At 66.1% G+C, this 57,206-nt stretch carries 51 protein-coding genes and 1 tRNA gene (2 of these 52 running past the window's edge); 19 read left to right on the forward strand and 33 right to left on the reverse strand.

Annotated features, from left to right (window positions below; genetic code table 11):
* Positions 1–883 carry the start of an LPS-assembly protein LptD gene (locus tag H0A72_RS05085; RefSeq protein ID WP_180153959.1) on the reverse strand. The gene continues 1,520 nt to the left of window position 1, outside the view, so the window shows 883 of its 2,403 coding nt (coding positions 1–883); the start codon lies at positions 881–883; its stop codon lies off the left edge, out of view.
* 148 nt (positions 884–1,031) lie between these two features.
* On the opposite strand from H0A72_RS05085, the gene H0A72_RS05090 reads away from it, so the two are divergent.
* From H0A72_RS05090 to H0A72_RS05100, 3 genes are all read left to right on the forward strand, one after another.
* Positions 1,032–2,063, forward strand: a complete 1,032-nt coding sequence (locus H0A72_RS05090; RefSeq protein WP_484555945.1) for an aminoglycoside phosphotransferase family protein — start codon at positions 1,032–1,034, stop codon at positions 2,061–2,063.
* Positions 2,063–2,776: an N-acetylmuramate alpha-1-phosphate uridylyltransferase MurU gene (gene murU / locus H0A72_RS05095; protein WP_180153961.1), complete on the forward strand. Its 714-nt coding sequence runs from the start codon at positions 2,063–2,065 to the stop codon at positions 2,774–2,776. The genes H0A72_RS05090 and murU overlap by 1 nt, the downstream gene beginning before the upstream one ends.
* 203 nt (positions 2,777–2,979) lie before the next feature.
* Positions 2,980–3,681, forward strand: coding sequence for a DUF6776 family protein (locus H0A72_RS05100; protein ID WP_180153962.1), 702 nt, complete (start codon positions 2,980–2,982; stop codon positions 3,679–3,681).
* A gap of 65 nt (positions 3,682–3,746) precedes the next feature.
* On the opposite strand, the gene H0A72_RS05105 is transcribed toward H0A72_RS05100, so the two are convergent.
* The 5 genes from H0A72_RS05105 to H0A72_RS05125 all read right to left on the reverse strand — a co-directional run bounded on the left by H0A72_RS05105 (position 3,747) and on the right by H0A72_RS05125 (position 8,495).
* A complete protein-coding gene (locus tag H0A72_RS05105; RefSeq protein ID WP_180153963.1) occupies positions 3,747–4,538 on the reverse strand; it encodes a MetQ/NlpA family ABC transporter substrate-binding protein in 792 nt (263 codons plus the stop codon).
* Between the two features lie 18 nt (positions 4,539–4,556).
* The gene (locus H0A72_RS05110; RefSeq protein ID WP_180153964.1) at positions 4,557–5,216 is read right to left on the reverse strand and encodes a methionine ABC transporter permease; all 660 of its coding nucleotides are present in this window, start codon (positions 5,214–5,216) and stop codon (positions 4,557–4,559) included.
* Entirely contained in the window at positions 5,213–6,223 is a 1,011-nt protein-coding gene (locus H0A72_RS05115) for a methionine ABC transporter ATP-binding protein (RefSeq protein ID WP_180153965.1), read from the reverse strand. The genes H0A72_RS05110 and H0A72_RS05115 overlap by 4 nt, the downstream gene beginning before the upstream one ends.
* A 168-nt stretch (positions 6,224–6,391) precedes the next feature.
* On the reverse strand, positions 6,392–7,657 hold the full coding sequence (locus H0A72_RS05120) for an amidohydrolase family protein (RefSeq protein WP_180154050.1): 1,266 nt from the start codon (positions 7,655–7,657) through the stop codon (positions 6,392–6,394).
* Between the two features lie 40 nt (positions 7,658–7,697).
* A complete protein-coding gene (locus H0A72_RS05125) occupies positions 7,698–8,495 on the reverse strand; it encodes a GntR family transcriptional regulator (protein ID WP_180153966.1) in 798 nt (265 codons plus the stop codon).
* 197 nt (positions 8,496–8,692) lie between these two features.
* On the opposite strand from H0A72_RS05125, the gene H0A72_RS05130 reads away from it, so the two are divergent.
* From H0A72_RS05130 to H0A72_RS05165, 8 genes are read left to right on the forward strand one after another with little or no spacing between them, the layout of a single operon-like run.
* The gene (locus H0A72_RS05130; RefSeq protein WP_180153967.1) at positions 8,693–9,724 is read left to right on the forward strand and encodes an ABC transporter substrate-binding protein; all 1,032 of its coding nucleotides are present in this window, start codon (positions 8,693–8,695) and stop codon (positions 9,722–9,724) included.
* A 43-nt stretch (positions 9,725–9,767) separates the two neighbouring features.
* On the forward strand, positions 9,768–10,826 hold the full coding sequence (locus H0A72_RS05135) for an ABC transporter ATP-binding protein (protein WP_180153968.1): 1,059 nt from the start codon (positions 9,768–9,770) through the stop codon (positions 10,824–10,826).
* Positions 10,823–11,677 carry an ABC transporter permease gene (locus H0A72_RS05140; RefSeq protein WP_218953165.1) on the forward strand — a complete coding sequence of 285 codons (855 nt, stop codon included), beginning with the start codon at positions 10,823–10,825 and terminating at the stop codon, positions 11,675–11,677. Before H0A72_RS05135 ends, H0A72_RS05140 begins: the two co-directional genes overlap by 4 nt.
* A 17-nt stretch (positions 11,678–11,694) precedes the next feature.
* Positions 11,695–12,498, forward strand: coding sequence for an ABC transporter permease (locus tag H0A72_RS05145; protein WP_180153969.1), 804 nt, complete (start codon positions 11,695–11,697; stop codon positions 12,496–12,498).
* Between the two features lie 32 nt (positions 12,499–12,530).
* Positions 12,531–13,667, forward strand: a complete 1,137-nt coding sequence (locus H0A72_RS05150) for an NAD(P)/FAD-dependent oxidoreductase (RefSeq protein WP_180154052.1) — start codon at positions 12,531–12,533, stop codon at positions 13,665–13,667.
* Positions 13,648–13,956 (forward strand): (2Fe-2S)-binding protein, encoded by a 309-nt coding sequence (locus tag H0A72_RS05155; protein WP_180153970.1) that lies wholly within the window; start codon positions 13,648–13,650, stop codon positions 13,954–13,956. The genes H0A72_RS05150 and H0A72_RS05155 overlap by 20 nt, the downstream gene beginning before the upstream one ends.
* On the forward strand, positions 13,953–15,410 hold the full coding sequence (locus H0A72_RS05160) for an NAD(P)/FAD-dependent oxidoreductase (protein WP_180153971.1): 1,458 nt from the start codon (positions 13,953–13,955) through the stop codon (positions 15,408–15,410). The genes H0A72_RS05155 and H0A72_RS05160 overlap by 4 nt, the downstream gene beginning before the upstream one ends.
* Entirely contained in the window at positions 15,411–16,553 is a 1,143-nt protein-coding gene (locus H0A72_RS05165; protein ID WP_180153972.1) for an NAD(P)/FAD-dependent oxidoreductase, read from the forward strand. It begins immediately after the preceding gene.
* A gap of 20 nt (positions 16,554–16,573) precedes the next feature.
* On the opposite strand, the gene H0A72_RS05170 is transcribed toward H0A72_RS05165, so the two are convergent.
* From H0A72_RS05170 to H0A72_RS05200, 7 genes are all read right to left on the reverse strand, one after another.
* Positions 16,574–17,809 (reverse strand): EAL domain-containing response regulator, encoded by a 1,236-nt coding sequence (locus H0A72_RS05170; protein WP_180153973.1) that lies wholly within the window; start codon positions 17,807–17,809, stop codon positions 16,574–16,576.
* Entirely contained in the window at positions 17,802–18,140 is a 339-nt protein-coding gene (locus tag H0A72_RS05175) for an Hpt domain-containing protein (RefSeq protein ID WP_180153974.1), read from the reverse strand. Before H0A72_RS05175 ends, H0A72_RS05170 begins: the two co-directional genes overlap by 8 nt.
* Positions 18,137–18,520, reverse strand: a complete 384-nt coding sequence (locus H0A72_RS05180) for a response regulator (protein ID WP_180153975.1) — start codon at positions 18,518–18,520, stop codon at positions 18,137–18,139. Before H0A72_RS05180 ends, H0A72_RS05175 begins: the two co-directional genes overlap by 4 nt.
* Positions 18,520–20,199 (reverse strand): sensor histidine kinase, encoded by a 1,680-nt coding sequence (locus H0A72_RS05185; protein ID WP_180153976.1) that lies wholly within the window; start codon positions 20,197–20,199, stop codon positions 18,520–18,522. The genes H0A72_RS05180 and H0A72_RS05185 overlap by 1 nt, the downstream gene beginning before the upstream one ends.
* A 19-nt stretch (positions 20,200–20,218) precedes the next feature.
* The gene (locus H0A72_RS05190; protein WP_180153977.1) at positions 20,219–20,878 is read right to left on the reverse strand and encodes an excisionase family DNA-binding protein; all 660 of its coding nucleotides are present in this window, start codon (positions 20,876–20,878) and stop codon (positions 20,219–20,221) included.
* 483 nt (positions 20,879–21,361) lie between these two features.
* Positions 21,362–21,661 carry an HVO_A0114 family putative DNA-binding protein gene (locus H0A72_RS05195; RefSeq protein ID WP_484555946.1) on the reverse strand — a complete coding sequence of 100 codons (300 nt, stop codon included), beginning with the start codon at positions 21,659–21,661 and terminating at the stop codon, positions 21,362–21,364.
* A gap of 423 nt (positions 21,662–22,084) precedes the next feature.
* Positions 22,085–22,160 (reverse strand) — tRNA-Lys (locus tag H0A72_RS05200).
* Positions 22,161–22,243: 83 nt separating this feature from the next.
* Between H0A72_RS05200 and H0A72_RS05205 the strand changes: the two genes are divergently transcribed.
* Entirely contained in the window at positions 22,244–23,035 is a 792-nt protein-coding gene (locus H0A72_RS05205; RefSeq protein ID WP_218953166.1) for a metallophosphoesterase, read from the forward strand.
* Here H0A72_RS05205 and H0A72_RS05210 read toward each other — a convergent pair.
* Together H0A72_RS05210 and mnmC are read right to left on the reverse strand one after the other, a co-directional pair.
* A complete protein-coding gene (locus H0A72_RS05210; RefSeq protein WP_180153979.1) occupies positions 23,032–25,248 on the reverse strand; it encodes a TIM-barrel domain-containing protein in 2,217 nt (738 codons plus the stop codon). The genes H0A72_RS05205 and H0A72_RS05210 overlap by 4 nt on opposite strands.
* A 115-nt stretch (positions 25,249–25,363) precedes the next feature.
* Positions 25,364–27,235, reverse strand: a complete 1,872-nt coding sequence (gene mnmC / locus H0A72_RS05215; RefSeq protein WP_180153980.1) for a bifunctional tRNA (5-methylaminomethyl-2-thiouridine)(34)-methyltransferase MnmC2/FAD-dependent 5-carboxymethylaminomethyl-2-thiouridine(34) oxidoreductase MnmC1 — start codon at positions 27,233–27,235, stop codon at positions 25,364–25,366.
* 89 nt (positions 27,236–27,324) lie between these two features.
* Between mnmC and H0A72_RS05220 the strand changes: the two genes are divergently transcribed.
* From H0A72_RS05220 to mgtE, 4 genes are all read left to right on the forward strand, one after another.
* Positions 27,325–28,194 carry an inositol monophosphatase family protein gene (locus tag H0A72_RS05220; RefSeq protein WP_180153981.1) on the forward strand — a complete coding sequence of 290 codons (870 nt, stop codon included), beginning with the start codon at positions 27,325–27,327 and terminating at the stop codon, positions 28,192–28,194.
* Positions 28,195–28,298: 104 nt separating this feature from the next.
* Positions 28,299–29,501, forward strand: a complete 1,203-nt coding sequence (locus H0A72_RS05225; protein WP_180153982.1) for a M20 aminoacylase family protein — start codon at positions 28,299–28,301, stop codon at positions 29,499–29,501.
* A gap of 72 nt (positions 29,502–29,573) precedes the next feature.
* Positions 29,574–29,981, forward strand: coding sequence for an acyl-CoA thioesterase (locus tag H0A72_RS05230; protein WP_180153983.1), 408 nt, complete (start codon positions 29,574–29,576; stop codon positions 29,979–29,981).
* Between the two features lie 14 nt (positions 29,982–29,995).
* A complete protein-coding gene (gene mgtE / locus H0A72_RS05235) occupies positions 29,996–31,474 on the forward strand; it encodes a magnesium transporter (RefSeq protein WP_180153984.1) in 1,479 nt (492 codons plus the stop codon).
* A gap of 41 nt (positions 31,475–31,515) precedes the next feature.
* Here mgtE and H0A72_RS05240 read toward each other — a convergent pair whose 3' ends face one another.
* The 5 genes from H0A72_RS05240 to H0A72_RS05260 form a co-directional block, all read right to left on the reverse strand.
* Entirely contained in the window at positions 31,516–32,256 is a 741-nt protein-coding gene (locus H0A72_RS05240; RefSeq protein WP_180153985.1) for a branched-chain amino acid ABC transporter ATP-binding protein, read from the reverse strand.
* Between the two features lies 1 nt (position 32,257).
* Positions 32,258–32,965, reverse strand: coding sequence for an ABC transporter ATP-binding protein (locus H0A72_RS05245; RefSeq protein ID WP_180153986.1), 708 nt, complete (start codon positions 32,963–32,965; stop codon positions 32,258–32,260).
* A 15-nt stretch (positions 32,966–32,980) separates the two neighbouring features.
* Positions 32,981–33,862: a branched-chain amino acid ABC transporter permease gene (locus tag H0A72_RS05250; RefSeq protein WP_180153987.1), complete on the reverse strand. Its 882-nt coding sequence runs from the start codon at positions 33,860–33,862 to the stop codon at positions 32,981–32,983.
* 13 nt (positions 33,863–33,875) lie between these two features.
* The gene (locus H0A72_RS05255) at positions 33,876–34,868 is read right to left on the reverse strand and encodes a branched-chain amino acid ABC transporter permease (RefSeq protein ID WP_180153988.1); all 993 of its coding nucleotides are present in this window, start codon (positions 34,866–34,868) and stop codon (positions 33,876–33,878) included.
* A gap of 171 nt (positions 34,869–35,039) precedes the next feature.
* A complete protein-coding gene (locus H0A72_RS05260; RefSeq protein ID WP_246436776.1) occupies positions 35,040–35,957 on the reverse strand; it encodes a LysR substrate-binding domain-containing protein in 918 nt (305 codons plus the stop codon).
* A gap of 127 nt (positions 35,958–36,084) precedes the next feature.
* Here H0A72_RS05260 and H0A72_RS05265 point away from each other — a divergent pair, with 127 nt between their 5' ends.
* Positions 36,085–37,305, forward strand: a complete 1,221-nt coding sequence (locus H0A72_RS05265) for an amino acid ABC transporter substrate-binding protein (protein WP_180153989.1) — start codon at positions 36,085–36,087, stop codon at positions 37,303–37,305.
* A 102-nt stretch (positions 37,306–37,407) separates the two neighbouring features.
* Positions 37,408–38,823, forward strand: coding sequence for an amidase (locus H0A72_RS05270; protein ID WP_180153990.1), 1,416 nt, complete (start codon positions 37,408–37,410; stop codon positions 38,821–38,823).
* 67 nt (positions 38,824–38,890) lie between these two features.
* Here H0A72_RS05270 and secA read toward each other — a convergent pair whose 3' ends face one another.
* Positions 38,891–41,620 carry a preprotein translocase subunit SecA gene (gene secA, locus H0A72_RS05275; protein WP_180153991.1) on the reverse strand — a complete coding sequence of 910 codons (2,730 nt, stop codon included), beginning with the start codon at positions 41,618–41,620 and terminating at the stop codon, positions 38,891–38,893.
* A gap of 94 nt (positions 41,621–41,714) precedes the next feature.
* Positions 41,715–42,680, reverse strand: a complete 966-nt coding sequence (locus H0A72_RS05280) for a M23 family metallopeptidase (RefSeq protein WP_180153992.1) — start codon at positions 42,678–42,680, stop codon at positions 41,715–41,717.
* Positions 42,681–42,708: 28 nt separating this feature from the next.
* On the opposite strand from H0A72_RS05280, the gene H0A72_RS05285 reads away from it, so the two are divergent.
* Positions 42,709–43,185: a DciA family protein gene (locus tag H0A72_RS05285; protein WP_180153993.1), complete on the forward strand. Its 477-nt coding sequence runs from the start codon at positions 42,709–42,711 to the stop codon at positions 43,183–43,185.
* A gap of 25 nt (positions 43,186–43,210) precedes the next feature.
* On the opposite strand, the gene lpxC is transcribed toward H0A72_RS05285, so the two are convergent.
* The 11 genes from lpxC to murF form a co-directional block, all read right to left on the reverse strand.
* Positions 43,211–44,134 carry a UDP-3-O-acyl-N-acetylglucosamine deacetylase gene (gene lpxC / locus H0A72_RS05290; protein WP_180153994.1) on the reverse strand — a complete coding sequence of 308 codons (924 nt, stop codon included), beginning with the start codon at positions 44,132–44,134 and terminating at the stop codon, positions 43,211–43,213.
* A gap of 269 nt (positions 44,135–44,403) precedes the next feature.
* Entirely contained in the window at positions 44,404–45,576 is a 1,173-nt protein-coding gene (ftsZ, locus tag H0A72_RS05295; protein ID WP_180153995.1) for a cell division protein FtsZ, read from the reverse strand.
* Between the two features lie 171 nt (positions 45,577–45,747).
* Positions 45,748–46,974: a cell division protein FtsA gene (gene ftsA / locus H0A72_RS05300; protein WP_180153996.1), complete on the reverse strand. Its 1,227-nt coding sequence runs from the start codon at positions 46,972–46,974 to the stop codon at positions 45,748–45,750.
* 12 nt (positions 46,975–46,986) lie between these two features.
* Complete coding sequence (locus H0A72_RS05305) at positions 46,987–47,778, reverse strand: cell division protein FtsQ/DivIB (RefSeq protein ID WP_180153997.1); 792 nt, start codon at positions 47,776–47,778, stop codon at positions 46,987–46,989.
* A gap of 10 nt (positions 47,779–47,788) precedes the next feature.
* Complete coding sequence (locus H0A72_RS05310) at positions 47,789–48,736, reverse strand: D-alanine--D-alanine ligase (RefSeq protein ID WP_180153998.1); 948 nt, start codon at positions 48,734–48,736, stop codon at positions 47,789–47,791.
* A complete protein-coding gene (gene murC / locus H0A72_RS05315; RefSeq protein ID WP_218953168.1) occupies positions 48,733–50,139 on the reverse strand; it encodes a UDP-N-acetylmuramate--L-alanine ligase in 1,407 nt (468 codons plus the stop codon). Before murC ends, H0A72_RS05310 begins: the two co-directional genes overlap by 4 nt.
* Positions 50,136–51,209, reverse strand: a complete 1,074-nt coding sequence (gene murG, locus H0A72_RS05320) for an undecaprenyldiphospho-muramoylpentapeptide beta-N-acetylglucosaminyltransferase (protein WP_180154000.1) — start codon at positions 51,207–51,209, stop codon at positions 50,136–50,138. The genes murC and murG overlap by 4 nt, the downstream gene beginning before the upstream one ends.
* On the reverse strand, positions 51,206–52,399 hold the full coding sequence (gene ftsW / locus H0A72_RS05325) for a putative lipid II flippase FtsW (RefSeq protein ID WP_180154001.1): 1,194 nt from the start codon (positions 52,397–52,399) through the stop codon (positions 51,206–51,208). Before ftsW ends, murG begins: the two co-directional genes overlap by 4 nt.
* Positions 52,396–53,925, reverse strand: coding sequence for a UDP-N-acetylmuramoyl-L-alanine--D-glutamate ligase (gene murD / locus H0A72_RS05330; protein WP_180154002.1), 1,530 nt, complete (start codon positions 53,923–53,925; stop codon positions 52,396–52,398). Before murD ends, ftsW begins: the two co-directional genes overlap by 4 nt.
* The gene (gene mraY / locus H0A72_RS05335) at positions 53,922–55,094 is read right to left on the reverse strand and encodes a phospho-N-acetylmuramoyl-pentapeptide-transferase (RefSeq protein WP_180154003.1); all 1,173 of its coding nucleotides are present in this window, start codon (positions 55,092–55,094) and stop codon (positions 53,922–53,924) included. Before mraY ends, murD begins: the two co-directional genes overlap by 4 nt.
* On the reverse strand, positions 55,084–57,206 hold the 3' portion of the coding sequence (murF, locus tag H0A72_RS05340) for a bifunctional UDP-N-acetylmuramoyl-L-alanyl-D-glutamate--2,6-diaminopimelate ligase MurE/UDP-N-acetylmuramoyl-tripeptide--D-alanyl-D-alanine ligase MurF (protein WP_180154004.1). 676 nt of this gene lie beyond the right edge of the window; only the last 2,123 of its 2,799 coding nucleotides appear in the window; the start codon falls outside the window, past its right edge; the stop codon is at positions 55,084–55,086. Before murF ends, mraY begins: the two co-directional genes overlap by 11 nt.

Genomic DNA, 57,206 nt, shown 5'->3' on the forward strand with positions numbered 1-57,206 from the left:
GCTTGCGGTCGGCCGCCCGGTCGTTGGGCAGATAGGTGCCGTAGAACTGCCCGCCGTAATCCTGGCCCAGATAGCGGAATTCCGCGCCCATCTGCAGGCCGCGCTTGCTGAGGTAGCGCGGGATCAGCGTCAGGTCGTAATTGGGGGCGAGATTGAAATAATAGGGAACGGACACCTCGAAGCCGCCGCTGCTCGACGTCCCGTAAGTGGGCAGCAGAAAACCCGATTTGCGCTCCTTGCGGACCGGAAAACTGAGGTACGGCGAATAAAGGATGGGAAAATCCTTGAAATACAGAACGCCGTCGCGGGCGATGCCCTCGTTTTCGTCGAAATGCAGATCGACCTTGGGCGACTTGATGTACCAGGCGGGATCCGGGCAGGGGCAGCCCGAATAGCTGACGTCGGTCAGCCGCATATGGTTGCGGCTGAACATTTCGGCCCTGGCGGCGGTGCCCGCGCCGCCGGTGGCGCCGAGCCAGAAATCGGGTTCGGAGATTTCGCCGGTTTCCTTGTCGACGTTGTAGTCGAAGGCCGGGCCGGTGATCAGGCTCGCGTCGCGCAAGATGAGGCCGTTGCCGCGCACGCGCACGTCGCCGGTGGAACGCTGGTAATCGATGCGGTCGCCCTTGACGATGGCGTCGATGCGCCGCACTTCGGCCTTGCCGGTCAGCACCACCCGGCCGTCCTGGTCGTTTTCGATCTTGTCGGCCACCAGGAAGGTGGACATGTCGTTTTCGTCGATGTTCTTGTGCACCTGCAGCTTGGGGGCGACCTGCAATCCTTTCAGCGCTACGCCCGCGGCAGCCGGTGAAGCCGACTGCTGCGCCTGTGCCGCCGGGAGGGCCCCGGCCGCGAAAAGAAGTGCCCACCAAACCAAACGCACGAGAATTGTGTCTCCTGAAAAGCCTATATTTTGGCACAGCAGCCAAACCGCAACGATTGGCGACCCGGTATTATAGAGAAGCCCGCGCGTGCGCGGGCAAAGCGCGCCCAACTATTTCCGCCCATGATTTTCTACCATGAAACCTGATTTGAACTCCAGCGCAGACGCCCGACTGATCGAACTGAAGGCCTGGCTGCAAGGCCTGCCGCCCGCGCTGGGCCTGGATCTCCAGACACTGCGCCCCGCCTCCAGCGATGCCAGCTTCCGCCGGTATTATCGCCTGCGGGCGGGCCCGGACACGGTCATCGCCATGGACGCCCCGCCCAGCCATGAAGACTGCCGCCCCTTCCTGCAGGTCGGCGGCCTGCTGGCCGACGGCGGCTTGAACGTTCCCAAGGTGCTGGCCCGCAATCTCGACGCCGGCTTTCTGCTGCTTTCCGACCTGGGCGAACAGACCTTCTACCAGGCCATACAGGCGGGCATGGACGACCGGCGGCTGCAGGCCCTGTACCGGGGCGCGCTCGCGGCGCTGGTGCGCATGCAGAAAATCCCGGCCGCGAGCCTGCCCGCCTACGACGCCGATCGGCTCATGCAGGAATTGGGCGTCTTCCCCGAATGGTATGCCCGCACCCACTGCCAGGCGGCGCTGGGCGAGGCCGAGCTGGCCGCCTTGCAGTCCGTCTTCGCCACGCTCGTGCAAGACAACGCCGGCCAGCCGGCCGTGCTCGTCCATCGCGACTTCCATTCACCCAATCTCATGGTGGGGCCGTCCGACCAGGAGCCCGGCATCATCGATTTCCAGGACGCCCTGGCCGGCCCCATCAGCTACGACATCGCCTCGCTGGTGATGGACGCCCGCACCACCTGGGAAGAGCCGCAGCAGCTGGACTGGGCGATCCGCTACTGGGAAGCGGCCCGGGCGGCGGGCCTGCCCATCGCCGGCGACTTCGCCGATTTCCATCGACAATACGAATGGATGAGCCTGCAGCGCAACCTGCGCATCCTGGGCGTCTTCGCCCGCCTGTCCCACCGCGACGGAAAACACGGCTACCTGGACCACATTCCCCGCGTTTCGGCCTATGTCCGGCAAGTCGCCGGGCGCTATGGGCCGCTGCGGCCGCTGCTGCGCATACTCGACAAAATCGAAAACCGGCAAGCCGTGGCGGGGTACACGTTCTGATGCGGGCCATGATACTGGCCGCGGGGCGCGGCCTGCGCATGCGGCCGCTCACCGACCACACCCCCAAGCCCCTGCTCGAAGTCCGCGGCAAGCCGCTCATCGTGTGGCACATCGAACGGCTGGTCGCCGCCGGCATCCCCGACATCATCATCAATCACGCCTGGCTGGGGGAGCAGATCGAACGGCGCCTGGCGGACGGCCGCCGGTACGGCGCGCGGCTGTCCTACTCGCCGGAGGCCCAGGCGCTGGAAACGGCCGGCGGCATCGCCCAAGCGCTGGAATTCTTCGAAAACGAGCCCTTCGTCGTGATCAACGGCGATATCTGGTGCGACTGGGACCCGGCCCAGGCGCCCGGCCTGGCCGCCGGCATGCGCGCGCGCGCCGCCCTCGCCTGCCTGATCATGGTCGACAACCCCGCCCACCATCCCGAGGGGGATTTCGAGCTCACCGCCGGCGGGCTGCTGCGCGATGCGGACCGGAATGCGGCGCGCCCGGCCCTCACTTTCTCGGGCATAGGCGTCTACCAGCCCGCCCTGTTCGGCGCCCTGCCCAAGGGCGATCCCGCCCCGCTGGCGCCGCTGCTGCGCAAGGCCATGCCGGACGGCAGGGTCATGGGCCGCAAGCACATGGGCAGCTGGGTCGACGTGGGCACGCCGGAGCGCCTGGCGGAGCTGGACCGCGGCGGCGGGCCGGGCCGGCCGGCGCAGGGCTAGAGCCTGGGTGCTAGTGCCGGGCAACACCACACGTTACACTAGCCCTTATTTTTCAAGGGCGGCCGTGTTTCAAAAGTTGCCCATGAGAAACCAGGATCGCCAAACCGCCCGCCGCGGCGGCGATTCGGTCTATGCTTTAGAGTTTTTCAACAAAAGGCCCGCCGGGTAGCGGCCTTTTGATCGCAATACAGGAATATTCGCCCATGTTCGGTTCGTCTAAACGCAACGTCTTCAAGCCCACGGCCTACGGCACGACGCGCCGCTCGCGGCGCGTCCCACGGTGGCTGATGCTGATGCTGACGGGTGTGGTGCTCGGCTCCGGCGGCCTGCTTTTCCTGCAGAAAAGCTACGGCCCCACACGGCTCACGGTCGAGCAGTCCGAACAGCTGCACTACGAGCTGAACAGCGTGAAAATGGACAAGCAGCGGCTGCAGACGCAGGTCAGCCAGCAGGCCCGCGAGCTGGCGGAGGCGCGCGGCAAGCTCGAAGCCCAGGCGACCGAGATCCAGGAGGCGCGCGCTTTCGTGGACAAGGCCAAGAAAGACCTGCAGCTGTTCATCGACGCCATGCCCCCGGATCCGCGCGGCACTTCGCCCGGCGTCCGCGCCGCCTCGTTCCGCGATGCCAACGGCCAGCTCGAATACGAAATCCTCGTCATGCAGGACGAAGGCAAGACCGACCTGTTCTCCGGCGAAGTCGAACTCGTCGTGGCGGGGCGCTATGCCAACGGCAAGAACGCCAACATCGACCTGCCGCCCTTCGGCATCGAGCTGCAGCGCTACACCCATACGCAGGGCCGGGCGCCGCTGCCCGACGGCTTCTCGCCGCGCCAGGTCACCATCAAGATCACGCGGGAAGGCTCGTCCAAGCAAGTGGCCACGCGCACCCTCCGCGTCACGCGATAGCGCTTAAAAGAACCCGGCGGCAAAAAAAAGCGGCATGAAGCCGCTTTTTTTGCGCCATGCCCCCGTCAGAAAGCGGGCACGATGGCTCCCTTGTATTTGTCGTTGATGAAGGCGCGGACGTCCGGGCTGTTCAGCGCTTCGACCAGCTGCTTGACCGCCGGGTCGTCCTTCTTGGCCTCGGTCGTGACCACGATGTTCGCGTATGGGGAATCCGCGCCTTCGATGAACAAGGCGTCCTTGACGGGATTCAGCCCGGCTTCGAGGGCATAGTTGGTATTGATGAGGGCCAGGTCCACATCGGGCAGCACGCGCGGCAGCGTCGCGGCCTCGAGCTCGCGGAATTTCAGCTTCTTGGGGTTCTCGACCACGTCCCGGGCCGTGGCCAGGATGTTGGCGGGATCCTTCAGCTTGATCAGGCCCTGGGCCTGCAGCAGCAGCAAGGCGCGCGCGCCGTTGGACGGATCATTGGGCAAGGCCACCTGCGCGCCCTGCTTCAAGTCCTTCACGTCCTTGATCTTGGAGGAATACCCGCCGAAAGGCTCGACGTGCACCAGCCCCACGCTCACCAGCCGCGTCTTGTGCTCTTTATTGAACGAGTCCAGATAAGGCTTGTGCTGGAAGAAATTGACGTCGATCTGGCCGTCCGACACCTGCTGGTTCGGCTGCACGTAATCGGTGAAGACCTTGATGTCGAGCTCCACGCCGTTCTTGGCCAATGCCGGCTTCACCCGTTCAAGCAATTCCGCATGGGGAACCGGCGTCGCCGCCACGCTCAGCTTGGCCGCATGGACGGCGCCGGCGGCGAACCAGGCGGCCGCGGTCAGCGCCAGTGCCGGCGCGAATTTCTTCAAAAACATAAAAACTCCTAGATGACGTTATTTACGGTTCAGCCTGGCGACCAGGCGGTCGCCGAAAACCTGCAAGACCTGAACCATCACTACAAGAATGACCACCGTCACGACCATGACGTCGGTCTGGTAACGCTGGTAGCCGAAACGCAAGGCGAGATCGCCCAGGCCGCCCCCGCCTATCACGCCCGACATGGCCGAATAGCCGACCAGGGCGATGGCGGTGACGATGATCGCCGCGACGATGCCCGTCGTGGCTTCGGGGATCAGCGCCAGAAGCACCGTCTGGCGCGAATTGGCGCCCATCGCGCGGCAGGCCTCCGAGACGCCGGGGTCCAGCTCGCGCAGCACGTTCTCGACCAGGCGCGCGAAGAACGGCGCCGCGCTGACCACCAGCGGCGGCACCGCGCCCTGCACGCCCAGCGAGGTGCCCGCCAGGACCCGCGTGAGCGGTATCATCACGATGAGCAGGATCAGGAAAGGCACGGATCGCAATACATTGACGATAAAAGACAGCGAGTGATAGACCGGCCCGTTCTCCAGCATCTGGCGCTTGCTGGTCAGGAAAAGCAGTATCCCCAGCGGCAGCCCGATGACGATGGTGAACAGCAGCGAAAACCCCGTCATGAGCAAGGTGTCGATGGTGGCTTCGGCGATCAGCGCCCAGTCGATATTGGCAAGCATCATGGCCTCAGGACCTCGCATTCCACGCCTTCGGCGGCAAACATGCCCGCCAGCGCCTCCAGCCCCGGCTCAGCCCCCTGGGCCGAGACCACCAATTGCCCATACGGCGTGTCCTTTATGCGGCTGACCGAGCCCTGCAGGATGCTCAAGTCCAGATTCAGTTCGCGGCTGGCGCGGCTCAGCATGGGCTGCACCGTCGCGTCGCCCCGGAAGCTGAGCCTCAGCAGCCGGCCCCGCACGGCTTGCGCCAAGTCCCGCCAGCCCTCGGCGTCCACGCCGCTTTCGCTCAGCAGCGACTGGGTGACGGCATGCCGCGGATGCAGGAATACATCGAGCACGTCGCCGCTTTCGACGATGCGTCCGGCGTCGATGACCGCCACGCGGTCGCAGACCGCGCGTATGACGTCCATGCCGTGCGTGATCAGGACGATGGTCAGCCCCAGGCGCTTGTTGATGTCCAGCAGCAGTCGCAATATGGACTGGGTCGTTTCCGGGTCCAGGGCGGACGTGGCTTCGTCGCACAGCAACAGCTCGGGCCGGTTGGCCAGGGCGCGCGCGATGCCCACCCGCTGCTGCTGGCCGCCGGACAATTGGCGCGGGTACTTGCCCGCGTGCTCGCTCAGCCCGACCAGCGCCAGCACTTCGTGCGCGCGCTCCAGCTGCGCGCGGCGCGCCATGCCCGCCAGGCGCAGCGGAAAGCACACATTGTCGATGACGGTGCGCGAGCGCAGCAGGTTGAAATGCTGGAAGACCATGCCGACGCCCTGACGGTATTGCCGCAGCCGGGCGTCCGAGAACCGGGTGATGTCCTCGCCCTTGACCCGGACTTCCCCCTGCGTGGGGCGCTCCAGCAGGTTGAGCATGCGGATGAGCGTGCTCTTGCCCGCGCCCGACCGCCCGATGATGCCGAAGACTTCCCCCTGGCGGATGTGCAGGTCCACCCCGTCGAGCGCATGGGAAACGCGCCCCGGAGACTCATAGGTTTTGCGGATGTTCTTCAGGTGGATCAAGGTGCTGACTTGTTTATGGAGTGCATGGCTCGGCCGGGGCGGAGCCATAATTTAACATAACCGCAATATTATTTTTTGCAACTCAATATAGTTTTAAGCTATATAAAGCATACGAGAAATTATGAGGGGCGCGGACGCGCCGCCCGGCCCGCCCCGGCGCCCGCTTTTTCAGTGGAAGTTCACGGTTTCGGGCCGGCCGGCCAAGTCCAGGCTCGCCCGGCGGGCCGGCATGCGGCTGACGACCCGGCCGCCGCGCAGGACCGCCAGGCGCGCCGGGCGCAGGCGCAAGGCGTCGATCGGGTCGGCGGCGTCCAGCACCACCAGGTCGGCCTTGCAGCCCGGCGCAAGCCCATAGCCTTCCAGCCCCAGTATGCGGGCCGGCATGGCGGTCACCGCGTCGTAGCACCGCAGCATGGCCGACCGCCCGGTCATCTGCGCCACGTGCAGGCCCATGTGCGCGACGTCCAGCATGTCGGCGCAGCCCAGGCCATACCAAGGGTCCATGACGCAATCATGGCCGAAAGCCACGTCCAGGCCCGCCGCCAGCAGCTCCGGCACGCGGGTCATGCCGCGGCGCTTGGGATAGGTGTCGGACCGACCCTGCAGCGTGATGTTGATCAGCGGATTGGCCACCACCGTCATCCCGGATTCGCGCATCAGGGGAATCAGCTTGCTGACGTAGTAGTTGTCCATGGAATGCATGGAGGTCAGGTGCGATCCATTGACCCGCCCGGCCATTCCCAGGCGGTGGGTTTGCGCGGCCAGCGTCTCGACGTGGCGCGACAAGGGGTCATCGGATTCGTCGCAATGCATGTCGACGCGCAAGCCTTTTTCGGCGGCGAATTCGCACAGCAGCCGCACGGATTCCGCGCCGTCCGCCATCGTGCGCTCGAAGTGCGGTATGCCGCCGACCACGTCCACCCCCATGGCAATGGCGCGCTTGAGGCTGTCGAACGCGCCGGGGTGGCGCAGCAGGCCGTCCTGGGGGAAAGCCACCAGCTGCAGGTCCAGGTAGGAGGCCACGCGGCGCTTCACCTCCAGCAGCGCCTCGACCGCCAGCAGACGCGGATCGGACGTGTCCACGTGCGAACGGATGGCCAGCAGGCCCTGGGCCACCGCCCAGTCGCAGTAGGCGAGCGCACGCTCGATGACCGCGTCCTGCGCGAGCGTGGGCTTGAGTTCGCGCCACAGCGCGATGCCTTCGAGCAAGGTCCCCGACTCATTGACGCGCGGCATGCCGTAGGTCAGAGTGGAATCCATATGGAAGTGCGCGTCGACGAAAGGCGGGCTGGCCAGGCAGCCCGCGGCGTCGATTTCCTGGGCGGCCTGCGCCTGCAGGCCAGCCTGCACCGCGGCGATGCGCCCCTGCGCAATGCCGATGTCCATGCCCCGCCTGCCGTCGGGCAGGTTCGCGCCGCGGATGATCATGTCCATGCAAGCCATGCCGGCCACTCCTTTGCAATGAAATTCAAATTCACTTGGCCGCTGGAGCATCGAACTTCAGCGACATGGAATATTTCATTTTATTGTAGGGAAAGGTCGTGATCGTCATCAGCATGAGGCTTTGCATTTCGCCATAGTATTTGCGGGTGATGACCAGGCCGGCCGTCCCCGGGCGAATTTTGAGCTTGGCGGCGGTCTCGCCCTTGATGGGGGTGGCCGAGAATTCCTGCCGGACTTGAATGATGCGCTTGCTGAAGCGCCGTTCGATCAGCAGCGAAAGCGGCAGCTTGATCTTCCCCACATCGCTGCCGACCGCGGAATAGTCCGGATGCACATAGACTTCGGAATAGGCGACCGGGGCGTCCTGGTCCTGCAGCAGCTTGATGGCGATGATGTTCAGCCAGCGGCTTTCCGGATCGCTTTCCAGCCATTGCGCACGGCGGGCGCCGATGCGCAGCAGCTTCACGGACAGCACCTGCAAGGTCGCGTGCTTGATGTACTGGAAAAGATCTTCCAGCCTGGAGATTTCCTGGGTATAGCGGGTGGTCGCACGCGTGGTCTCGACGCGCGTTCCCACGCCGGGGCGGCGGGACACCATCCCGCTTTCCGTCAGCAGGCGCACGGCTTCGCGTATCGTGTGGCGGCTGGCGGCATAGCGGCGGCAGAGCTCCAGCTCCGGGGGCAGCAGGCTGCCCACCGCGTAATGCCCGTCCCGTATGCTTGCCAGCAATTCCTGGTAAATCACCCTGTAGCGCGGCGTCAGCGCCTCGGCCTCTTCCGGCCTCCCCCGGCCGCCCACGTCGGCCTCCGGGTCTTTGAACATCGTCATGCTTTCCTCTACGGTAAACGCTCCGGGGGCATGCGCGTTCCTGGTTTTTCTCATGCATGCCTCTTGCGAGCGGATCATAGCAGCACGCCTTATCAGGAAAAACACTATTGACAAATTCCCGCTGGATAGTACAGTGTTTGTCCGGACATTATATGTCCGGACAAAGATGACTGACAAACACTTCCTCGGAGGAGACAATGAAAAAGTTACTGACGATGGCCGTCGCCGCGGCCTTGGCCGCCGGGGTCGGCACCGGCGCGGCGGCTCAAGAAAGACTCGTGGTTGCCGGCTACGGCGGCTCCTTTGAAGAAATAATGCGCAAAGACGTCTTCCCGCCCTTCGAAAAAAAGCACGGCGCGAAGATCGACTACGTGGCGGGCAACTCCACCAATACCGTGGCGCGGCTGCAGGCGCAGAAGGCGAACCAGGAAATAGACGTCGCCATCGTGGATGACGGCCCGATGTACCAGGCCATCGCCCTGGGCTTCTGCGCCCCCATCGAGAAAATGCCCAAGGACGACATCTACGCAACCGCTCGCTACAAAGACGACAAGGCCGTCGGCCTGGGCATCGTGGCCACCGGGCTGATGTACAACAAGAAAGTCTTCCAGGAAAAAGGCTGGGCGCCGCCCAAGTCCTGGAAAGACCTGGCCGATCCCAAATACAAGCAACTGGTCGTCATCCCGCCGCTGAACAATACCTACGGCCTGCACGCCGTGGTGCAGTTCGCGAAAATGAACGGCGGCAGCGAAAAAAACATCGACCCCGGCTTCAAGGCCTTCGTGAGCCAGATCAATCCCAACGTCCTGGTCTATGAGCCCTCGCCCGGCAAAATGACGGAACTCTTCCAGAGCGGCCAGGCCGTGCTGGCCGTCTGGGGTTCGGGCCGCGTGAAGACCTTCGCCGATACGGGCTTCCCCGTCGGCTTCGTTTACCCGGAAGAAGGCGCCTATGCGCTGCTGGCCTCCGTCTGCCCGGTCGCCAAGCCCAATGCCAAGCCGCTGGCGCAGGAATTCGTGGCTTATCTGCTTACGCCCGAGATCCAGTCCATCATGGGCACGGCCTACGGCTACGGCCCGGTCAACAAGAAGGCGTCCGCCAAGGACGACCCGAACGTGCCGCTGCCCATCGGCGACCGCGCGGCGAACCTCATCGTGGCGGACTGGGACACCATCAACGCCAATCGCGACGACTGGAACAAACGCTGGACCCGGGAAGTAGAGCGCTGATCCCGGGGCGCCTCGCGTTCGCGCCGGATTCGTTGGAGCCGCAATGAGCTACCTCGTATTGAACAACCTCACCAAGCGCTATGGGGCGGCGACCGTCGTCGACAACCTGACTCTGTCCATCCGGCGGGGGCAATTCATCGCCCTGCTGGGCCCCTCCGGCTGCGGCAAGACCACCACGCTGCAAATGGTGGCCGGCTTCGTCGAACCCAGCGAGGGCAGCATCGTCCTCGACGGCAAAGACCTGCGCAACACGCCGGCCAACAAGCGCGGGCTGGGCATCGTGTTCCAGAACTACGCTCTCTTTCCCCACATGACCGCGGCGCAAAACGTCGCGTTCGGCCTGGAAATGCAAGGCGTCGGGAAAGCCGAATGCGCGGACCGGGTGGCGGAAACCCTGGCGCTGGTGGGCTTGTCCCACCTGGCGGACCGCTACCCGGCCCGCATGTCCGGCGGCCAGCAGCAGCGCGTCGCCCTGGCTCGCGCGCTGGTCATCAAGCCCAGGGTCCTGCTGCTGGACGAACCCCTGTCCAATCTGGACGCCAAGCTTCGCGAGGAAATGCAGCTGGAGTTGCGCAGCATCCAGCGAACCGTCGGCACCACCACCATCCTGGTCACCCACGATCAATCCGAAGCCCTCGCGCTTTCGGATTGCATCGTCGTGATGAACCAGGGCCGGGTCGAACAGATCGCCGAACCCTACAGCGCCTATGAAGGTCCGGCCAACGAGTTCGTCGGCAACTTTCTCGGCAAGGCCAACATCTTCAAGGCCCAGGCGGCCAATATCGACGGCAGCCCGGCGATCCGCGTCGCCGAAGCCGTGGTGCCGCTCGGCGGCGTCGCGATGCCCGAGGGCAGCGTGCTCGTGCGCCCCGAAAAAATCCTGTTCACGGACCCGGGCCCCCATGCCTTGCCCGGCACCGTCAAGACCCGCGTGTTCCAGGGCAATCACTGGCTTTGCCAAGTCCGGACCTCGGCCGGCGACGTCCTGGTCATACGCCAGAACGACGGCGTCGAGGTCCCCGCCGAAGGCGCCGCCGTCCACCTGGCCTGGCGCGCCCAGGACATGCGGGCGCTGGGCGCTGCCCGGGAGGCCCGGCCATGATGCGCACCCGGACCCCGTGGCTGCTCAGCTCGCCCGCGCTCGCGCTGTACGCCACCTTTCTCATCGCGCCCATCGCCAGCGTCGCCCTGATCAGTTTCTACAACTTCGAGTTCTACGGCGGGATACAGCCCGCCTTCACGCTGAAGAACTATGCGGAAATCCTTTCCGACGGCTATTTCTACGAGATCTTCGCCCGCACCTTCGGCGTGGCGGCGGCCGTCACCCTTGCCTGCATCGTGCTGGGCACCGGCGAAGCCTATGTCCTGTCGCGCATGGGCAATCCCTGGAAAGGCCTGTTCCTGATGGTCGTCCTGGGCCCCCTGCTGGTGTCCGTGGTGGTGCGCACGCTGGGCTGGGCCTTGCTGTTCGGCTCCACCGGGCTCATCAGCGTGGGCCTGCAGGCCCTGGGCCTGGCGGACGGCCCGACCAACCTGATGTACACCAACATCGGCGTCATCATCGCGCTCACCCACGTCATGGTGCCGTTCATGGTGATCGCGGTATGGGCCTCGTTGCAGCGCATCAATCCTTCCACCGAGGCCGCCGCGCTGTCGCTCGGCGCCAGCCAGTTCACCGTCATACGGCGCGTCATCGTGCCGCAGATCATGCCCGGCATCCTGTCCGGGTCCATCATGGTGTTCGCCATGTCGGCCAGCGCCTTCGCCACCCCGGCCATCGTCGGCGGCCGCCGCCTGAAGAACGTCGCGACCGCCGCCTACGACGAATTCCTGAATACGCTCAACTGGCCCCTGGGCGCGGCCCTGGCCATGCTGCTGCTGGTCGCCACCATCATCGTGCTGGTGTCGGCGAACCGGCTCATCGAACGCCGCTACGGGGCGGTCTTCAACTGACAACGGTGGAGTTCACCATGTTCCTGCGCAACGGACCCATCGGCCTCATCTTCCACGTCGTCTTCGTGATCTTCATCCTCGCTCCGCTGGTCATGGTCTGCGCGGTGGCCTTCACCAGCGAAGGCTTCATCACCCTGCCCAAGGACGGGCTGTCCCTGCGCTGGTTCCGCGCCATACTCGAGAACCCGCGCTTCATGGAGGCGTTCTACTTCAGCCTCGGGCTGGGCCTGCTCTCGGCCACGCTGGCCATCGTCCTGGCCATTCCGTCCGCCCTGGCCATCGCCCGCTTCCGCTTCCCCGGCCGCGAAGCGCTGATGGCCTTCTTTCTCTCGCCCCTGATGATCCCCCACGTCGTGCTCGGACTGGCGTTCCTGCGCTTTTTCACGACCATAGGCATGGCCGGCACTTACATCGGCCTGGTCGTCGCGCACACCATCATCGTCATTCCCTACGCCCTGCGCCTGGTGCTGGCGTCGGCCACGGGCATGGACCCGGTGCTCGAGCGCGCGGCGCTGTCCCTGGGCGCCTCGTCCTGGATCACGTTCCGCCGGATCGTGCTGCCCCTGATCATGCCCGGCGTGGTGAGCGGCTGGGTGATCGCCTTCATCACCAGCTTCGACGAACTCACCATGTCGATCTTCATCGCCTCGCCGTCGACCACGACCCTGCCGGTCCGCATCTTCCTGCACATAGAAGACACCATCGACCCGCTGGTCACGGCGGTTTCCGCCGCGCTCATTTACATGACGGTGATCGCCGTGTTCATACTCGACCGCACGGTGGGGCTGGAAAAACTATTCGTGGGCAAGGGACGGACATGACTCAAAGCGCAGAATATCGCACGGGCGCCGGCATGCGGCCGCGCAGGCATCCGGGCGTCTACGACACCGCGGTCATAGGAGGCGGGCTGGTGGGCTCGGCGCTGGCTTTCGGGCTGCGGCGCCACGAAGAGCACGTCGCGGTGCTGGACGAAGGCGACATCGCCTACCGCGCCTCGCGCGGGAATTTCGGCCTGGTGTGGGTGCAAGGCAAGGGCATGGGCATGCCGGCCTACGGGCGCTGGACCATGGCCTCCCGCGAGCGCTGGGCCGAATTCGCCCGGATGCTGCAAGAGGCGTCCGAGGTGGACGTCCACCTGGAGCAGAAAGGCGGGCTGCATGCCATCCTGAGCGAAGCCGAGCACGAACACCGCCTGCAGTTCATGAACAAGCTGCTGTCGCAGCCCGGCATGCCGCAGTACGGCTGGAAGATGCTGGATCGCACGGAGTTGCGCGACATCGTGCCCGGCATCGGTCCGGACGTGCTCGGCGCCACGCTGACCCATGTCGACGGGATCGCGAACCCTTTGAAGACGCTGCGGGCGCTGCACATCGCTTTCGACCGGCAGGGCGTCGACTACCTGCCGCTCCACCCCGTCACAGGCATTGCCCGCCATCACGGCGTCTTCGCGCTCGGCACCCCGGGCGGCGCCGTCAAAGCGCGGAAAATCGCGCTCGCCGGCGGCCTGGGCAACAAGGCGCTGGGCGAAATGGTCGGCCTCGACGTCCGGGTGCGCCCCCAGCGCGGCCAGATCATCGCCCTGGAACGCACGCGCCGCCTGCTCGAACTGCCCTTCGGCACCCTGCGCCAGATGGACGAAGGCACCTGGCTCATCGGCGACTCGCAAGAAGAGGCCGGCTACGCGGACCGGGACGTCGGCCTGCCGGTGCTGGCGACGCTGGCCGACCGCGCGGTCCGCACCCTTCCCGCGCTGAAAGAGGTCAGGGTGGTGCGCAGCTGGGCCGCGCTGCGGGTCATGTCCCAGGACGGGTTTCCCATCTACGACGAATCACAGACCCATCCCGGCGCCTTCGTGGCGACCTGCCACAGCGGCGTCACCCTGGCCGCCGCCCACGCCTTGTGCCTGGCGCCCATGCTGGCGCAGGGGCGGCTGGACGACGAATTGGCGCCATTCTCTACCCGGAGGTTCCATGTTCACCAGGCTAGCTGAAGCTCAACAGGCGGTCGCGCAGGCGCCCGTCGCCGTCACCATCAACGGCGAACCCGTCCAGTGCCGCGCCGGCGATACGGTGGCCGCCGCCTTGTTCGCCGCCGGCTTCAACGACTGCCGCGACACGGCGGTGCGGGAAGCGCCGCGCGGCCCCTTTTGCATGATGGGCGTCTGCTATGACTGCCTGGTGGTCATAGACGGCCGCCCGAACCAGCAGGGGTGCATGATACCGGTCCGCAGCGGCATGAACATCGAACGCCAGCACGGCGCGCGCGAGGTCGAGAAATGACGACGCCTTCCACTCTGAATTGCGATTTGCTGGTGGTGGGCGCGGGCCCGGCCGGCCTGGCCGCCTCGATCACCGCCGCCGGGCTCGGCGCGTCGACCGTGCTGCTGGACGAACAGCCCGCGGCGGGCGGCCAGATCTACCGCGCGATCACCACCACGCCCGTCAAGGACCGCAAGGTGCTGGGCGCCGATTACTGGCGCGGGGAATCGCTGGTGGGGGCCTTCCTCCAGTCGGGCGCCCAGTATGTCCCGGGCGCGACGGTGTGGGCGGTGTCCCGCATGACCACCGCCGCCCCCGCCCAGGGCTATGAAGTCGCCTATTCCGTCGATGGCGGCGCCCGCCTGCTGAATGCGCGCCACATCATCCTGGCAACCGGCGCGCAGGAGCGCCCCTTCCCCATCCCCGGCTGGACGCTGCCCGGCGTCCTGACGGCCGGCGCCGCGCAGATTCTGCTGAAATCGGCGGGCGTCGTGCCCGGCCGGCACACCATCCTGGCGGGCAGCGGCCCGCTGCTCTACCTGCTTGCCTGGCAGTATCTGAATGCGGGCGTCGAGCTCGACGCCCTGCTCGACACGACGCCGCCCGGCCGGCTGGGCAAGGCGCTGCCCCATGCCTGGGACTTCCTGCGCTCGCCCTACCTGGCAAAAGGCATGAAGCTGGTGCGCGAGGTCAAGGCCCGGCTCGGCGTGACGGCGGGCGTGACCGGACTCGAAGCCGTCGGCGACGGCCGGCTGCGGGAAGTGCGCTATGCGGTCCGGGGCGGCCGGCAACGCAGCCTGCCCGCCGACCAGCTGATCCTGCATCAGGGCGTCATGCCGAACGTCAATCTGGCGCAGGCGATGGGCGCCGAACTGCAATGGAACGACAGGCTGAAATACTGGGAGCCCAAGGTGGATGAATGGGGCGCCGCCACGGTCGACGGCCTGAGCATCGCCGGCGACGGCGCCGGCATTGCGGGCGCCGTCGCCGCCGAGCATCGCGGCCGCCTGGCGGCGCTGGACGCGGCCAGGCGACTGGGCAAGCTGGACCTCGCCGCGCGCAACGAAAAAAGCCGGCCGCAGCGCCGCGAGCTGGCCCGCGCCACCCGTGGCCGGGACTTCCTCGACGTCCTCTACCAGCCGGCGGACGATTTCCGCTTGCCCAGGGGCGACACCATCGTCTGCCGCTGCGAGGAGGTGACGGCCGCGCAAGTCCGCGACACGGTCAAGCTGGGCTGTACCGGCCCGAACCAGATGAAGTCCTTTCTGCGCTGCGGCATGGGGCCGTGCCAGGGCCGTTTCTGCAGCGTCACCGTGACCGAGCTCATCGCCCAGGAACGCGGCGTCGGTCCCGAGGAAGTCGGCCACTACCGCCTGCGCTTTCCGACCAAGCCGCTCACCCTGGGCGAACTGGCCGCCTTGCCCCAGACCGAGGCGTCCAAGCAGGCCGTCGTCCGCATCGCGAAAGGAACGTGAATGAATACCGCCGCCCGTTCCGCGCCCGTCGTCGTCATAGGCGGCGGCCTGCACGGCTGCTCGGCCGCCCTGCATCTGGCGCGCGCGGGCGTCAAGGCATTGGTGCTGGAAAAAGACTATGTCGGCCGCCATGCCTCGGGCGTCAATGCCGGCGGCGTCAGGACGCTGACCCGCCACCTGGCGGAAGTGCCGCTGTCGCTGGCCGCGCGGGACATCTGGCTGAACATCCGCGACTGGGTCGACGACGATTGCGAATTTGAACAGAACGGGCAGATCCGCGTGGCGGAAGACGAAAAAGACGTCGCCGTCCTGCGCGAACGCCTGGCGACCATGCGGTCCTTGGGCTATACCCATGAAGAATGGGTGGAAGCCGCCGACGTCCGCGCACTGGTGCCGGCGATCACGCCGACCATACAGGGCGGCCTCATCGCGCGCGAGGACGGCTCGGCCGACCCATACCGCAGCACGCTCGCCTTCCGGCGCAAAGCGCAAAGCCTGGGCGCCCGTTTTCTGGAAGGCGTCGCGGTGCGCACGGTGCGCCGCGAGCACGGCCTTTGGCGCATCGACACCGACGGCGATTCCTATGCGGCCGAAGTCTTGGTCAACTGCGCCGGCGCCTGGGCCGACCGGATCGCCGCGCAAGCGGGCGAACCCGTGCCTTTGCAGCCCATCGGCCCCATGATGCTGGTCACGACCCGGATGCCGCAGTTTCTGGACCCGGTGGTGCTGGGCACCGGCCGGCCGCTGTCCTTCAAGCAGCGCCGCAACGGCACGGTGCTGATCGGCGGCGGGCGCCTGGCTTGGGTCGACCGTGACCGCAACGCCACCGAACTGGACTTCCAGGCCCTGGCGCTCGGCGCCCAGACCGTTTGCGACCTTTTCCCGCATATGGAAAGCGCCGTCGTGAACCGCGGCTGGGCGGGCATCGAGGCCGGGATGCCCGACGCGATCCCCGTGATCGGCCCCAGTTCGACACAAGAAAACCTGTACCACGCCTTCGGCTTCTCGGCCCATGGCTTCCAGCTGGGGCCCATAGTCGGCAAGATCTGCGCCGACCTCATCACCCGCGGGGCGACCGCCCTGCCGATAGAACCCTTCGCCATCGGCCGCTTCCGCGCCACGCGGAACGGCGCGCCCGCCTAGGGCCGCCCGGCCGGCGGCCGTCAGCCCTGGCCGCGCACCCAATAGGCCAGCTTCTCGAAGGACATGGGCCTGACGAAATAATAGCCCTGGCCGATCCGGCAGCCCAGGCTCTTGAGAAGCTCGGCGTCGGCGGCGGACTCCACCCCTTCGGCGATGGAGCATAGCGAAAGCTCGTTCGCCATGTAGATCACGGCGTCGAGGATGACTTCGTTGCGGCCCGAGCCGGTGGCGCGCGACACGAATGCGCGATCGATCTTGAGCTCGGTGACCGGCAGCTGGCGCAACTGGATCAAAGATGTGTTGCCCGCGCCGAAGTCGTCTATGGCCACCCCGAAGCCCAGGATCCGCAAGCGGGTCAAGGTTTCCAGCAAGGCGTCGTCGCTCAGGGCCACTTCCGTCTCGGTCAGTTCCAGCGTCACTTCGGAGGGATCGAATCTCGCCTGCTCGACACGCGTCTTCCAGCCCCGCACGAAGCCGTCGCCGCGCAAGGACGTGGCCGACACGTTGATCCCGACGCGCGGGCGGGGCAAGGACCTGGGCCAGGCCCGCATGGCTCCAAGACTGTATTCGACGACGCGCCACGTCAGCTCGTCCATCAGGCCGTGCTCGAGCACGCTGGGCAGAAACACCTGCGGCTGCAACAGGCCCAGGGTCGGGTGGTTCCAGCGGCACAAGGCCTCCACCCCGTAAAGCGAATGATCTTCGAGATGGATCTGCGGCTGGAAATAGGCCACGAATTCATCGTTGCGCAGCGCGGCGAGCAAAGCGCTCCTGGGAATTTCCGGGAAGCTCTCCACGATGGGACTGAACAGCGGCTTGGCTTCTTGCGCGACGTGGTTGCGCAAGACGTTCAGGAAGGACGGCATGTTGAGCGGCTTCGGCAGGCAGGCGGCAATGGGCACGCCCCGTTGCGCGAGCAGCCGGGCGGTGGCCTGCTGGATGTCGTTCGGCAGCGAGGAATGCAGCACGATGGCGCCCAGACGGCCCGCATCCGCCCGCAGCAGGAACGCCATGCCGTCCATGTCGTTCAGCCGTATGTCGCACAGGGTGATGTCGAAATTGCCGGGCGCGCGCCGCAGCGTTTCGAGCGCATCTTCGGCGTTTTCGACGGCGCAGACGTCCTCGACCTTGTGGGCCAGCAAGCGCGTGATAATGGCCATGCGCTGGAACTCGTCGTCCTCGATCACCAGCACGCGCGGCGAATTCAAGGCGGTCTGGATCGGTGAACCCGGAGTCGTGGTCAGCTTCTTATCCAAAAGTCGACACCTCCTGGAGGACCCGCGCGAGCTCCTGGCGCAGCGCTTGCCACATGGCGTGGTCGATATGAGCCCCTGGCTCCGCCATCAGCCCGGAAAATGATTTGAGCCGCTGCGCGGTTCCCTCGGCGCCGACGGCCAATGCCGACCCGGCCATCCTGTGCGAGAAGGCGGCCGCGGTCGAGCGTTGGCCCGCGCCGACGGCGTTTTCCAGGGAGGCGAGATCGTCCGCGAATGTGCGCAGGAACACATTGACCAGTTGCCGCACGACCGCCGGGTCGCCGCCGCATAGCTCCTCGAGCGCGCCCGCCCGAGTCAGCGAGATCGTCACAATATCTTCCACTTTCTCAAGACCTCGGATAAGGCCGCCAATCCCAGCGGCTTGGTCAGGTAGTCGTCCACGCCGGCCTCCATGCAGCGCTCGTAGTCGCTGGGCATGGCGCCGGCGGTGACCGCGATGATCAGCGACCTGGCCGGGGCGCCGTTTTCATATCGCCTGACCTGCCGCACGAATTCGGCCCCGCCCATGGGGTGCATTTGCCAATCGGTCAATATCAACCGGCATGTGCGGCCCCGGAGCCAAGCAAGCGCATCGCGGGCGTCGGAGAAATGGGTCAGGTCGTCGAGCCCCAGATGCCGCAGCTGATGCATCAGCAAGCGCGCGTTCATTTCATTGTCCTCGACGATCAGTGTGGAATCATCGCCCCGCATCACGCCGCCTTTTGAGCCGTCGGTTCCTCTGCCGGCGCCGGAGCGGCGCGCAGCGGCAAATGCAGCGTAAATGTAGTTCCCTTGCCAAGATAAGACTCCACCCGCACCCTGCCCTCCATGAGATCAGTCAGTTGTTTCACTATGGGGAGGCCCAGTCCGAATCCTTCGTCGCCCTGGGCATCGCCGTGTTTGATTTGGAAAAATGTATCGAAGAGATGCTCCTGGCATTCCCGCTCGATGCCGCGGCCGGTATCCTGCACGGCGATGACCAGTTCATCGTTGCGGCATTCCACCGACACGATGATCGAGCCGCGGTCGGTGAATTTCACCGCGTTGCGGATGAGGTTGTGCAGGATCTGCGTGAGTTTGACCCGGTCGCAGAAGATGTAAGCCGGCACGTTGCGGGCCACATGCAAGGACAGGCTCACCCCCTTGGTGTGCGCGCTGCGCATGTGGATTTGCACCACGCCCGACAACAAGGAGTGCAAGGCCTCGCGGCGCAGCTGCAGCGGCACCAGGCCTCTTTCGATGCGGCTCAGGGCCAGGAGCGAATCCACCAGCGACAGCAAATGCGCGCCGCTATCGTATATGACGCGCAGGAACTCGCCGCGCTCCTTGTCCTTTTCGTTCAGCAGCAACAGCTCGGTGTAGCCCAGAATGCCGTTGAGCGGCGTGCGCAGCTCGTGGGACACGTTCGAGAGAAACCCCGATTTTTTCTGGTTCGCCTCGATGGCCTGGAGCCGGTTCTTCTCGATCACGAAAATGTATTTCACCACCGCCCAGGCCAGCCCGAAGATGGTCATGCTCAACAGGACCGCCATGATCAGTATGCGCACCCGCAAGTGCGTGATGGGCAGCATCTGCTCGTCCAGATCCATCGCGACGGCAACGTGCAGCTCCTTCCCCTCCAGCTCGGAATACGCCCACAGGGTTTCTTTTCCTTTCTCGTCGGTGAGATGGAAGATGCCGCCGTCCGTGGTCTGGGCGTGCTTGAACAGGTCCGTTCCGGAGATATCGACCCCGACCGCGTCTTGATGATCCTGGTGGCGAACCAGGGCGAGCCCGTCGCTGCGGAAGAGCTCCACCCTGCCCCCTTCCCCCAGGTTGAGCGATTGGTACGTCGCCGTGAAGTAGTAGGGATCGACCGAGACGACCACGATGCCCGCCAGCGTGCCGTTCGTGTTCAGGATCTTGCGGGTGAACTGTATGGACGGCTTGCCGGACACCCGCCCGATCACCGGCCGCCCTGGAAAAAGAAAGTCGTTCTTGCGCGTGAAGTGCTCTTTGATGTGTTCCCGGTCGCTCAGGTCCAGGCCTTTGGTGTAGGGCTGGCTGGACGATATCAGGGCGCCGCGGCTGTCGGCGATCGACAGCAGCACGAACAGCGGCTCGGAGAAATCGCGCGAATTGACCAGCTCGTTCAGGTCCAGGCTCTCGCCTTCCAGAAGGTAGCGCTGGCGGATCAGCAAGGCGGCATGGTCTATCCATTGCAGCGTGCGATTCGAGTGCGCCACGATGGCCTGCGTGACGCTGGACAGATTCCGCTCGACAGCTTCGCGCTGCATGTTCTCGGCCTGCTGCAGCAAGTACATCACCGACGTCCACATCAAGGCGGCGATCAATCCCGCCACTGCCATGGCGCGTATGGTAGTGGTGCGCTTTCGTTTTGTGAGCGGCATGGCAGTTATCCGGCGGCAGTCAGTCAGGCAAGTACAGCTCGGGGAAAAGCTTGCGCAGCTGCGACAGGCAGCAGGCCGTCAGATACCCACGAAATTCTTTCAAATCGATCGGCTTGTAAAAACACGCGACACGCGCGGGCAGGCCGCTGAACGCATCGACGTGGCTGGACGCCGTGGCCAGCGCCGCGACCTGGCAGCCGGACAGCTCGGGATTGGACACGATGCGGCACAGCGCTTTGTGCGCATCGAGGCCGTCGCCGTCCAAATCCATGACGACGATGTCCGGCCGGCGCAAGCCGATGGTCAGCAAAGCGTCGTAATCGGCCGGGCAGGCGATCAGGCTCAGGGGCAGCCGCCATTCCAGGAGCGCGGCCTCGCATAGCTGTATCGTCTGCGCATCCGAACTCATGACCAGCGAACACTTCGGGCCGCCATGCGAGCCGTCGGCGGTGTCCGCCGCCGATTCAGTGGGCAAATGCCGCCGCAGGTAATTATGCAAGGCTGATTCGGGAATGCGCCGGTGGCCGCCGGCGGTTTTCCAGGCGGCTATGGCGCCTGTTTCAACAAGCTGTTGAACCGTGGGCACCGATACGCCCAGCAAGCGGGCAGCGGCTCGGGTGGTATACACCGTTGTCTCATCGGGAAGTATGGGCGACCAGGTCGAACGTGACGATTTCATTTCAAATATTTCATTTTTTTCATTTTAATGGGTTGCATCGTGTTACGACAAGGCATCCACCCTGTTTTTTTGATATATGTTGGTATATGTATCTGAAAAACGACAGCGCGCGCCGTCGGCTCCGCGATCTACAGGGACATGGAGAACGAATTGGACATGGGAGGGCTCCCTGGAGTCACAGGGCAGGCGGCACGCCGTATGGACATGCAGCGGGACGTGGTATTCGGTGACCTGGGTTGCTATCCGGCCATGGTGATAGGCGGCTTCGGACTGGCTCATCGGCCCGCACTCGATCAGCTTCTTCATCGTGCGCTTTGCGCTGGCCCACAGCGTAGGCACGGCCACCCCGCAGTGCGATGGCAAACGACGCTGCGGCAGAGACAATGAGCGCCCGCCGGAATTGGCGGGCGCGGCCGAGGCTACTGGATTTTCGAGACTTCTTTCTTGGCGTGCATTGGCATCGTAGGCGAAACCCCTGCACGCTTACGCTGCTTTCTTGCCCATGTGCATATCCACATGGATGTCGACATAGGGACAGATCAGCGCGCCTGATTCGGCGTTCTCCAGCAAGCCCACTTCGACCAGGGCGGCGGCGTCTTCATGCACTCGCGTCACATCCCGCCCCAGGCGTCGGGCAAACTCGCGCACCCCGACCTCGCCGGCGCCTTGCAGCTCAGCAAGCATTGCCCAACGGTTCGGCGTGAGGCGCGAGAAAAAGGCGCCGGGAGTCTCGAAAACTTGAAGCCGTGGGTCGTGGGCGGAACCGGAGCCGGCGCCTTCCAGATGATCACCTGGATGATCCCGCCGTCGGGCGTCATGTCCTTGAAATCATGAACGAGTTCGGCTTTCATGTTGTCCATCGTGCCAACACAATGCGCTGTTGTCAGTGCCGACAACACTGCCGACAACACTGACCTATCGACCATATTGGCCGACAGGATTCAAGAAGACAGACGATCCAGCGCTGCCCTGACGCGACACGCCCCTATGAGGCGACCGCCGGGCATAAATCTTTCCTGATTCGCTCTTCTTGTCCCGCATGCGGGACAAGGCCCGGACCGTCCCTGCCGGCCACGGCAAATCTCACTGACGCCGGCCACCTGGCGCGATTCGCCAGCGCGGTCACATTTCGGGCACACAAGGACGGAAAAGAAAAAGCCGCTCCGGCCAGGGAGCGGCTAATTGCTTGATTTTGCTAGAATTGGTTGGTGGGTCGTGCGCGATTCGAACGCGCGACCAACGGATTAAAAGTCCGGTGCTCTACCGGCTGAGCTAACGACCCCGACCGAAAGAACGAGATTATGACGTTTTCCCACGAAGCTGTCAATTTGACCTGCTCCCAACATTTACCCTGTTCCCACCGCCATGCCACAGACCATACGCCTCAACATACTGTCCGACCTGCACCTTAGCCGGGCGGGCATGCCGCTGCCCCATACCGAGGCGGACATCGTGATTCTGGCGGGCGACATCGCGCGGCCGGAGCGCGCCATAGACTGGGCGATGGGCTTCGACAAGCCCGTGCTCTACGTTCCCGGCAACCATGAGTTCTATGGCGGCACGCTCGACGGCACCATCGAAGCGCTGCGGCGGCTGACCGCCGGCACGCACATCCGGCTGCTGCACAACGGCCAGGCCGAGCTGCACGGCGTCCGCTTCCTGGGCAGCACGCTCTGGAGCGATTTCAACCTGGAAGGCCGGGGCCCCGCCCGCGAAAGAGCCATCGCCCAGGCGCTGCGCCTGACCTACGACTACGCGCGGATCAAGTCGCCGTCGGGGCCGCAGGGCCTGCTGACGCCGCAAGAAATGGAGGCCCTGTACGCTCGCAACCGGGCTTGGCTCGCGGCCAAGCTGAACGAAGCCCACCAGGGCCCCACGGTGGTGATCACGCATCATGCGCCGTCGCCGCGCAGCATCCACCCGCGCTTTGCCGGTTCGGCCATCAACACCTGCTTCGTCACCGACAATGAAGGCCTGATGGGCGCGGACCGGGTGGCCTTGTGGGTGCATGGGCACACCCACAACAGCTTCGACTACATGGTCGGCGGCACGCGCGTCGTCTGCAATCCGCGCGGCTACGTCACGGACGACAAGCTTGAAAACCCGGATTTCCGGCCCGGCCTGGTGGTGGAAATCAGCAAGCCGGACGCCGCTTAGCGGGCTCTTGAAATACGGACCTCGGCGCCGCGCCGCTTGACTTCCAGCCCCTCGGACGGCAGGATCCGCAGCCCTTCCAGCCCTTTGATGTAGCTGGAGCCCTGCATCTGCATGACGCGTATCTTGTTGCGCATGACGACGGGGCTGTGTTCGGGCATGCCGAACATCCAGACCTCGTCGAGGATGCGCGCGGAATTGAACTCGCCGGAATGCTGGACCGTGGGCCCCAGGCAGAGCATATGCCCTTCGCGCCCGAAGATGGGCAGGGTGTCCAGGTCGGCCTGGACCGTCCAGGTGGTGCCGCCTTCGTAGCGCCAGCCGGTATTGAGGTCCCACCAGGCCTCGCCCTTGGGCAGGTACACCTGGACTTCCTTGCCGGGCTTGAGCACGGGCGCGACCAGAAGAGCCGGCCCCAGCATGTATTGGGTGTCCCAGGCCTGCGCCAGGGTGTCGCCGGGAAAGCACAGCGCCATGGACCGCTGCACCGGCAGGCCGCTGCGCACGGCGTCTTCGATGATGCCCAGCACATACGGCACCAGGCGATAGCGCCACTGCAGCCAGTGCCGGACGAGCTCGCGGGTCTGGGCGTCGAAGGCCGACGGCAGCAATTGCGGATGGCCCTGGAAGCGGAAGTTGGCGGAAAATACGCTCATGGCCAGCCAGCGCACATAGAGTTCCGGAGTCATTTCGTCCAACGGGTGCTTGGCGGAGCCCAGCGCGTGCGTCTGCACCGGGACGCCGCTGTCGCCCAGCGACAGCGCGGTGCGCAGGGAACGTTCCATGGCCGGCCAGCCGTTGCCGCCGCAGGCGCCGTCCTGCCAGGCGAAACGCTGGGCGGTGGGAAACAGGTCCGTGCTGCAGATGACGCCCTCCTGCGGCGTCTTGTGCCCCGCAACGGCATCGAAAAGCGCCTGCCGCGCCAGCAGCGGATAGATGCTGCGCAGCACCGCGCCGGTTTCGCCGCCCCGGGCCGTGATGCCGTCGGGGATGTCGAACTGCGCATCGCAGGCGGGCGCGCCCAGGCCTTCGTCGACGAGCTGGCGCTGGCGTTCCGACCACAGCTTGAAGACGTCCTTGTTGGTCAGGTCGAGCAGCCCGAAAGGCTTGCCGCCCGTGACTTCGGTGCCCGGAAAGACGTGCGCTTCGCCGTCGTCGTTGATCAGCAGCCAGCCGCGGTCTTCCCATTCGGTGAAGAGCTCGGTGCCGCTCGGCACGCCGGGGAAGAACGGCGCCGCCACCTGCACGTTCAGGTCCTGGAAGGCGGCGAACATGGCGCGCGGATCGGGCACGCGGGCGGCATCCCATTCGAACGCCGGCTTGTCGGACTGGAAGCCGCAGACGGCGGGCGGCGCCAGGCGCACGACGTCCAGCCCCCATTCGTTGGCGCGGAATTCGCGGACGGCGCCCAGCGTATCGGCCAGCGACTGGCCCGCGGCCTGGTCCAGCCACACCCCCATGGGCCACAGCCCGGGCTGGCCCGCCCGGCCGGTAAGCGCGGTATATTGATTGAGGATCTCGGATGGTTCGCCCACGAACAGGTAGGCGTCCAGCAGCGCATCATGAACGGCGATGCGGTAGCCGTCGTCCCGTTCGCTGTCGAGATCATGTTCGATGCGGGCCAGGGTGTTGACGTACAGGCCCCAGCCCTTGGTGCTCCATACCAGCGGCAGCGCGCGGCAGGCCGGGTCGTCCGACACCAGGCGCGTGCCGCGCCGGTCGAGTTCGCCGCCGGTCTCGCCGCCGCCGTGCAGCGCGTCGTCGCCGTCCAGGTCGATGCACAGCTGCCATAGCGCCTGCCCGCCGGCCTGGCCATGGGCCAGCGTGCCGCCGGCCCGGCTGCTCATCAGGCAGGCGCCGCCGCGATACACCGAGAACTGGAAGGGGCTGAGCTGAAGTTCGAGCACGGTGTCGCCTTGTTCCAGGCGCCACCCTTGCCGGGCGGATTCGGCGATGGACGATACCGCGAGCTCGCCGACGGCTTCCTGCCGGGCGATCAGCATTTCGGCATGGGCGCGCTTGCGAGGGCTGAGCTTGTCGGGATCCAGGCTGCCTTGGGGGCCGCAACGCAAGCGGTATACACCCGGCGCGGCGGCCTCGACCTGCAGGTGCAGAGTGCCGCCTTCCATCGAAAAATCGGCGCAAGTCGATTTCGAAGCCAGGAATTCAATGGTGTCAATTTGCGTCAGGTGTTCAAGGTCGGACTTGGGCGGCACAGCGCAATCCTCGGGGCTTACGCCCATAAAAGCATCAAAAGCCATTATTCTGACGGATTTAAGCCATAAAATAAAATGGTACAGCTTTATGAGCCTTCCGCAATGGCCGCAAGGCTTAGCGCGGCGCGATTTTTTGCAGCAATTCGCGCTCCAGCGGCAGCGGTTCGCCGCACAGCCAAGCGGCGATCAAGTCCCCCGCCAGGGCGGACCAGCTCAGCCCCCGCGACCCGTACGCGCAGGCCAGCCACAAACCCTCGGCGCCCGCCACCGGCCCGATGACCGGCAGCCGGTCGGCCACGGCGGCCCGCCAGCCCGCCCACCCTTCCATGGCGCCCCGGCCCTGCGCCGCGGGCTGCGCGCGGCCGAGCAGCGCATGCAGCTTGCGCAGGTTTTCCTCGTGCCCGGCAACCGTCAGCTGCGGGCTTTCCGCATCCGGCACATAGGTGCCGCCCACCACGCCGCGCCCCTCGATGCGCGGCAGGCAGTACCCATTGCCGGCCAGGATGGCCCGGGTGTCCACCGCATCGGCTCCGTCCAGATAGCTGACCTGCCCGCCCATTCTGTACATGGCGCGCAGTTTCGGCAAGGGCGGCGCGCCGGCCACCGTGGCCAGCAGCGCCGGCGTGCCATGGGCGCCCGCCAGGACCAGATGGTCGCCGCTGGCCAGCACCCGCCCCTCGGGCCCGAACGCCCGCCACGACCCGGATGCGTCTTGCCCGATGGCGAGCACGCTCTCCGCCCTGAGCGCGATGGCCGCGGGCGCGAGCATCGCTGCGAGGAGCGGCTCCATCCGGACCAGCTGCCCGGCGGAAAACCACAAGCCGCCGGCGCCCAGGTCCACCCCCGTCCGCTCGCGTGCCTGCGCGGCATCGAGCCAGCGGACCCAGTCGGAAGCGAGCCGCAGCTCGTCCAGCGCGCGCCGCCATTGCCGGGCCCCGACGGGGTCGCGGATGACTTCCAGCGTGCCGCAACGCCAAGGGCGCGCCGCGCCGTCGAATTCTTGCCAGCGTGCCAGGGCGCGCAGGGCGCCGGCACGGCCGATGCGCGAGCGCGGATCGTCGTCGCGGCTGAGGGCGGGCGTGAGCGCCGCGGCAAGATGGCCTTTGTGGCTTCCGCCCGCCCCCAGCGCGAACACCGGATCCAGCACCGTCGAACCAATGCCGCGCAGCGCCAGGGCGTGCGCCACCCCCGCGCCCGCCAGCCCGCCGCCGACGATGACGGCCGTGGCGGACCCGCCCTCGCCCGGCGGGCAGCCACGGCGGCCCAGCTCCGGCCGCAGGGAGGCCACCGTCATTTCCCGCTTGCCGCCGAAACCCCGGGTCTTGCTGACGAGAAACCCCGCGGCGGCCAGGGAGCGCCGCATCTCGCCCGCGCAGCACCAAGTGGCCGCCGTCGCGTGCGCATTGGCCATGCGGACCAGTTGCCCGAACAATTGGCGGGACCACATCTGCGGATTCACGCGGGGCGCGAACCCGTCCAGGAAGAAGGCGTCGACCCGGGCCGAGACCTGCCTGGCCAGGCGCTCGACCGTGCCGAACGCCAGCGTCAGCGTCAGGCTGCCGCCTTCGAATTCGAGCCGGTGCAGGCCCGGCAGCAGCACCGGCCACGCCTGGATCAGCTGCTCGGCGAGCCGCCTTTCGGGCGGCTCCAGGCGCGGCAGCAACAGCCCGGACAGGTCCGGCGCGGAAAAGGGGTGGGCTTCGAACGACACCACGTGCAGGCGCCGGGACCGCTGCGGGTCATCCCGCCAGGCCTGCCACAGGGCCAGGAAGTTGTGCCCCAGCCCGAACCCGGTCTCGCACACCGTGAAGGCGTCCTTGCCGCGCCAGCGCTCCGGCAGGCCATTGCCTTCCAGGAACACCCGCCGGGCCTGGGCCAGCGCGCCCCAGGCCGGATGATAGACGTCGCCGTACCGGGCGCTCATGGGGGTGCCGCGCGCGTCGAAGGCCGGCGTGGCGGGAATCAGGGGTTCATACTTGCTCGACATGCCTGCCGCCTGGAACAAAGACCTTCACGTACAATGACTGTGGAAATGAATGAGCGTGTTCCGCTCTTGTCGAACAGGGCCTCTACCGTATGCAATCAACCCGTCTGCCACTCAGCGACTGCCTGGATGCCGCCGTTACCGCCGCGCACGCCGCAGCCGCCATTCTACAAGCCTACTCGCACAACCGCGCCGAACTCGTTATCGACAAGAAAATGCGCAACGACCTGGTCTCCCAGGCCGACCGCGAAGCCGAACAGGCCGTCATACAGATCCTGCGCGACCGCACGCCCGACCTGGGCATCGTCGCCGAAGAAAGCGGCGGCAGGGCTTCCAGCCTGGCGACCTGGTATATAGACCCGCTGGACGGAACCACCAATTTCCTGCATGGCATTCCCCATTATGCGGTGTCGATCGCCCTGGTCGCCCATGAAAACGCCGTGGTCGACGGCGGCAAGCCCCTGCAGCGCGACACGCCGGTCATCGGGGTGGTCTACGACCCCAACCGGGAAGAGCTCTACAGCGCCATGCACGGCGTCGGCGCCTGGCTGAACGAACACCGCATCACGTGCTCGCAAACCACGCAGCTGTCCGAAGCCGTGCTGGGCACGGGCCTGCCCTTCCGCGATTTCTCCTTCACCGACCAATACATGCCCACCCTGGACGCCTCCATCCAGCTCACGCGCGGCGTGCGCCGCCTGGGCGCGGCGGCGCTGGACCTGGCCTGGGTGGCTTGCGGGCGCTACGACGGCTATTGGGAAATGGGCCTGGCCCCCTGGGACGTCGCCGCGGGAACCGTCATCGTGCGCGAAGCCGGGGGCGTCTGCGAAGACATGTACCACCGCGACCCCTGGCCGATCAAAGGCTATGTCTATGCCGGGAACCCCCACACCGCCCCCGCGCTCGACGCCATGATACAGCCGCACCTGGACTACGCCGCGCCGGGGCCCGCCGCCGAATAAACGATGCGGGCGCCGCCTGCCGGCCCGGCTTCAATTGCGCGATGATCGGTGATACGCTCCCATACGGGTATTTCCACGGCATTCAACACATCAGGAACCAAACCATGAAGCTTACCGAGCCTATTCTGGAATGGAAGTCGGAAATCACAGCCATTCGCCGCGACATCCACGCCCACCCCGAACTCGCCTACGAAGAAATCCGTACCGCGGACATCGTCGCGCAAAAACTCGAATCATGGGGCATACCGGTCCACAGGGGGCTCGGCGTCACCGGCGTGGTCGGCACCATCCATGGCAAGACACAGAACGGCAGGGCCCTGGGCCTGCGCGCCGACATGGACGCGCTGCCCATGCAGGAACTCAACAGCTTCGAGCATGCCAGCCGCCATCCGGGCAAAATGCACGCCTGCGGCCACGACGGCCACACCGCCATGCTGCTGGCGGCGGCCCGCTACCTGGCCGAACACCGCGACTTCGACGGAACGGTTTATGTGATCTTCCAGCCGGCCGAAGAAGGTTCGTGCGGGGCCAAGGCCATGATAGACGACGGCCTGTTCACCCGCTTTCCCATGGACGCCGTCTTCGGCATGCACAATTGGCCCGGCATGGCGGTCGGCAGCTTCGGCCTGGTCGCGGGCCCCATCATGGCCTCCAGCAACACCTTCGAAATCGCCATCGAAGGCAAGGGCGCGCACGGCGGCATGCCCCATCTTGGCGCGGACCCGATCATGGCGGCCGTCCAGATCGCACAAAGCCTGCAGACCATCGTCACGCGCAACCGCAACCCGCTGGAACCGGCCGTGGTCAGCATCACCCAGATCCACGCCGGCTCGGCCGACAACGTCATTCCCACCGATGCGATGCTGCGCGGCACGGTGCGCACCTTTTCCGAAGACATGCTGGACCTGATCGAGCAGCGCATGCGGGAAATCTCCGAGCACACCGCCCATGCCCTGGGCTGCAAGGCCGATTTCCACTTCCAGCGCAAGTATCCGCCCACGGTCAACCACGCCGGCGAAGCCGCCTTGTGCGCGCGCGTCCTGGAGGGCATCGTGGGCAAGGAAAACGTCAACGCCTCGGTCCAGCCTTCCATGGGCGCCGAAGACTTCGCCTTCATGCTCAAGGAAAAGCCCGGCTGTTATGTCTGGATCGGCAACGGCCAGGGCGACCACCGCGCCGCCGGCCACGGCCTGGGGCCCTGCATGCTGCACAACGGCAGCTACGATTTCAACGACGACCTCATTCCCCTCGGGGCGACCTACTGGGTGGAACTCGCGCGGCATTGGCTGGCACAAGCCGGCGCGTAGGTTTTCATCGACAACCCACATTTAATGACTCCTCAACGGGGCGGCAGGCCTGCTTGCCGCTAAAATGCCAGCATGAGCACCGCCAACACCCCCACCCTGCTGCCGCCGCCCGAACGCCACGCGGTCCTGCGCGTCATGCCCATGCCATCCGACGCAAACATCCACGGAGACGTCTTCGGCGGGTGGATCATGGCGCAAGTCGACATCGCGGGCTCCATTCCCGCCGCCCGCCGCGCGGCCGGCCGCGTCGCGACCATCGCGGTCAACGCCTTCACCTTCAAGCAACCGGTATTCGTCGGCGACCTGCTGAGCTTCTACGCTGAAATCCTCAAGGTCGGCACGACATCCGTCACCGTTTCGGTCGAGGTCTATGCGGAACGGCAAAGGCTGGAGCTGGAAGTCGTCAAAGTGACCGAAGCCGTCCTCACCTACGTCGCCACCGACAACCAGCGCAAGCGCCGCCCTCTTCCACCCGTTTAACGCAAGGTTCGCCTATGTCGGAGCCCGTAGTCCAGACTGAAAGCGCGCCCATCGTCATTCCGCGCCGCCTCGACCCCGAAGATGCCCAGCTCGCCTTGCAGCGCCTGCAGTCCATCCTGAAGCGCCAGGAGGTGGTCGAAGCCCTGGCGCAGCGGCAATACGAGGAAGACGACCGCTCCAACCTGCTGGAAGGGCTGCTGCACCGGCAGCACGAAAACGAAATCCGGGCGATCGTCAACGACCTGCACCCGGCCGACATCGCTTTCATCCTGGAATCGCTGCCCGTGCACGAGCGGCAGGCCGTCTGGCAGCTCGTGAGCGCGGAGCACGACGCCGACGTCCTGCTCGAAGTGGACGACTGGGCGCGCGAGTCCCTGATCGAATCCATGGATCATCAGGACCTGATCGCCGCCACCGGCACCATGGATGCCGACGAGATCGCCGACCTGGTCCCCGACCTGCCGCCCGACGTGGTGGCCGAAGTGCAGAAAGGGCTGACCGACGAGGAGCGCGCGCAGCTGATCGAGGCCATGGGCTACCCCGAAGACACCGTGGGCGCCATCATGGACTTCGAAATGGTGCGGGTGCGCGAAGACGTCTCGCTGGAGGTCGTGCTGCGCTACCTGCGCCGGCTGCATGAACTGCCCGACCACACCGACCAGATCTTCGTGGTCGACCGCCAGGACCGCCTGCAGGGCACGTTGCCCGTGTCGACCCTGCTGGTGCAGGATCCGGAAACCCAGGTGTCGGAGGTCATGACCAAGGACTACCTGGCGCTCAATCCGCTGGACTCCGACGCGGACGCGGCCGGCGCGTTCGAGCGCTACGATCTGGTGTCCGCGCCCGTCGTGGACGACCAGGGCCGGCTCATCGGCCGGGTGACGATCGCGGAAGTGGTGGACGTGATCCAGGAAGACTCCCAGGAACAAGCGCTGTCGCGCGCCGGCCTGCAGGAAGAAGACATTTTCGCGCCGGCGCTCGATGCGCTGCGCAACCGCGCTCCCTGGCTGCTGGTCAATCTTTGCACGGCCGCGATCGCATCGGTCGTGGCCTCCCGTTTCGAGGACACGGTCAGCCACATCGTGATCCTGGCTTTCCTGATGTCGATCGTGGCGGGCATCGGCGGCAATTCGGGCAATCAGACGATGACGATGATCATCCGCGCGCTGGCGGTCGGCAGGGTGACCGAGGCCAATGCCTGGCAACTGGTGAAGCGCGAACTGACGGTGACCTTCATGGTGGGCACGCTGGGCAGCGTGGTGGCCGCCACCTTCGCGTGGGCGATTTCCGGGTCCGCGGCGATCGCGGCGGTGATGATGGCCGCGATGATCTTCAACATGCTGATCGGGGCGGCGCTCGGGGTGGTCATCCCCATTCTGCGCTCGCGCTTCGGCAAGGACCCGGCCGTGGGCTCGTCGGTGCTCCTGACCTTCGCGACCGATTCGCTCGGGTTCTTCATTTTCCTGGGCCTGGCGACGCTGTTTCTGATCTAGGGCCCGTCAACGCCAAAAGGCGGGCCCCGGGCCCGCCCGCCTCAATCGATTTTGTAGTCCATCCAGGTGGCCACCATATCGTGCAATTCCGAGCCCTCATGGAATTGCGCATGCGTGCCCTCGGCCTTGTTCCTGCCCAGCTCAAGAATGAACATATAGTCCGAAATCTCCGCGCAGCGGCGCACGTTCTGGTCCACCAGCACCACCGTCATCCCCTCGTCCGCAAAGGCCCGGATCAGGCTGTACAGTTCCTTGGAGATCTTCGGCGCCAGCATCGCCGTCGGCTCGTCCAGCAGAATGACGGACGGCTCCAGCAGCAGCGCCCGGCCGAACTCCACGAAACGCTGCTGCCCGCCGCTCATGCTGGAGACCGGATCATTCCGCTTCGTGGCCAGAATGGGAAAGCGGTCATACACCATGTCGATGCCGCGGCGGATGCGCGCCTTGTCGCGCTTGAACGACCAGCAGCCCAGCAGCAGATTGTCCTCGACGGACAGATCCCCGAACAGGCTGCGATGCTGCGGCACGAACGCCACGCCCATGGCGGCGCGCTCGTCCGGCGCCATGCGGCTGATGTCGCGCCCATGCAGCGTGATGCTGCCCGTGCGCAGCGGCAGAAAGCCGAACATCGTCTTCAGCACCGTGGACTTGCCCGCCCCGTTGGGGCCGATGATGCCGGTCACCTGGCCGGCGCGCGCCTGCACATTGACACCGTTCAGAATGGTGATGTCGCCGTGGTAGGCCACGGTCACGTCGTGCAATGCAATGGAAATATCGCTCATGTCAGGCTCCCAGATAGGCTTCGATCACAGCCGGATCATTGCGCACGGTGTCGGCCGAGCCCTGGCAAAGTATGGCGCCTTCGTTCATGACGATGATGTGGTGCGACAATTGATAAATGGAGGTCAGGTCGTGCGAAACCAGCACGACCGAGCAATCGTGTTCCGTCGGCAAGGTCTTGATGATGGCGATCAGCAGCTGCGCCAGGCCGGGATTGACGCCCGCGAAGGGTTCGTCCAGCAGCACCACCTTCGGGCGCGACACCATGATGCGCGCCAGCTCCAGCAGCTTCTGCTGCCCGCCGGAGAGCTCCTCGGCCATGTTGTGGCGCAGGCGATAGAGCTCGACGCGCTCCAGCCACTCCACGCTGTGCTGGTAGCGCTCTTCGGCGCTGCGGCCCTTCTGCAGCTGCGACACGTCCAGGTTGTCCAGCAGCGTCATGTGCGGGAAGACGCGCGGCACCTGGAAAGTGCGCCCGACGCCGGCGCGGGCCACCTGCTCCACCGGCAGGCCGGTGATGTCACGGCCCTGCAGCAGGATGCGGCCCTCGGTGGGCGTATACAGGCCGTTGACGCAGTTCAGCATGGTGGTCTTGCCCGAACCGTTCATGCCGATCACGCCCAGGATGTGATTCGGGGGCACGTGCAGGTCGATGCCGTTCAGGGCGACCAGGCCGCCGAATTGTTTCTTGAGTTTCTCGATTTTCAACATGTGTCGTCCCCTGGTTCAGCGCAGGATCTGCTTGCCGAACAGGCCGTTGGGCCGTACGAAGATCATGGCCACCATCAGAATGAAGCCGCAGATCGTGCCGATGGACGGGTTGAAATAGACCGAGGCCACTTGCTCCGCCACCGCGAACAGCAGCGCGCCGGCCAGCGCCCCGACCGGATGCCCCAGCCCGCCAAGCACGATCACCACGAAACCGATGAGGGTGTAGTCATTGCCCATGAAGGGCGAGAAGGCGGGAAACACCATGGCGGTCAGCACGCCGGTCACGCCGGCCAGGCCGATGCCCAGGGCGAAGGCCAGCGCCGACAGGCGTTCGGTCTTGATGCCCACGATGCGCACCGCGTCGCGATTCATGATGATGGCGCGCAGCGCCTTGCCCGTCAGGGTGCGGTACAGGAACCATGCCAGCAGCGCGACGATGGCCAGGCTGATGGCCAGGGCGATCAGGCGCACGGTGGGCAGGATGACGTCGCCGAGCATGATGAAAACCGGCTCGATGCTGTATTCCAGCGTGCGCGCGTCGGCCTCGAACAGCAGCAGCATGATGGCGCCCAGCATGATGGACACGCCGAACATGAGCAGCAGCGAGCTGGTCTCGGGGTCGTCCGAGCGGCTGAGCCGGGGGATCAGGACGAAGTACAGCAGATAGCCCAGCGCGCAGAACACCAGGAAGGTGATGGGCAGCGCGAGGAAGGGGCTGATGCCGGCGTACTGCGCGAGCATCAGCGCCAGGTAGGCGCCCAGCACCAGGAATTCGCCGTGCGCGAAGTTGACCACGCGCAGCACCCCGAAAACGATGTTCAGGCCGACGCCGATCAATCCGTAGATGGCGCCCAGGATCAGGCCGTTCATCAAGCCTTGCAGCAGCAGATCGTGCATGATGGAAGCCTCCTTAAGCGATATAGCGACGTAGTTGCGGATAGCGGCGCAGCAGGCCGCCGACGATGCCGCGCGGCAGGAACAGCATGAGCAGGACAATGACCAGGCCCAGCAGCAGCAGGTTGATCAGCGGGAACTTCTGCCAGATGATGTGATCGATGCCCAGCAGCGCGGTGGTACCCACGACCGGCCCCAGTATCGTGCCGAAGCCGCCCGCCATCGCATACACGATGCTTTTGGCGGTGACCAGCACGTGGAAGGCGTATTCGGGGTCGACGACGTTGGTGTGCCAGGCCTCGATGCCGCCCGCCAGCGCCGGGAACACGGCGGCCAGCACCCATGCCTTCAAGCGCGTGCGCGGCACGTTGATGCCCACGCAGGCCGCCGCGCCGTCGTCGTCGCGTATCGCCTTCAGGGCCTTGCCCAGGCTGGATGCCGACAGCCACAGCACGCAGGCCAGCGTCAGCACGAGCACCAGCAGCATGGTGTAGTAGCTGAGCACGGGATTGTTGCTGCCCGCCAGAATCAGGCCCATGCTGCCGCCGGTGATCTCCGACGGCAGGTTGGAGATCACCAGCCGCACGATGGTGGCCAGCGCCAGGCTGACGATGCCGAAGTAGACGCCTTTCAAGCGCAGGGTCGGCGCAAACAGCATGGCCAGCGCGATGCCGAAGCCGCCGGCCAGCAGCAGCGAGGGGAAAATGGGCCAGCCCAGCACCTTGTAGCAGATGCCGGTGGCGTATGCGCCTATGCCGTAGAAGACGACATAGCCGAAAGGCAGGTAGCCGGTGAACCCGACGCTGATGTTGATGGCGCTGGCCATGATGATCCACAGCATCAGGTAGAAAGCGAACGAGGTGTTCGAGGCGAACAGCGGAAGCACGCAGAACACCGCGACGATCGCCAGGAAGACCGCCGCGGCGATCTGTATCCTGAGCTGTGAGATGCGCTGGTCTTGCGCCCGGGTGGCATGTGCGGCCGGAACAGCGGCCGGAGAATGTTGCATGGTGCGCTCCTGAAAAGAGGCGGATTCGATAGCCCACGCATTATGGATAAAAAAAATTATAACTACAAGTTAATGGCCACCTAGTATTTTCCCTGATATTCGCCCCATCCGCCCGCCCCCTGCCGCCGCGCAAACGGCCCGCCGGGGCCTGTCGACGCCAAAACGCCGGCCCTAGGCCTGCGGGCGGGCGGCCGCGGTTTCCGACGCACGGGACCGCGCCAGCTGGATGAAGGTGTCGGCGGCTTCGCTCAGCTTGCGCTCGCGGGCGTGGATGATGTTGACCTGCAAGGGGATGCGCTCCTTCAGCGGCACGATGCGCACGTTCGGCCAGATATTCTGCGCCGCCGTGAATTCGTCGATCAGGGCGACCCCCATGTCGGCATTGACCAGCGCGCATGCCTGCTGGCTCCAGGGCACGTCGGCGCTGATCCGGTACTGCAGGCCCTGGCTGTCCATGGCGCTGAGCGCCAGCATGCCGTAGGGCATGCGGGTGCCGGTCACGATCTGCGGGTGCTCGGCCAGTTCCGCCAGCGTCGTCTGCCGCTTGGCGGCCAGCGCATGGCCGGCGGGAACCGCCGCCACCATGCGCCCTTCCATCAGCGGAAGCACCGTCAGATAAGGGTGTTCGGTCAGGAGCACGATGAAGCCGACCTCGACCTCGCCCTGCAGGACGGCGCTCACCAGCTTGTGCACGATGTCGCTGTGGATGCGCATCAGGACATTGGGGCGCAGCCGTTGAAAGTCGGCCATGACCCTGGGCAGGAACTGGTGCACGAGGCTGGGAATGGAGCCCAGATTCAAGCCGCCGCCGCTGCGGTCCGCCAGGGTGTCGGCGATGTCGTTGATGCGCCCCATCACGCGCTGGGCGCGCTCGATTTCCTCGAACAGCGAACGGACGTCCTGCGTAGGCTGCAGCTTGCCGCGAATGCGCTCGAACAGCCGCGTGGAAAGCTGCTTCTCGATCTGGCCGAGCATGCGGCTGACGGCCGGCTGGCTGATGTTCAGCAGCCTGGCCGCCCCGCTGATGGAGCCGGCCATGACAATGGCCCAGAGAATTTCCGTTTGGCGGTAATTGAGTTGTTTATTCATTGCGTACAGCCTATACCTTTATGTTATATTTTATTCCGGCTTCGGGTGGTCCAAGCCCGGTGTCGCACGGGATTGTTTGCTTGGATATGTATTGTCTACAAAGAAAATTTTAGGGAAGGAGTAAAAAATGTCGGGAAAGAACATACTTCGGAACTTGGCCGCGGCCTTGGCACTCACAGCATGCGCCGCCGCAGCACAAGCGCAAGATACCATCCGCCTCGGGATGACGGTATCCACCACCGGCAGTTTCGCGCTGGCGTCGCAGTCCGGCGTGCGCGGGGTGGAGGTCTGGGTCGATGACGTCAATCGGCGCGGCGGCATAGAGATCGGCGGCAAGAAAAAGAAGGTTGAACTGGTCAAGCTGGACGACCGCAGCGACAAGCAGATGGTCACGCGGGTGTACGAGCGCCTGATCGTCGACGAAAAGGTGGACCTGGTGTTCGCGCCCTTCGGCTCCACGCTGACGACGGCCGCCGCCACGGTCACCGAGCGCCTGGGCAAGTATATGATGATCTGGTCGGCGGCCAGCGACAGCCTGTACAACCAGGGCTTCAAGTACATCGTGTCGGGCACGCAAATGCCCGTGTCGGCCATGCTGCGCGCCGGCATGGAGCACGCCAGCTCGCTGGGCGTGAAGAAAGTCGCCCTGCTCTACTCCGACGAGCCCTTCCCCACGGGGCTGGCCGAAGGCGGGCGCGAACAGGCCAAGGCCAACGGCATGGAAGTGGTGCTCTACGAGCGCTACCCGAAAGGGCAGAAAGACTTCAGCACCATTCTGCAGAAGGTGCGCGCATCCGGGGCCGAGGCATTCGTGCCCACGTCCTATGAAGGAGACCTGATCAGCATGGTGCGCCAGATGCGCCAGCTGAACATCAACTTCCCCTACACCTTCATGGTGTATGCGTCCACGCCCCAGTTCCTGGACATCGGCAAGGATTCCGACTACATCTTCAGCCACACCAACTACCACCCGGCCGTCAACTGGAACGTCACCGCCGGCCTGACGCGCGAGCAGTTCGCCCAGGCCTACGACCGCCTGTTCCCGAAAGCCGAATTCGCGCCCGATTTCCAGACGGCGCTGGCCTATGGCGCCGCCGTGCTGACCGAGGAAATCATCAAGAAGGCCGGCTCCACCGACGCCAAGGCGCTCAAGGATGCCTCTCTCGCGCTGTCGGACAAGGTCACGGTCATGGCCGGGCCCTATGCCATCTCGGAAACCGGCATGCAGCTGAAAATGCCCTTCCCCGTGGTGCAGAGCCAGCCCGGCAAGGGCCTGGTCACGGTATGGCCCAAGGACGTCGCGACCGACAAGGCCATCTACCCCATCCCCGCCTGGAAAGATCGCTGATCGGGGCATGAATGCCGGCGCCTGGCCGGCATTCCGCGGCGGCGGCGGCCCGCGGGCCGCCGCCGTCATTCTTCTGTTTAAAGACGTGAGTAGAAAGTCGACATGGAGCTTGCATTTTCAAGCCTGGGACAGTTGGCAAAGAAACTGGACACAGGGGCGCTCAGCGCCCTGGAATTAACGCGGCACTATCTGGACCGCATCGAAAAAGGCAATGCCGGCCTGCATGCCTATGTGCATGTCGATGCGCAAGGGGCGCTGCAGCAGGCGCGCGCCGCCGATGCGCGCCGCGCGTCGGGCTACAGCCTGGGCCCGCTGGACGGCGTGCCGATAGCGATCAAGGATCTTTGCGACATCGCCGGGCAAGCCACCACGGCCGGCTCCGAAGCATGGCGCGGGCGTGTGCGCCATGAAACCGCCACCGTGGTTTCCCGGCTGCTGCAGGCCGGCATGGTCGTGCTGGGCAAGCTGCACATGGTCGAGTTCGCCTTCGGCGGCTGGGGGCTGAACCCCCGCATGGGCACGCCCGTCAATCCCTGGGGCCTGCCCCACGCATACATTCCCGGCGGCTCGTCCAGCGGCTCGGGCGTGGCCGTCGCCGGCGGCCTGGCGCCCGCCGCCCTGGGTTCGGACACGGGCGGGTCGGTGCGCATTCCGGCGGCGCTCAACGGCATCACGGGCCTGAAGACCACCAGCGGGCTGATCAGCCGCCACGGGGCGGTGCCGCTTTCCGATACGCTGGACTCCATCGGCTTCCTGGCGCGGACCGCGGAGGACGCCTGGTGGCTGTCACGGCTGACGGCCGGGTACGATGCGCAAGACCCCGCCACCTGGCACCTGCCGCCCGCCGAACCCATGGCGCAATGGCACGCCGGCAAGCCGCTGCAGGGCGTGCACCTGGCGCTGATGGACCTGGAACAGTTCCCCACGCCGGCCAGTCCGGCCGTCGTGCAGGCCTACGGGCAGGCGCGGACGGTGCTGCAGGCGCTGGGCGCAAGCGTCGAAACCTACCGGCTGCCATTCGATTTCCACGAGCTGATGCTGGCCAACGGCACGATCATCGCGGCGGAATCGTATGCCTATCATGCGAGCTATATCGAGGATCCGGCCCTGCCTTTCGGCGATGGGGTGCGCGGGCGCATCCGCAATGGCAAGACCGTGGATTCGGCGTCCTACATCGGGGCGCTGAAGTACCACAGGGAAGCCAGCCGGCAGTGGCGGGAATGGATAGTCGGCCATGCCGACGCCCTGCTGATGCCGACGCTGCCCTGCGCCGCCTGCCGGGTCGACGAGGTGGACGAGAATTCGCTGGCGCTGGCGTCTTTTACCCGGGCGGCGAATTTCATCAACGCCACGGCGCTGAGCCTGCCGGCCGGGTTTTCGGAAGACGGCCTGCCGGTAGGGGTGCAGCTGCTGGGCGCTCCCTTGGCCGAGCCGCGGCTCACGGCCATCGGCGCGGCGTTCCAGCAGGAAACCGACTGGCATCTGAAGACGCCGGATCTGCACGCCGTCGGGCTGTAAGGCCCGCCCGCCCGATAGGCCTCGCCATCAGGTCATGTGGAACATGGCCTGATGGCGTATAAGGGTATCAAGCAAGCTTCCCATGGCAATGCTTGTACTTCTTGCCGCTGCCGCAAGGGCAAGGATCATTGCGGCCCACCTTCGGTACCGCTTGACCCGACGCCGGAGACGACGCAATGCCCGGGTCCTCGCCGCTCAGGGCCGCGTCATAGTCCGAGTGGTGATACGTGACGTTCTCCAGCTGAGGCTCCGATTCCGCCACCTCCACCTGCTCCGGCGACTGGATCTTCACCGTCATGAGCACGCGCACGACCTCGTTGCGCACGCGGTCGAGCATGTCGGAAAACAGCTCGAAGGCCTCGCGCTTGTATTCCTGCTTGGGGTCTTTCTGTGCATAGCCGCGCAGGTGTATCCCCTGGCGCAGGTGATCCAGCGCCGACAGATGATTGCGCCAGTGCGTGTCGATGGCCTGCAGCAGCACGGCGCGCTCGAAAGGCGCCCACCCTTCCAGGCCCACCAGGTCGACCTTGGCCTGATACAGGCGGGCGGCCTCTTGCTGCACGCGGTCGAGCAGGTCGTCGTCGGTGAGGTTGGGCTCTTTTTCGAGGATCTCGACCAGCGGCATGGCGATCTGCCATTCGCTTTCCAGCGCGGCCTGCAGGCCGGGCACGTCCCATTGGTCCTCGACGGATTCCGCCGGAATATAGGCGCGGAACTGTTCTTCGATGGCCGCCATGCGCAGATTGGCGATGGTGTCGGCCACGTTGCTGGATTCCAGGACCTCGTTGCGCTGGCTGTACAGCACCTTGCGCTGGTCGTTGGCGACGTCGTCGTATTCGAGCAATTGCTTGCGGATGTCGAAGTTGCGGGCTTCGACCTTGCGCTGCGCCGATTCGATCGAGCGCGACACCATCTTGGCCTCGATGGGCTCGCCCTCGGGCAGGCGCAGGCGCTCCATGATGGCGCGCACGCGGTCGCCGGCGAAAATGCGCATCAGGGAGTCTTCGAGCGAAAGATAGAAGCGCGAAGAGCCCGGGTCGCCCTGGCGCCCCGCGCGGCCGCGCAGCTGGTTGTCGATGCGGCGCGACTCATGCCGCTCGGTGCCGATGATGCGCAAGCCGCCGGCCGCCTTGACCGCCGCGTTGTCGGGCGCCCAGGCCGACTTGATGGTTTCGATCCGGGCTTCCTTCTCTTCGGGGGACAGCGATGCGTCGGCGCGGACCAGGTCGATCTGCTTCTCGACGCTGCCGCCCAGCACGATGTCGGTGCCGCGGCCCGCCATGTTGGTCGCGATGGTGATGTGCCCCGGTTTGCCGGCCTCCGCCACGATTTCCGCTTCGCGGGCGTGCTGCTTGGCATTGAGCACCTGGTGAGGCAGCTTGGCCTTGGTCAGCAGGCCCGACAGCAATTCGGAGTTCTCGATGCTGGTCGTGCCCACCAGCACCGGCTGGCCGCGCTCGTGGCAGTCCTTGATGTCGGCGAGGATGGCGTTGTATTTTTCGGCGTCGGTCTTGAAGACCTGATCGTTCTGGTCGACCCGGGCCATGGGCCGGTTGGTCGGGATGATGACGGTTTCCAGGCCGTAGATTTCCTGGAATTCGTAGGCTTCCGTGTCCGCCGTGCCGGTCATGCCCGCCAGCTTGGCGTACATGCGGAAATAATTCTGGAAGGTGATCGAGGCCAGCGTCTGGTTCTCGTTCTGGATGCTGACGCCTTCCTTGGCCTCGACGGCCTGGTGCAGGCCGTCCGACCAGCGGCGGCCGACCATGAGCCGGCCCGTGAATTCGTCGACGATGATGATTTCGCCGTTCTGGACCACGTATTGCTGGTCCCGGAAGAACAGGTTGTGGGCGCGCAACGCCACCATCAGGTGATGGACCAGCGAAATATTGCGCGGATCGTACAGGGACTCGCCTTCCTTCAGCAGGCCCTTGCTGATCATGATCTGTTCGGCCTTGATCTGGCCGGCCTCGGACAGATGGACTTGCTGGCCTTTTTCGTCGACCCAGAAATCGCCTTCGGGCTCGGGCTCGTGGGGCCGGGGCTCGGACGCCATGCGCGCCAGCAGTGGCGGCACGGCGTTCATGCGCACGTACAGGTCGGTGTTGTCTTCGGCCTGGCCCGAGATGATCAGCGGCGTGCGGGCCTCGTCGATCAGGATGGAGTCGACCTCGTCGACGATCGCGTAGAACAGCGGACGCTGGCGGCGGTCTTCCGCGCGGTATTCCATGTTGTCGCGCAGGTAGTCGAAGCCGTATTCATTGTTGGTGCCGTAGGTGATGTCGGCCTGGTAGGCCGCCCTTTTTTCCTCGTTTTCCTGCTGCGGCACCACCACGCCCACGCTCATGCCCAGGAAGCGGTACAGGCGCCCCATCCATTCGGCGTCGCGCCGGGCCAGGTAGTCGTTGACGGTGACCACGTGCACGCCCTTGCCCGCCAGCGCATTCAGGTAGACGGCCAGCGTGGCCATGAGGGTCTTGCCTTCGCCCGTGCGCATTTCGGCGATCTTGCCGTTATGCAGCGCAATGGCGCCCATGAGCTGGACGTCGAAGTGGCGCATGCCGAACACACGCTTGCTGGCCTCGCGGACCACGGCGAAGGCTTCGGGCAAGAGATCGTCGAGACCGGCGCCGCCGGCGACTCTTTCACGAAACTCGACGGTCTTGGCGGCCAGGGCATCATCCGACAAGGCCGCCATGCCGGGTTCGAGCGCATTGATTTGCGCCACTTGCTTGCGGTACTGCTTCAGTATGCGGTCGTTGCGACTGCCGATAAGCTTTTTTAGCAGAGAAACCATTCTTCTGTCGTCCATGAAGGCCCGTCATGCTGCGCGGGGCCCTCTTGCTCGTGTGTTCTGGGTTGGCGGATACACCGCGGGAAAACGATACAGTTTAACGCACCTCGGACCCAAGGGGTTCGTGCTCGCCACGGGCGTCCGCAACGAGCTGGTCGGGCGCATCGGGCCGCTCGAAGAAGAGCGTGGGATCGAGCGGATGGCCGGCCATCCGGACCTCGAAATGCAGGTGCGGGCCGGTGGATCGCCCCGTGGAGCCCACCCTGGCGATCATCTGGCCTTTTTCGACCAGGTCGCCCAGCTTGACGTTGATGGACGAGGCGTGCGCATAGCGCGTGACCAGCCCGTTGCCGTGATTGATCTCGACCATCTTGCCGTAGCCCGGCGCGTAGCGGGCTTCGGTCACCACGCCCCCGGAGGCGGCGTGTATGGGCGTGCCCTTGGGCGCGGCGAAATCCAGCCCTTCGTGCATGGTGTGGCGCCCCGTGACCGGATGGCGCCGCCACCCGAACGAGGAGCTGAGGTAGGGGTAATCGACCGGCTGCAGGGTGGGCAGGCTGGCCTCGACGCCGGCGCGCCGGGTGAGCACCAGGTCCAGCATGGACAGCCAGTCCTTCTGTTCCGAAATGCGCTGGGCCAGGAGGTCGACCTGCCTGCCCAGCCCCTCGGCCGACCAGGCGGCGCCTCGATCCCCGCCGATGTCGTCCATGACGGGCGGCGGCGCGGACTGATCCAGGGTGGCGGCGACTTCCGGATCGGTATAGGCGACGCCCGCCACCTCGGCGACCCGCTTGCCCAGGCCGTCCATGGCGATGAGCCGCGCCTGGAGGTCGCCGACCTTGGATGCGAGCTGGTTCACGTTCTGCCGCAAATAGGAGGAATCCCGGGTGAGCTGCTCGGCGAGCGCCTGCTCCTGTTCGGCGCTGAGCGCCGGTTTCTTGTCCACGCGCGACTGCATCCAGGCGCCGGCTGCGGCCGACATGCCCATGGCGCAGACCACCGCCAGGGCGGTGAGCGCCGATTTCAGTCTCTTGGCGTTAGAATCGACATGCTTGCTTTGCATAAACCTCTCACGTAATACCATGACCGGCATGACCCGATCGAGCCCCCGCCCTCGCCCCGAAAACGCCGCGCCCGCCCCTTTGGCGGTGCAGTGGCTGGACGGCGACCAGCACGGCGCGCAGGTGCTGGCCACCGCGCGCCATCTCCTGCAGGTCGAGGAATTCGCCAAACAGGCCCTGCCGCCCGCCTTGGCGCAAGTGTGCAAGGCGGCGCGTATAGAAAGACAGCAAATCACCCTGACAGTTCCCAGCGCCGCCTACGCGTCCAAGCTCCGGCAGTTGGCGCCGCGCATTGCGCGCCTGCTGGCCGACAACGGCTGGAACCTTAACGAAATCATCGTCAAGGTTCAAGCGAGGCCATGGCGGGACGAGACAAAACCAGCCCCCCGTGAAGTCATCCCCCTGGATGATTCAGCCCTGGCGGCATTCGACGAGCTGCGCCGGAAACTGCGCCCCGGCCCCCTGGCGAACGCCGTGGGGCGCCTGCTGGAGCATCATCGAAGGTGATTCGAAAGGGCGTGCCGCGCCTGGATCAGGCGAGCTTCCATTCGTGCGTGAAAGCCTTGGGCGCGGCCGCGCTGGACTCGTAAGTGATGAGTTCCCAGCAGTCGCGCCGGGCCAGCAGCGCGCGCGCCAGCTGGTTGTTCAGCCCGTGCCCGGACTTGCACGCCACATAGCGCGCGACCAGCGGCTTGCCGATGAGATACAGGTCGCCGATGGCGTCGAGTATCTTGTGCTTGACGAATTCGTCGTCGTAGCGCAGGCCGTCGGAATTCAGGACGCGGTATTCGTCCATGACGATGGCGTTGTCCAGGCTGCCGCCGCGTGCCAGGCCGGCGGCGCGCAGGGCTTCGACCTCGCTGACGAAGCCGAAGGTGCGGGCCCTGGCGATGGTCTTGACGTAGGAATCTTTTTCGAAATCGACTTCGGCGAAATTCGCGGTGGAGTCGATGGCGGGATGGTGGAAATCGATGGCGAAGGACAGCGCGAAACCGTTATAGGGTTCCAGGCGCGCCCATTTGGCGTCTTCGCCTTCGCCCTCGCGGACTTCGACGGGCTTCAGGACCCGCAGAAACTGCTTGGCGGCGGGCTGCTCCTCCAGGCCGGCGGAACGGAGCAAATACACGAAGGTGCCGGCGCTGCCGTCCATGATGGGCACTTCTTCGGCGGTGAGGTCGACGTGCAGGTTGTCGATGCCCAGGCCGGCCAGGGCGGACATCAGGTGTTCGACCGTGGACACGCGCACGTTGCCTTGCTGCAGGACCGACGCCATGCGCGTATTGCCGACCTGGTCCGCTTTGGCGGGAAGGTCGACGACTTCGGGAAGGTCAACGCGGTGAAACACAATACCTGTGTTGGGCGCGGCCGGCCGCAGGGTGATTTCGACCCTTCGGCCCGAATGCAGGCCTACACCTTTGGTACTGATGGATTTCTGGATGGTGCGTTGACGTAGCATGTTTTGTGTTTGTTTGGGGCGAGCGCTTATTGGCTCCTGAGCGAACCGATCCCGATAGTGTAACCGAATCGGGTGCCGATCACTCGGTTTTTGTGTTTCAAGCGGCTTCAATGCGGGTCGCCGGCATGTTGCGGGGGTCCGGCAAAGCGACGGCGCGCGTCCCCGGGGAATGAGGGACGGCGCGCCTATCGTGGCCCGGCCGGGGCGTCGCTCCCGCCCGGCCGGCATGAGAGAGGCGGTCAAGGCCGCGGGACGGTCGGCCCCGCGGTTCAGTCGGCCTGCTTGCGCAGGAAGGCGGGAATGTCGAAGTGGTCCATGCCCGCGGTTTCCAGCGCGCGCACCTGGGCCGAGGCCTGGCTGCGCGGGTTGCGGATCACCGCCGGAACGGCCGAGCCGCTGAAATCGTGGCCGCCCATCAGGGTCAGGTTGTCCGTGCCGGTGCGCAGGTCTTCCACCGTGTTCTGCACCAGTTGCGGCCGCGATGCCTCTTTGCGGCCCAGGCCGGTGGCGACCACCGTGACCCGCAGGTTCTCGCCCATGGATTCGTCGTAGGCCGTGCCGAAGACGATGGTCGCGTCGTCTGCCGCGTAGCTGCGGATGGTGTCCATGATCTCGCGCGTTTCGCGCATCTTGAGCGAACGGCTGGCCGTGATGTTGACCAGCATGCCGCGCGCGCCGTGCAGGTCGACGCCTTCCAGCAGCGGGCATGCGATGGCCCGCTCGGCCGCCACGCGGGCGCGGTTCTCGCCGGCGGCGATCGAGGTTCCCATCATCGCCTGGCCTTGTTCGCCCATGATGGTCTTGACGTCCTCGAAGTCGACGTTGACGTTGCCTTCGACATTGATGATTTCGGCGATGCCCGCGCATGCATTGTGCAGGACGTCGTCGGCTGCCTTGAAGCAGTCCTCCTGGGTCGCGTCGTCGTCCATGAGGTCGTACAGGTTCTCGTTCAGGACGACGATCAGGGAATGCACGTGCTTGGACAGCTCGGCGATGCCCTCCTCGGCCATTTTCAAGCGCTTGCTGCCTTCGAACATGAACGGCTTGGTGACCACGCCGACGGTCAGAATGCCCAGTTCCTTGGCGACTTCGGCCACCACCGGGCCGGCGCCCGTGCCCGTGCCGCCGCCCATGCCTGCGGTGATGAACACCATGTTGGCGCCGTTCAAGGCGGCGCGGATTTCCTCGCGCGCGGTTTCCGCCGCGGCGCGTCCCTGTTCGGGGCGCGCGCCGGCGCCCAGCCCGGTGCGGCCCAGGCGGATCTGCACCGGCGCCTCGCTGGTCGCCAGCGCTTGCGCGTCGGTGTTGGCGCAGATGAATTCAACGCCGTGCACGCCGGAACGTATCATGTGCGCCACCGCGTTGCCGCCGGCGCCGCCCACGCCCACTACTTTAATCACGGTACCGTTGGCGCTGGTATCGAGCATTTCAAAGTTCATCATGATGGACTCCCTCACATATCCAAAAAAACGGTCAAATACTAAAAATGTTCCCCAGTACTGCTTGTTGTCCGGAATGATTTCAAAGGAGGCGCCAGCTGCATCCGCTCGCGCCTGATTTGAAACGCCTCCGTGAACAGGCTTGTGCCGCCTGCTCATCAGGGCCCGCGGGCCCTAATTCATGAACCACTCCTTCATGCGCGCCAGCAGGGTCTTGAAGCTGCCCTTCTGCTGGGCGACCTTGCGCCCTCGCGCGCGCTGCAGACGGGCCTCGGCAAGCAGGCCCATCACGGTGGAGAAACGCGGGTTGTGCATGACGTCCGCCAGGCTGCCTTCATAGGCGGGCACGGCCACGCGCACCGGTTTCAGGAATACGTCTTCCGCCAGCTCCACGATGCCCGGCATGAGCGCCGTGCCGCCCGTCAAGACCACGCCCGAGGACAGCAGGTCTTCATAGCCCGACTCGCGGACGATCTGCTGGACGAAGGTGAACAGTTCTTCGACGCGCGGCTCGATCACGGCGCCCAGCGCCTGGCGCTTCACCTGGCGATTGGGGCGGTCCCCCAGGCCCGGGACCTCGATCTGTTCGTCCGCGCCGGCCAGCACCTGTTTCGCGATCCCGAAACGCAGCTTGATTTCTTCGGCGTCGGGCGTGGGCGTGCGCAGCATGGCGGCGATGTCGCTGGTGATCTGGTCGCCCGCGATGGGCACCACCGCCGTGTGGCGTATGGCCCCGCCCGTGAAGATGGCGACGTCCGTCGTGCCGCCGCCGATGTCGACCAGCACGACGCCCAGCTCTTTTTCGTCGGCGGTCAGGCAGGCGAGGCTGGACGCCAGCGGCTGCAGGATCAGGTCATGCACTTCCAGGCCGCAGCGGCGCACGCACTTGACGATGTTCTGCGCGGCGCTCACCGCGCCGGTCACGATGTGCACCCGGACTTCCAGCCGGAGGCCGCTCATGCCGATGGGCTCGCGGATATCCTCCTGGGAGTCGACGATGAATTCCTGGGTCAGCACGTGCAGCACCTGCTGGTCGGTGGGGATGTTGACCGCCTTGGCGGTCTCGATGACGCGGGCGACGTCGGCGGCGGTGACTTCCTTGTCCTTGACCGCCACCATGCCGCTGGAATTGAAACTGGTGATGTGGCTGCCCGCGATGCCCGTATAGACCTCGCGGATCTTGCAGTCCGCCATGAGCTCGGCCTCTTCCAGCGCCCGCTGGATGGAGTTGACGGTGGATTCGATGTTGACCACCACCCCCTTGCGCATGCCCTGGGACTCGTGCTGCCCCAGGCCCAGCACTTCGAAACGCCCCTCCGGCAGGATCTCCGCCACCACGGCCACCACCTTGCTGGTGCCGATGTCGAGTGCAACGATCAGGTCCTTGATGTCACGAGTCATAGTCTTGGTCTTTTACTTCGTAGAGGGATTGGAAACATTGGCCAACGTGATGGCGAACCCGTTGGAATAACGTAAATCGGCGCTGCTCAGCGCCCGCCCGTCGAGCCGCTGCGCCAGCTTCGGCCACACCTGGACGAAACGCTCGATGCGCGCGGCGAACGGCAGCGCTCCCGAGCGCCCGTGGGGATCGGCCACGTCCGCCGCCGGATCGCGCCCCAGGCTGAGCCTCATGCCGTCGGACAAGGTGACCTCCCAGGCATAGCGCGGGCTCAGAGTGACCTCCTGGATGCGCAGGTTCAGCGGCGCGAACCACCGCGCGATTTCCGCATAGCGCTGCACCACCAGCCGCTCCGAATTGTCGGGACCGTTCAACTGCGGCAATTCGGCGTTGTCGGGCAGCGCGCCCTGGTTGGCCGTGAAGGCCTCGCCCCAGGTGTTGATCATCTGGCCCTCGTTCCACAAGGCCAAAGGCTGCTGCTCCTCGATCTGGACCCTCAGGGAGTCGGGCCATACGCGCCGGATCTGCGCATGGCGCACCCATGGCACGGTCTCGATCAGCTCGCGCGTCCGGTCGAGGTCGATCGAGAAGAAGTTGCCCGCCAGCTTGCCCGCGATGGTCGCTTTCACGCTGGCCGGGGAGACATAGCTGAGATCCTCGGCCTCCATCGCTTCGATCTGTATCGTCGAGATGGCGAAGTAGGGCCGCTGGGCGATCCACACGACGACGCCCAGCAACATGGCGGACACGGCCAGCAGAGCCAGCGTGTTCGCGATGAAGTTGATGAAGCGGGCGTCGTTGAACACGTCTTCTCCTTCAGGCGGCGGAAGCCGAACGGACTTTGCACGATGCCGTGGAAAGGATCTCCACGCACAGCTCGGCGTAGCTCATGCCCGCCGCCTTGGCGCCCATGGGGACCAGCGAATGGCTGGTCATCCCCGGCGAGGTATTCATTTCCAGCAGCCATGGCTTGCCCGACTCGTCGAGCATGAAGTCGGCCCGGCCCCAGCCCTCGCAGCCCAGGGCGCGGTAGGCCTGCTCCGAGAGCCGCGCCAGCTCGGCGGCCAGCGCCGGCGCCAGCGCGGCCGGGCAGATGTATTGCGTTTCGTCCGAAATGTACTTGTGCTCGTAGTCGTAGTTGCCGCCGGGCGCCACGATCTCGATGGCCGGCAGCGCGCGGGCGGCGGGCCCCGAACCCAGTATCGGCACCGTCAGCTCGCGCCCCTTGATGAACTGCTCGGCGAGCACCTCATCGTCGTAGGAGGCCGCCAGCCGATACGCGGCGGCCACCTCCTCGCGCGTCGTCGCCTTGGTGATGCCCAGGGTCGAGCCCTCGTGCGGCGGCTTCACGACCAGCGGCAGGCCCAGCGCCGCGATCACTTCATCGATGGAGGTCCGGGCGTCCATGGACATGTACGCCGGCGTCGGCAGGCCTTGCTGCAGCCACACCTTCTTCGTCATGATCTTGTTCATCGCCAGGCTGGAGGCCAGCGTCCCGCTGCCCGTGTAGGGCAGGCGCAGCAATTCCAGCGCGCCCTGCAGCGTCCCGTCCTCGCCATAGCGGCCGTGCAGCGCGATGAAGACGCGATCGAAGCCGGCGTTGATCAGGTCCACCAGGGTGTAGCGCCCCGTATCGAAAAGATGCGCGTCTATGCCCTGGCTGCGCAGCGCGTCGTGCACGCCCTGGCCCGACATCAGCGACACCTCGCGCTCGGCGGATCGACCGCCGTACAACACGCCTACCCGGCCGAAATTCGAGCTCATGATGGTTCCCCCAATTGCGCGGGGACGCGGCTGATCGAACCCGCCCCCATGACGATCACGACGTCCCGGTCGCGCGCGAAATCGCGGATCGCCGACGGCAGGTCGGCCACGTCCTCGACGAAAACCGGTTCGACCTTGCCGGCGACGCGCAGCGCCCGCGCCAACGCGCGGCCGTCCGCCGCGATCAGCGGCGCCTCGCCGGCGGCATAGACTTCCGTCAGCAGGACGGCGTCGGCCTGGCCCAGCACGCGGACGAAGTCCTCGAAGCAGTCGCGGGTGCGCGTGTAGCGGTGCGGCTGGAAGGCCAGGACGATGCGCCGGTCGGGCCAGGCGCCGCGCGCCGCCGCCAGCGTGGCGGCCATCTCCACCGGATGATGGCCGTAGTCGTCGATCACCGTGAATGAGCCGCCGCCGCGGGCCTGCGAAACGCTGAAGTCGCCCACGTGCGTAAAGCGGCGCCCCACACCGTTGAACGCCAACAGCGATGCGGCGATCGATTCGTCGCTCACGCCCAGTTCCGTCGCCACGGCGATGGTGGCGAGCGCGTTCAGGACGTTGTGCCGGCCCGGCAGGTTCAGGGTCACGGACATGGGCGGCAGCGCGCCCGCGGCGCCCTGGCGCTCCACGTCGAAACGCATGCGCGTGCCTTCGGCGCGCAGGTCGTGGGCCCGCACCTGCGCATCGCTGTCGATGCCGTAGGTGGTGACCGGCCGCGACACGAAGGGAATGATCTCCCGCACATTGGCGTCGTCGCTGCACAGCACGGCGGTGCCGTAGAACGGCAGGCGCTGGGTGAATTCGATGAAGGCGCTCTTCAGGCGCGCGACGTCGTGCCCGTAGGTGTCCATGTGGTCGACGTCGATATTGGTGACCACCGCCATGACCGGCAGCAGGTTCAGGAAGGACGCGTCGGACTCGTCGGCCTCGACCACGATGAAGTCGCCCTGGCCCAGCCTGGCGTTCGCGCCGGCGGAATTCAGCCGGCCGCCGATCACGAAGGTCGGATCCAGCCCGCCGCCCGCCAGCACGCTGGCCACCAGGCTGGTGGTCGTGGTCTTGCCGTGCGTGCCGGCCACCGCGATGCCGCGCTTCAGGCGCATGAGCTCGGCCAGCATCAGCGCGCGGGGCACGACGGGAATGCGGGCGGCCCGGGCCGCCAGGACTTCGGGGTTGTCGCCCGAGACCGCCGTGGACGTGACGATGGCGCCCACGCCCTTGACGTTGTCGGCGTGATGGCCGATGGTCACGCGGGCGCCCAGGCCCGCGAGCCGGCGCGTCACCGCGGATTCCTGGATGTCGGAGCCGCTGATGGAATAGCCCAGGTTCAGCAGGACTTCGGCGATGCCGCTCATGCCCGACCCGCCTATTCCGACGAAATGTATGCTTTGGATTCTATGCTTCATGCCGGCCTCCTGGCGACTTGTTCGCATGCGTCGGCGATGTGCGCCGTTGCTTGCGGGCAGGCATGCTCATGGGCATGCGCCGCGACCCGCGCCAGTTGTTCCCGAGTGATGCCGCCCAGCCAGCCGGCCAGCCACTGCGGGTCCAGCTCGGACTGCTTGCGCAGCCAGCCTCCCTCGCAATCGCTCAGATAGCGGGCGTTGGCGGTTTGATGATCGTCTATGGCGTGCGGCAGCGGAATGAACAGCGCCGCCACGCCGATCGCCGCGACCTCGGCGACCGCCATGGCGCCCGCGCGGCAGATCACCACGTCGGCGTCCGACATGGCCGCCGCCATGTCGTCGATGAAGGCATGGCAGTCGGCGGATACGCCGGCCTTGTCGTAAGCGGCGCGCAGCGCGGCCAGGTGCTGCTCGCCCGACTGATGCGTGATCAAGGGCCGCGCGCCTTCGGGCAGCAAGGCCATGGCCTCCGGCACGACCCGGTTCAGGGCCGCCGCCCCCAGGCTGCCGCCCACGACCAGCACGCGCAAGGGCCCCTGGCGGCCGGCATAGCGCTCGGCCGCGGGCCGGCCGGCGGTGAAGGACCGGCGCACCGGGTTGCCGACCATGATCGCTCCGGGCAGCGCGCCCGGAAAGCCGACCAGGACCTTGCTGGCCAGGCGCGCCAGCCAGCGGTTCGCCGTTCCGGCCACCGCGTTCTGCTCGTGGATCACCACGGGTATGCGCCGCGCCGCGGCCATCAGCCCGCCCGGGAAGGCCACGTAGCCGCCCATGCCCAGGACGACGTCGGGCCGGTGCCGCGCCAGCAGCCCGCCTGCCTGCAGGCAGGCGCGCGTCAGCGTGAAAGGCAGCTTGAGCATGGCGGCCGGGCCCTTGCCGCGCAGGCCGGCGAAGCGCAGCGGCAGCAGCTCGAAGCCCTGCGGCGGCACCAGGCGCCCTTCCATGCGTTCGGGATGTCCCAGCCACAGGACCTTCCAGCCGCGCGCCTGCATTTCGTGGGCCACGGCCAGGCCCGGCATGATGTGCCCGCCCGTGCCGCCCGCCATGATGAGCAATGTCGGCGCCGTCATGTTCGTTTCCCCCGCATCATGTTGCGGTTCTCGTAGTCGACGCGCAGCAGCAGGGCCATGGCCACGAGGTTCATCACGATGCCGCTGCCGCCATAGCTGACCATGGGCAGCGTCAGGCCTTTCGTCGGCAGCAGGCCCAGGCATACGCCCATGTTGATGAAGGACTGCACGCCGAACCACAGCGCCACGCCCTGGGCGACCAGGCCGTTGAAGATGCGGTCCATTGCGATCGCCTGGCGGCCGATCTCGAAGCCGCGCCACACGATGAAGAAGAACAGCATGATCAGGAACATCACCCCGACGAAGCCCAGCTCTTCGCCGATCACCGCGACGATGAAGTCGGTGTGGGCCTCCGGCAGGTAATGCAGTTTTTCCACGCTCGAACCCAGCCCCACGCCGAACCATTCGCCGCGCCCCAGCGCGATGAGCGAATGGGACAGCTGGTAGGCGCTGCCGTAGGCATTCTCGGGGTTCCATGGATCCAGATAGACGAACAGGCGTTCGCGGCGCCAGGGCGACAGCCAGATCAGGACCAGGAAGCTGCCGATCAGGATGGCGAGCAGGGTCGAGAACAGCTTGCCGTTGATGCCGCCGATGAAAAGAATGCCCACCGCGATGGCGACGATCACCATGAATGCGCCCAGGTCGGGTTCGAGCAGCAGCACCATGCCGACGGCGGTAAGGGCGACCGCCATGGGCAGGAAGCCGCGCAGGAAGTTCTGCATGTGCTCCTGCTTGCGCACGGTGTAGTCCGCGGCGTAGAGCAGCACCGCCACCTTCATGAGTTCGGAGGGCTGGAAGTTGACCGGGCCCAGCGGCAGCCAGCGGCGCGCGCCGTTGACTTCCCGCCCGATGCCGGGCACCAGCACGACGACCAGCAGCACCAGGCACAGCAGGAAGAGCGGGACGGCGAGCTTGGCCCAGACCTTCATGGGCACGTTGAAGGCGAACAGGGCCGCCAGCACGCCCACCGCGATGAACAGGCCGTGGCGGATCACGAAATAATACCGGCCGTAGCTCTCGTAGCGCGGGCCGTCGGCCAGCGCGATGGATGCCGAATACACCATCAGCAGGCCGAACAGGACAAGGGTGCCGGCGGCGATCACCATGGCCATGTCCACGCTGGGCATGGTGGTGCGCCCCGGCCTGACCGCGTTGACGCCCGATGAGAAGTCGGCGAACAGGCTCATGCGACCTCCCCCCGATTCAAGGCCAGCTCCTGGACCGCGTCCATGAAGCGGGCGCCGCGCACCTTGTAGTTGGGAAACATGTCCAGGCTCGCGCAGGCCGGCGACAGCAGCACGGAATCGCCTTCGCCGGCCAATTCGAAGCCGCGTTCCACGGCGGCCTGCAGGCCGTCCACGCGCTCCAGCGGAACGCCGGCGCCGGCCAGCGCCGCCTGGATGAGGCCGGCATCCTGCCCGAACAGCAGGACCGCTTTCGCATGCCCGCGCACCGCCTTGGCCAGGGGCGCGAAGTCCTGCCCCTTGCCCTGGCCTCCGGCGATCAGCACCACGGGCTCGTCCATGCCTTCGAGCGCCGCCACGGTCGCGCCCACGTTGGTGCCCTTGCTGTCATTGATGAAGTCCACGCCGGCGATGCTGCGCACGAACTCGGTGCGATGCGGTTCGCCGGCGTAGTCGCGCAAGCCGTTCAGCAGCCCCGCCCACCCCAGGCCCAGGCAGCGCGCCAGCGCCAGCGCGGCCAGGGCGTTCAGGGCATTGTGCTGTCCGCGCACCCGCAGCGCGTCGGCGGGCATCAGGCGCCGCATGCGGCCGGGCGCGCGCGGCGCCTCGACGGCCTTCCGGCCGCGCTTGGGCGTGGGCGCGGGCAAGTCGAAATCATCGGCTTCCGCGGCGGCCAGCCATACGATGCCGTCGCTCGCCTCCAGGCCCATGTCCCCTTCCAGCACGGGCGCGCTCCGGCCGAAGCTGCGCACGTTGCGCGCGTCGAGGTTCGCCACCATGGCGACCGTGAGTTCGTCGTCCCGGTTGACGACCATGACGTCGGACATGCCCGCCAGGCGCGCCTTGGCGGCCGCATAGGCCTGCATGGAGCCGTGCCAGTCCAGGTGGTCCTGGGTGACGTTGAGCACGGCGCCGGCATCGGCCTTCAGGCTGTGGACGGCCTCCAGCTGGAAGCTGGACAGTTCGAGCACCCAGGCGTCGGGCAGCGCATCCTCGTCCAGCGCGTCGCGCAGGGCGTCGAGCGCCGCGGGGCTGATGTTGCCCGCCGCCCTGGCGCGCAGGCCGCCGGCTTCCAGCAGGCGCCGCGTCATGGCGGCGACCGTCGTCTTGCCGTTCGTGCCGGTCACCGCCAGCACCTTGGGCCGGTATCCCTGGCTCGACATGTCGGCCAGCGCGCGGGCGAACAGTTCGATCTCGCCGATGATTTCCACCCGCCCGGCGCGGGCCAGCTCCAGGAAGGAACGCTGCGGCTCCTGGCCGGGCGCCAGCCCCGGGCTGAGCACGATGGTGTGCACGTCCTGCAGCGCGGACGCCTCGAAGCCGTCGCTCCCCAGGCGGTAGTCGACCTGCGCGTCGCCCAGCTCCCGCCGCAGCACATCCAGCCCGCCCGGCGCCTCGCGGGTATCGAGCACGCGCAGGGCCGCCCCGTGCCGCGCGCACCAGCGCGCGGCCGCGACGCCCGTCTCGCCCAGACCCAGGATCAGGGTCAGGCCGTCCGTGCGCACCGAGGGGAAAGTCATCGTCGTCATCGCAATTTCAAGCTCGCCAAGCCAATCAGGACCAGCATCATGCTGATGATCCAGAAACGCACCACGACCTGCGTCTCCTTCCAGCCCGTCACTTCAAAATGATGGTGCAGCGGCGCCATCCGGAAGATGCGCCGCCCTTCTCCGTATCGTTTCTTGGTGTATTTGAACCACGCCACCTGCATCATCACCGACAGGGTCTCGACCACGAACACCCCGCCCATGATGAACAGGACGATTTCCTGGCGCACGATGACCGCGATCGTGCCGAGCGCGCCGCCCAGCGCCAGCGCGCCGACGTCGCCCATGAAGACCTGCGCCGGATAGGCGTTGAACCACAGGAATGCCAGCCCCGCCCCCGCGATCGCCGCGCACAGGACCATGAGCTCCGCCGCGCCGGGTATGTAGGGGAAGAGCAGATACTTGGAATAATCGACGCGCCCGACCACGTAGGCGAAGATGCCCAGCGCGCTTCCGACCATGACGGTGGGCATGATGGCCAGGCCGTCCAGCCCGTCCGTCAGGTTCACCGCGTTGCTGGAGCCGACGATGACCAGCCAGGTCAGCGCCACGAAGCCGAACACGCCCAGGGGGTAGCTCACGCTCTTGAAGAACGGCACGATGAGGTCGGCCCGGGTCGGCAGCGGCATGGTGAAGCCGCTCAGCACCCAGTCGCGGAACAAGGGCCACAGGTCGGCATTGGCGGGCGCCGACACCGCGAACGTCAGGTAGAGCGACGCCACGATGCCGATCAGGGCCTGCCAGAAGAATTTGCGGCGCGACGACATGCCCTCCGGATCCCGGTGCACGACCTTCTTGTAGTCGTCGGCCCAGCCTATCCAGCCGAACCCGAAGGTGACGAGCAGCACGACCCAGACGAAGCGGTTGGTCCAGTCCGCCCACATCAGCGTGCTGACGCCGATCGCGATGAGGATCAGCGCGCCGCCCATGGTGGGCGTGCCGTTCTTCTGCAGATGCGACTGGGGGCCGTAGCTGCGCACTGCCTGGCCGATCTTGAGCTCGGTCAGCTTGCGGATGACGGCCGGGCCGGCGAACAGGCCGATGAGCAGCGCGGTGCCGCAAGCCAGCACCGCCCGGAAGGTGATGTATTCGAAGACGCCGAAAGCGCGTATATGGGAGTCGGACAGCCAGCGCGCGAGCTCAAGTAGCATGGCGGTCCCCCTCTTCGCTCTTTGGCGTCTGCTGGGCCAGGGCCGCCACGACCCGCTCCATGCGGGCGCTGCGCGAACCCTTCACGAGAATGTGGGCCGGCATCCACGGCGTGATGCCGCGCAGCAGATCGGCCAGCGAGTCGAACACGAAGCCTTGCGGCCCGAAGGCGCGGGCGGCATGGGCGCAGGCGGCGCCGTGGACCAGCAAGACGTCGATGCCCTGGTCTTTCGCGTAGCCGCCGACCTCGGCATGCAGCGCGTGGCTGTCGGCGCCCACTTCGGCCATGTCGCCCAGCACCAGCACTTTGGTGCCGTTCAGCCGCGCGAGCACGTCGATGGCGGCGCGGACCGAGTCGGGATTGGCGTTGTAGGTGTCGTCGATCAGCTGGAAGCCGCCGTCCAGCGCGCGCGGCTGCATGCGGCCCGTCACCGGATGGAAGGCCTCCAGGCCGCGCAGCACCGACTGCAGCGGCGCGCCGGCGGCGACGGCGCAAGCGGCCGCCGCAAGCGCGTTGCGCAGATTGTGCACGCCGGGCGCGGCCAGCGTCAGCTTGCCGGCGCCTGCGGGCGTCTGGATCTGGAAGGAGGTCCGGTCGGGTTCCACGCGTATCTGGTCCGCATAGACGTCGAACTCGGGTTCGAAGCCGAACCGCAGGATCTTGCGCCCGGCCGCCTGTCCGGCCCAGTACGGCGCGTAGGTGTCGTCCCCCGGGAACACCGCCGTGCCGCCGGCGGGCAGCGCATCGAATACCGACCCGTTCTCGCGGGCGACGGCCTCGACGGTATGCAGGAATTCCTGGTGCTCGCGCTGGGCGTTGTTCACCAGCGCGACGGTGGGCTGGGCGATGGCGGCCAGGACGGCGATTTCGCCGGGATGATTCATGCCCAGCTCGAATACGGCCGCCTGATGCTGTGCGCGCAGGCGCAGCGCGGTCAGCGGCACGCCGATGTCGTTGTTCAGGTTGCCCCGCGTCGCCAGGCTGTTTTCTTCGCCCAGCCAGTCGCGCAATATGGACGCGATCATTTCTTTGGTGGTGGTCTTGCCGTTGCTGCCCGTCACGGCGATGGCCGGAATGCCGAACCGGCGGCGCCACACCGTGCCGATGCGTATCAGCGCCTGCCGGGTGTCGCCCAGCTCGAACTGGTGCAGGCCTGCTTCCGGACGCTTGCGCTCGACCACGGCGGCGCAGGCGCCGGCCGCGCGAGCCGCTTCCAGATAGTCATGGCCGTCGAACGCTTCGCCCTTGAGCGCCACGAACAACTGCCCCGGCGCCAGGCTGCGCGTATCGGTGGAGACGCTCAGCCCCTGCTTCCAGGACAGCGCGAACCGCACCCACTCGCGGTCGTCGAAGGGCACGCGGACGCCCTGTGTTTCCTGGTAGGTCTCGTGGCCTTTTCCGGCGATCAGCACGACGTCGTCGGGCGAGGCGCCCCACACCGCCGACAGGATGGCGCAGGCCCGGTCCAGATCCACACGCGGCGCTTGCGGCATGCCCGCGATGATCTGCGCGGTGATTTCGCGCGGATCTTCGCTGCGCGGATTGTCGCTGGTGAGAATGACGGCATCCGCGCGCTCGGCGGCGATGCGGCCCATGACCGGGCGCTTGCTGCTGTCGCGGCTGCCGCCGCAGCCGAACACGCATACCAGCTTGCCGCCGCGCGCCGCCGCGATGTCGCGCAAGGCCAGCAGCGCGCGCTCGAGCGCATCCGGAGTATGGGCGTAATCGACCACCGCCATGGGATGGCCGGCGCCGGATCGGATGTGGTCGGGAGGCTCCACGACTTGCAGGCGGCCCTCGACCGACGTCAGGGCCCCGAGCACCCTGGCGATGCGCTGCAGGTCCCAGCCCATGTCGCGCAGGACACCGGCGACCAGCAGCAGGTTCGACACGTTGTGCTCGCCCACCAGGCGCGTCAGCATCTGGACCGTGCCTTCGGGCGTCACCAGGTTGAAGACCAGCCCATAGGGTCCGGCCTGGATGTCCTGGGCCCGCAGCACGGCCTGGCCGTGGCTGCGGGTCGAATAGCCGACCACCGAGGCGGGCGCGAGCAGGCCGGCCAGCTCTTCGCCGGCGGCATCGTCCAGATTGACCACCGAGCAGCGCAGGCCCG

This window comes from Parapusillimonas granuli (genome assembly GCF_013416525.1).
Classification (GTDB): domain Bacteria; phylum Pseudomonadota; class Gammaproteobacteria; order Burkholderiales; family Burkholderiaceae_B; genus Parapusillimonas; species Parapusillimonas granuli.

Coding starts and splice junctions, on each gene's coding strand:
- murU (WP_180153961.1), top strand. CDS start 2,063: ATGCGGGCCATGATACTGGCCGCGGGGCGCGGCCTGCGCATGCGGCCG.
- H0A72_RS05240 (WP_180153985.1), bottom strand. CDS start 32,256: ATGAGCGATATTTCCATTGCATTGCACGACGTGACCGTGGCCTACCAC.
- H0A72_RS05110 (WP_180153964.1), bottom strand. CDS start 5,216: ATGATGCTTGCCAATATCGACTGGGCGCTGATCGCCGAAGCCACCATC.
- H0A72_RS05260 (WP_246436776.1), bottom strand. CDS start 35,957: ATGAATAAACAACTCAATTACCGCCAAACGGAAATTCTCTGGGCCATT.
- H0A72_RS05165 (WP_180153972.1), top strand. CDS start 15,411: ATGAATACCGCCGCCCGTTCCGCGCCCGTCGTCGTCATAGGCGGCGGC.
- ftsW (WP_180154001.1), bottom strand. CDS start 52,399: ATGAGCCTGTTCGCCGACTTCTCATCGGGCGTCAACGCGGTCAGGCCG.
- H0A72_RS05190 (WP_180153977.1), bottom strand. CDS start 20,878: ATGAAATCGTCACGTTCGACCTGGTCGCCCATACTTCCCGATGAGACA.
- murD (WP_180154002.1), bottom strand. CDS start 53,925: ATGACGACGATGACTTTCCCCTCGGTGCGCACGGACGGCCTGACCCTG.
- H0A72_RS05105 (WP_180153963.1), bottom strand. CDS start 4,538: ATGTTTTTGAAGAAATTCGCGCCGGCACTGGCGCTGACCGCGGCCGCC.
- H0A72_RS05220 (WP_180153981.1), top strand. CDS start 27,325: ATGCAATCAACCCGTCTGCCACTCAGCGACTGCCTGGATGCCGCCGTT.
- H0A72_RS05160 (WP_180153971.1), top strand. CDS start 13,953: ATGACGACGCCTTCCACTCTGAATTGCGATTTGCTGGTGGTGGGCGCG.
- H0A72_RS05250 (WP_180153987.1), bottom strand. CDS start 33,862: ATGCACGATCTGCTGCTGCAAGGCTTGATGAACGGCCTGATCCTGGGC.
- H0A72_RS05140 (WP_218953165.1), top strand. CDS start 10,823: ATGATGCGCACCCGGACCCCGTGGCTGCTCAGCTCGCCCGCGCTCGCG.
- H0A72_RS05245 (WP_180153986.1), bottom strand. CDS start 32,965: ATGTTGAAAATCGAGAAACTCAAGAAACAATTCGGCGGCCTGGTCGCC.
- H0A72_RS05130 (WP_180153967.1), top strand. CDS start 8,693: ATGAAAAAGTTACTGACGATGGCCGTCGCCGCGGCCTTGGCCGCCGGG.
- H0A72_RS05255 (WP_180153988.1), bottom strand. CDS start 34,868: ATGCAACATTCTCCGGCCGCTGTTCCGGCCGCACATGCCACCCGGGCG.
- murG (WP_180154000.1), bottom strand. CDS start 51,209: ATGACGGCGCCGACATTGCTCATCATGGCGGGCGGCACGGGCGGGCAC.
- mgtE (WP_180153984.1), top strand. CDS start 29,996: ATGTCGGAGCCCGTAGTCCAGACTGAAAGCGCGCCCATCGTCATTCCG.
- H0A72_RS05120 (WP_180154050.1), bottom strand. CDS start 7,657: ATGGACATGATCATCCGCGGCGCGAACCTGCCCGACGGCAGGCGGGGC.
- mraY (WP_180154003.1), bottom strand. CDS start 55,094: ATGCTACTTGAGCTCGCGCGCTGGCTGTCCGACTCCCATATACGCGCT.
- H0A72_RS05100 (WP_180153962.1), top strand. CDS start 2,980: ATGTTCGGTTCGTCTAAACGCAACGTCTTCAAGCCCACGGCCTACGGC.
- H0A72_RS05225 (WP_180153982.1), top strand. CDS start 28,299: ATGAAGCTTACCGAGCCTATTCTGGAATGGAAGTCGGAAATCACAGCC.
- H0A72_RS05185 (WP_180153976.1), bottom strand. CDS start 20,199: ATGCCGCTCACAAAACGAAAGCGCACCACTACCATACGCGCCATGGCA.
- H0A72_RS05155 (WP_180153970.1), top strand. CDS start 13,648: ATGTTCACCAGGCTAGCTGAAGCTCAACAGGCGGTCGCGCAGGCGCCC.
- H0A72_RS05230 (WP_180153983.1), top strand. CDS start 29,574: ATGAGCACCGCCAACACCCCCACCCTGCTGCCGCCGCCCGAACGCCAC.
- H0A72_RS05265 (WP_180153989.1), top strand. CDS start 36,085: ATGTCGGGAAAGAACATACTTCGGAACTTGGCCGCGGCCTTGGCACTC.
- lpxC (WP_180153994.1), bottom strand. CDS start 44,134: ATGCTACGTCAACGCACCATCCAGAAATCCATCAGTACCAAAGGTGTA.
- H0A72_RS05285 (WP_180153993.1), top strand. CDS start 42,709: ATGACCCGATCGAGCCCCCGCCCTCGCCCCGAAAACGCCGCGCCCGCC.
- H0A72_RS05205 (WP_218953166.1), top strand. CDS start 22,244: ATGCCACAGACCATACGCCTCAACATACTGTCCGACCTGCACCTTAGC.
- H0A72_RS05280 (WP_180153992.1), bottom strand. CDS start 42,680: ATGCAAAGCAAGCATGTCGATTCTAACGCCAAGAGACTGAAATCGGCG.
- H0A72_RS05150 (WP_180154052.1), top strand. CDS start 12,531: ATGCGGCCGCGCAGGCATCCGGGCGTCTACGACACCGCGGTCATAGGA.
- ftsZ (WP_180153995.1), bottom strand. CDS start 45,576: ATGATGAACTTTGAAATGCTCGATACCAGCGCCAACGGTACCGTGATT.
- ftsA (WP_180153996.1), bottom strand. CDS start 46,974: ATGACTCGTGACATCAAGGACCTGATCGTTGCACTCGACATCGGCACC.
- H0A72_RS05125 (WP_180153966.1), bottom strand. CDS start 8,495: ATGACGATGTTCAAAGACCCGGAGGCCGACGTGGGCGGCCGGGGGAGG.
- mnmC (WP_180153980.1), bottom strand. CDS start 27,235: ATGTCGAGCAAGTATGAACCCCTGATTCCCGCCACGCCGGCCTTCGAC.
- H0A72_RS05310 (WP_180153998.1), bottom strand. CDS start 48,736: ATGAGCTCGAATTTCGGCCGGGTAGGCGTGTTGTACGGCGGTCGATCC.
- secA (WP_180153991.1), bottom strand. CDS start 41,620: ATGGTTTCTCTGCTAAAAAAGCTTATCGGCAGTCGCAACGACCGCATA.
- murC (WP_218953168.1), bottom strand. CDS start 50,139: ATGAAGCATAGAATCCAAAGCATACATTTCGTCGGAATAGGCGGGTCG.
- H0A72_RS05270 (WP_180153990.1), top strand. CDS start 37,408: ATGGAGCTTGCATTTTCAAGCCTGGGACAGTTGGCAAAGAAACTGGAC.
- H0A72_RS05135 (WP_180153968.1), top strand. CDS start 9,768: ATGAGCTACCTCGTATTGAACAACCTCACCAAGCGCTATGGGGCGGCG.
- H0A72_RS05145 (WP_180153969.1), top strand. CDS start 11,695: ATGTTCCTGCGCAACGGACCCATCGGCCTCATCTTCCACGTCGTCTTC.
- H0A72_RS05180 (WP_180153975.1), bottom strand. CDS start 18,520: ATGCGGGGCGATGATTCCACACTGATCGTCGAGGACAATGAAATGAAC.